Genomic DNA, 55,904 nt, shown 5'->3' on the forward strand with positions numbered 1-55,904 from the left:
CAACAGATTGTGATCTTCCAACTGGGGTGAGCCGGAAATGCTGATGGTGCCAATGCAGCCCACGCCACCAAGATTGATCGGGAAGGCGCCACCGTGTGCTGAGTAATCGCTGACGCTCAGGCCATAGCGTTCTTCCAGAGTCGATTGTCTTTGCTGCAGGCGCAGGCCAATCGCGTAAGAGCTCTTGTGGAAGTGCTTCACCACATTGCGTTTGCGCCGTACCCAATCGGCGATATCGGGGGTAGTGCCGGGCATGGCGTAATAAAACAGCGTTTGCCCCGCGAGCTGGATCTCAATGGCGATCGACAGGCGGCGCTGTTCGGCCGCTGATTTCAATGCAGAGCCCAGCTCCCAGGCGGTGTTATGGTCAAAATGGCTGAAGGTCAACGTGGTTTCTTGTTCGCTAAGCGCGTGCAAATCATCATCGATATTCATGGTCGCCCCCTTTATTGGTTGCCAACAGATTATCCTGAACAGAATTTATGGGATAGATACCTTGGAAATAACATAGAACTGCTAATCTATTATTAACCCGAGTAATAATATGTACGATGCCGAAATGGATGAGACAGGGAATGCTCAAAATTCGTCGCTAAATCCCCCTCTCGATTCCGTGGAGCCTATCGAATATTTATGACTTACGTCGCGTCAATTCCCACCCTGTATAGTGACGCTTGCATTACCTATGCCACGCTGTCCGTCAGCTATTTTGCCCTCAGTAAAAATGCGCCTTTTTCTTATCAGTCCGAAGGATGGAAGCGTATAGTCTTTGGCCTGCTTGCCGGGCTGGCGGTGCTGTTTCTCAATCAGGACCGGCTGGAGTTGAGCGGTAACCTGCATTTCAGCTTTGCCATGATCCCGATGATACTGGTGACCTTTTATGGCGGGGCGGTCAGTGGACTGGTCTGCTACCTGATGTCGCTGGCATTTACGGGAGGCTTGACCGTCGATAATCTGTTTATCGGCTCGATCATCATTCCATTGCTGTTGTCGCGTGTGTGGTTGAGAAAGTCGAATCGGGTGTTTTATCTCACCATTGGCATCATTGCGCTGTACCGTATCGGAGTGGTCTGGTTATTGGCAGATATACGCGCGCTATGGGGAGATGTGTTGTTGTATCAGGCGGTCTCGGCCCTGTGTCTGGCTATATGCTTCCACGGGCTGAATTTCAAAGAACGCCATATCCACGCTTATTTCTCTATGCGTGATAAAGCCACCACCGACAGCCTCACCCATATCAATAATCGCGCTAGTGTAGACTATCGACTCATGCTGCAGCAGGCGGAGCGCAGCCCCTGCGGGTTGATGATCCTCGATCTGGATAATTTCAAACGAATCAACGACACCTACGGCCATTTGGCCGGAGACCTGCTGCTGGCTCGCGTCGGACAACTGTTGCAAAGCAGCGTGCGCAGTGAGGATTTCGTCGGTCGTTATGGCGGTGAGGAATTTATCGTGATCACCGCCAGTTATGATCCGACGGTGATTGGCGGTGTGGCGGAGCGCATACGACGCAGCGTGGAAACGACGTTATTTTTGCTGGATGAAGACGTCGAGGCACGTATCACGATTTCTATCGGTGCGTCGTTATACCTGCCCGGCATGGCGTTGGACAAGGCAATAGAGGTCACGGATGAGGCACTGTATGACGCCAAGCGGCAGGGGAAAAATCGGGTGGTCTGCAGCAGGTTGATGCAGCTTGCCCCACTGGGTGCCGGTTTTCGGCAGGAATAACCCCTCCTGAAGGTTCAGGAGGGGGCTAAGTGTCAGGCCGCCAGAGTATGTTCGCGGAATGCGGTCAGCAGTTCCTCGGTAAACTTAAGGCGTTTCTGGCGGTCGGTCAGGTCCAGCATAAACTTCAGCTTGGTCGGCCCATCCAGGCGATAGATCTGCGGGTTGCTTTGCAACAGGCCAATCAAATAGCCCGGATCGACCCGATTCTTCTCACCAAACTCGATAAAACCACCGCGCTCATTACCTTCGATGCGCTTGATCCCCAGCTTCTGTGCATGTTGACGCAGCGCCGCACTTTGCAGCAGGTTGCGCGCCGCATCAGGCAGCAGGCCGAAACGGTCGATCAACTCCACTTTCAACTCTTCCAGCTCGGCGTCGTTTTTCGCGCTGGCGATGCGTTTGTAGAACGACAGGCGCGTGTTGACGTCTGGGATATAGTCATCTGGCAGCAGGGCCGGCATGCGCAGCTCCACCTCGGTCTGGTTGCTGGTAAGATCTTCCAGCGAAGGTTCGCGCCCGTGTTTGAGTGCATCCACCGCGCTTTCCAACAGTTCCATGTACAGCGAAAAGCCGACGGTGGTCATCTGGCCGCTCTGGTCTTCGCCCAGCAGTTCGCCTGCGCCACGGATCTCCAGATCGTGGGTAGCCAGAGCAAAGCCGGCGCCCAGATCTTCCAGTGACGCGATGGCCTCCAGCCGCTTATGCGCGTCGGTGCTCATGGCTTTCGGATTTGGCGTCAGCAAATAAGCATAGGCCTGATGGTGAGAACGTCCGACGCGACCGCGTAACTGATGCAGTTGCGCCAGCCCGAAACGATCGGCGCGTTCGATGATAATGGTATTGGCGCTGGGAATATCGATACCGGTTTCGATAATGGTGGTACAGACCAGTACGTTAAAGCGCTGGTGGTGGAAATCGTTCATCACCCGTTCCAAATCACGTTCGCGCATCTGGCCGTGGCCAATGGCGATACGCGCTTCTGGCACCAGCTCAGCCAGTTTTTCCGCCGCCTTCTCGATATTTTCCACGTCGTTATACAGATAATAAACCTGACCGCCGCGCAGCACTTCACGCAGGATAGCCTCGCGCACTACCAGGCTGTCGTATTCACGCACGAAGGTTTTCACCGCCAAACGGCGCGCCGGTGGGGTAGCGATAATCGACAGGTCACGCATGCCGCTCATCGCCATATTCAACGTACGCGGGATTGGCGTCGCGGTGAGCGTCAGAATATCCACATCGGCACGCATCGCCTTGATGCGCTCTTTGTGGCGAACGCCGAAGCGGTGTTCTTCATCGACGATCAGCAGCCCCAAATCTTTCCAGCGCAGATCGCTCTGCAGCAGTTTGTGGGTACCGATGATGATGTCTACCTTACCGTCGACGGCGTCGTCCATCACCTGTTGCTGCTCTTTGGCGCTACGGAAACGCGACATCATCTCGATGCGGATCGGCCAGGTGGCGAAGCGGTCGCGGAAGTTGTCGAAATGCTGTTGCGCCAGCAGGGTGGTTGGCACCAACACCGCCACCTGCTTGCCGTTTTCTACCGCCAGGAAGGCGGCACGCATCGCCACTTCGGTTTTGCCGAAGCCGACGTCGCCACAGACCAGACGATCCATGGCCAGGGGTTGGCACATGTCGCTCAGCACGGCGTTGATTGCCTGCTCCTGATCTGGGGTGGTTTCAAACGGGAAACTTTGGCAGAACAGCTGATACTGCTCACGGTTATGTTTAAAGGCGAAGCCGGTTTTGGCCGCGCGCTGTGCGTAAATATCCAGCAGTTCCGCCGCAACGTCTCGCACCCGTTCGGCGGCTTTTTGCCGTGCGCGCGTCCAGGCGTCTCCACCCAACTTGTGCAGCGGGGCGTTTTCGTCCGCACCGCCGGCGTAGCGGCTGATCAGATGCAATGAAGAGACCGGCACGTAGAGTTTGTCTTCGCCGGCGTAGGCCAGGATCAGGTATTCGGCCTTGATGCCGCCGGCTTCCAGCGTGGTCAGGCCAACGTAACGCCCGACGCCGTGCTCCAGGTGCACCACAGGCTGGCCAGGGTGCAGCTCCGCCAGGTTGCGGATCAGCACATCGGTATTAATGGTGCGACGGTTGTCCTGGCGACGGCGGCTAACGCGCTCGCCGAGCAGATCGCTTTCGCAGATCAGCGCCCGGTTGCGCATGCCGTCGAGGAAGCCGCGTTCGGAGGCGCCGACCATCATGTAGCGACCCGCCGGCTCGGCCTGTTCGAGATGCTGGATCAAGGCGGTGCTGAGCTTGATGCGGCCGAGCAAATCCTGCAGCGTTTCACGGCGGCCTTCGCTTTCCACCGAGAAAATGATGCTGCCGTCGAAGCTCTCGGTAAAACGACGCAGGTTGTCCAGCGGCGCTTTCTGTTGGGCTTGCACCGCCAGATCAGGCAGGGTGCGATAATCCAGATTGGTGTTGCCGGCTTTGGCGGGCAGCTCTTCGGTTTTCAGCGCCATACGTGGCCAGGCTTTCAATTCGCTAAACAGCTCGTCAACCCGCAGCCACAGGCTTGGCGGCGCCAGCAGTGGGCGCATAGGATCGACCCGGCGGCTCTCGTAGCGTTGGTTAACGTCCAGCCAGAAACGATCGGCTGCGTTCTCCAGATTGCCGGTGTTGACGATCAGCGTGTTCTCCGGCAGGTAGCTGAACAGTGACGGCAGCGGTTGGCTGAAGAACAGCGGTTGCCAGTATTCGATACCGGCCGGCCAGGTGCCTTTGCTGACCTGCTGATAAATATGTTCGGCGTCGCGGCGCACCTCAAACTGCTCGCGCCACTGGCTGCGGAACAGTTCGATGGCGTTTTTGTCGGTAGGGAATTCATGGGCCGGCAGCAGATTGATGGCTTCGACTTCGTTCAGCGTACGCTGGTTGTCGACATCAAAGGTGCGCAGGCTGTCGATCTCATCGTCGAAGAAATCGATGCGGTAAGGTTCTTCGCTGCCCATGGGGAACAGGTCGAGCAGCGCGCCGCGGGTGGCGAACTCACCGTGTTCCATTACCTGATCGACGCTACGGTAGCCAGCCTGTTCCAGTTGGGCGCGCAGTTTGTCGCGTGACAGGCGCTGGCCTTTTTTCATCACCAGCGCGTGGCCGTGCAGAAACTCGTGCGGACAAACGCGCTGCATTAAGGTATTGACCGGCAGAATAATTACGCCACGGGCCATGGTCGGCAGATGGTACAGGCTCGACAGGCGGGCAGAGATGATTTCCTGATGCGGCGAGAAGCTGTCGTAAGGCAGGGTTTCCCAGTCGGACAGGGTGGTTACCATCTGGTCGGTAAACTGCTGAATTTCGTCGCGCAACCGCAGGGCATTTTGCATGTCCGGGGCGATCAGCATCACCGGCCCGTTATGACGTTCGACGATCTCGGCGCACTCCACGGCGCAGGCCGAGCCGGTCAGCTGCCCCAACTGGCGCAAATCGCCCGCGCGTTCAGGCAGGGAATAACGGGAGGATGACGATGAAGAACGGTTAGGGTTATCGGAGGTGCTCATTAAGGTATCTTTAATCAATGTGTTAAATTTCGCCCGGCACAGATTACAACGCGCCTTTACCCGGTAATACTAGCCCACTGAGCCATAAACTGACATAGGTAAAAGCGCGAAACCCGTCGTCTTTCAAGCGGCGACTTTCAAATGTACTGCAGGCAGATTAGTCGCTCCAGTAACGTTAGCGGGCGAATAAATTCGCCCCGATGACTCAGCCATAGGCCAGAGATTGAAGGTTGTATTGCCCGTAATGCAGAGTTATTCCTGCGCGCCCATCGCAAGATAGTCGGCGATTTTATCAACGTCGACGTTGCCGCCGCTGACGATCACCCCGACCTTTTTACCCCGCAGGTCGAGCAGTGAATTCATCGCCGCCGCCGCGGCCAGGCAGCCTGTGGGCTCGACCACCATTTTCATCCGTTCCATAAAGAAACGCATCTGTCGGCACAGCTGCTGGTCGCTGACCGTTAAAATATCTTCTACATACTGTTGAATGATCGGGAACGTCAGCGTGCCCACCTGCTGCGTTTGCGCACCGTCGGCGATGGTTTTTGGCACCGGGATCTGTACCGGCTGGCCGCTACGGAACGCCAGCTGAACGTCGTTACCTGCCTGTGGTTCAACGCCGAAAACGCGGCACCCGGGCGACCAGTGGTGTGCCGCCACCGCGCTGCCCGCCAGCAAACCACCGCCGCCGGTGCACACCAACAAGACGTCCAGCGGCCCGACTTCCTCAATCAACTCTTTGGCGGCGGTGCCTTGGCCGGCGATCACCTGCGGGTAATCATAAGGCGGCACTATCGTCAGCCCCTGTTCGGCTGCCAGCCGTTGAGTTATGGCAGCACGGTCTTCACTGTGACGCTGATAAATCACGACGTTGGCGCCGTAGCCGCGCGTTGCTGCCAGCTTGGTTGCCGGTGCGTCGTGCGGCATCACGATGGTCACCTTGACCCCCAGTTCCCGTGCCGCCAATGCCATTGCCTGCGCATGGTTGCCGGAGGAGAAGGCAATTACACCAGCCTGGCGCTGCGCCGGGCTCAATTGAGCAATAGAATTGTACGCGCCACGAAACTTGAAGGCGCCTACACGCTGGAAGTTTTCGCACTTGAAGAACAGCTGCGCCCCGGCGATGTTGTCGGCCTGCTGCGAGGTCATGACCGGTGTGCGCAGGGCATGTCCTGCCAGAATTTCGGCGGCGGTAGAGATATCGGTGGCGGTGATGCAGTGGGGCGTTGAACTCATGGCGACCTCGTCTGGTGAAAGGTTGATTGATTACCCGATCATTTTAATTTACTCTTTGTAAAGTTATTGTCAAATGGTTAAGTTTATGAGCGATCTCAGGCAGGAAAATGCGCTGCTGTTGCGCGAAGCGGAAAAAATTGTTCAGGCACTGGGCGCGATGTTTGCGCCCAGCTGTGAAGTGGTGTTGCACGATCTGACGCAACCGAATCATGCCATCGTCAGCATCGCCAATAACCTGTCGAACCGCAGTATCGGCGATGCCGCCAGCGAAATGGGGCTTGAGCGTATTGCCTCGCCGGATTTTCCGGACGTGGTGCAAAACTATGCCAATGCGTTCCCGGATGGGCGTCCGGCCAAGAGCACCTCCATTGGTCTGCGCAACAGCCAAGGGGTCTACGTGGCGGCAATCTGCCTTAACCTGGACGTTTCAATCTTCAACAGCGTCAACGCCATCCTGCAACAACTGACCGCGGTGGTGCAGAGCACGCCGCAGGCGGTGGATGAAGGGGCTCGCTCACTGTCCGACATTGCTTCAGTGATCAACAACTTTGCCGCTTCGCATGCCACTGCACCGCGCGCGCTCACGTCTGAGCAGCGTGTTCAGGTGATCCAGCAACTAAAGCAGCAGGGCTATCTGCAACTGCGCGGGGCAGCCACCATGGCGGCGGAGGCGCTGGGGATTTCCCGGGTCTCGGTTTACAACCTGTTAAAGCGCGATGCCGGGTGACGTGCTGCCGCTGGCGCGATCGACGGAATAAAAGGCGTCAGGGTGGTTCCCTAAACGGGGTATAGCCTTTATTATCCTTGATCACTTTGCTTAAGCTACGGCAACAAAACGGATTTCATGTATCAACCTGTCGCGTTATTCATTGGCCTGCGCTACATGCGCGGGCGGGCATCAGACCGCTTCGGACGGTTTGTTTCCTGGCTTTCCACCATCGGCATTACGCTGGGGGTGATGGCGTTGGTCACCGTATTGTCGGTGATGAACGGTTTTGAAAAGGATCTGGAAAACAACATACTCGGTCTGATGCCGCAGGCGTTGATCACCAGCCCACAGGGCTCGATCAACCCTCAGCAGATCCCGGCATCGGCGGTACAAAGCCTGCGGGGCGTTAGCCGCGTAGCGCCACTGACCACCGGTGACGTAGTGCTGCAAAGCGCTCGCAGCGTGGCGGTCGGCGTGATGTTGGGGGTCAATCCGGACGAAGCCGATCCTTTGACGCCGTTCCTGGTCAACGTCAAGCAGCAGCTGTTGCAGCCGGGCCAGTACAACATCATTATCGGCGAGCAGTTGGCCGGGCAACTTGGCGTAAAACGCGGCGATCCGCTGCGGGTGATGGTGCCCAGCGCCAGCCAGTTCACGCCGATGGGCCGCATCCCTATTCAACGCCTGTTTACCGTGGTCGGCACTTTCCATGCCAACAGCGAAGTGGACGGCACCCAGATGCTGGTCAATCAGCAGGATGCCTCACGTCTGTTACGCTACCCGGCGGGCAATATCACCGGATGGCGCCTGTTCCTGCAGCAGCCGCTGACGGTCGATACTCTCAGCCAACAGAAATTGCCGCAGGGCACCGAGTGGAAAGACTGGCGCGAGCGCAAGGGCGAGCTGTTCCAGGCAGTGCGTATGGAGAAAAACATGATGGGGCTGTTGCTTAGCCTGATCGTGGCCGTCGCGGCCTTTAACATCATCACTTCACTCGGCCTGCTGGTGATGGAGAAGCAGGGCGAAGTTGCCATTCTGCAGACCCAGGGCCTGACGCGTCGACAGATCATGTCGGTATTTATGGTGCAAGGCGCCAGCGCCGGCATTATCGGCTCGCTGCTCGGTACGCTGCTGGGCGTGTTGCTGGCCAGCAACCTGAATAACCTGATGCCGATCCTCGGCGCTTTGATTGACGGCGCATCGCTGCCGGTGGCGGTGGATCCGCTGCAGGTGACGATTATCGCCGTAGCGGCGATGGCGGTGTCTCTGTTGTCCACGCTTTACCCTTCATGGCGCGCTGCCGCCGTACAACCCGCTGAGGCTTTACGTTATGAGTAACCATCTTTTGTTGCAGTGCGACAACCTGTGCAAGACCTATCAGGAAGGCAACCTGCATACCGACGTACTGCGCAATGTCAGCTTTGCCATGCAGCCGGGCGAGATGATGGCGATTGTCGGCAGCTCGGGTTCCGGTAAAAGTACCTTGCTGCATCTGCTGGGTGGGCTGGACTCACCAACCTCCGGCGAGGTGATTTACAAAGGGCAGTCTCTGAACACCCTGTCATCGGCCGCCAAGGCGGAGCTGCGTAACCGCCAGTTGGGCTTTATCTACCAGTTCCATCATCTGTTGCCTGACTTTACCGCGCTGGAAAACGCCGCGATGCCTTTGCTGATCGGCGGGATGAAACCGGCGCAGGCGCAGGAAAAGGCGCTGGAAATGCTGACGGCGGTCGGGCTGGCAAAGCGCAGCAAGCACCGGCCGTCAGAACTCTCCGGCGGTGAGCGTCAGCGCGTGGCGATTGCCCGTGCGCTGGTCAATAACCCGTCGCTGGTATTGGCGGACGAACCTACCGGTAACCTCGATAAACGCACTGCCGACAGCATTTTCGATCTGCTCGGCGAATTGAACGTGCGCCAGGGCACTGCGTTTCTGGTGGTCACTCATGACTTGCAGTTGGCCAAGCGCCTCAGCCGCCAGCTGGAAATGGCCGATGGCCATCTGCAGGCCCAGTTGACGCTGTTGGGGGCTGAGTAATGGCGGGAGCGTCACTTTCGTTTCTGACGGCCCTGCGCTTCAGCCGTGGGCGCAAGCGCGGCGGCATGGTGTCGCTGATCTCGGTGATTTCCACCATAGGTATCGCGCTGGGCGTGGCGGTGCTGATCGTCGGCCTGAGCGCCATGAACGGTTTTGAGCGCGAGCTGAAAAATCGCATTTTGGCGGTGGTGCCGCACGGTGAAATAGAGCCGGTGAAGCAGCCGTTCAAAGACTGGTCGTCAATTTTGCAACGGGTGGAGAAGGTGCCTGGTATTTTGGCTGCCGCTCCCTATATCAACTTTACCGGCCTGATGGAAAACGGCGCACAGCTGCGGGCGGTCGGGGTGAAAGGGGTGGATCCTCAGCAGGAAAACCAGCTTAGCGCGCTGCCGAAATATGTGCAGGGCGACGCCTGGGCCAATTTCAAAAGCGGTGAGCAACAGGTGATCCTCGGCAAGGGCGTCGCCGACGCTTTGGGCGTCAAGCAGGGCAGCTATGTGACGGTGATGATCCCCAACAGCGACCCGCAGATGAAGCTGTTGCAACCGAAGCGCATTCGTTTACACGTTACCGGGATTTTGCAGCTCAGCGGTCAGCTCGATCACAGTCTGGCTATGGTGCCACTGGCCGATGCCCAACAGTATCTGGACATGGGTGACAGCGTCACAGGTATTGCCATCAAGGTTAACGACGTGTTTGCCGCCAACAAGCTGGTGCGCGACGCCGGTGAAGTCACCAATTCCTACGTGTATATCAAGAGTTGGATCGGCACCTACGGCTATATGTACCGCGATATCCAGATGATCCGCGCGATTATGTATTTGGCGATGGTGCTGGTGATCGGCGTGGCCTGTTTTAACATTGTCTCCACACTGGTGATGGCGGTGAAGGACAAGAGTGGTGATATCGCCGTACTGCGCACCTTGGGGGCCAAAGACGGTTTTATCCGCGCCATATTTATCTGGTACGGCCTGCTGGCCGGGCTGGTGGGTAGCCTCAGCGGCGTGGTGGTCGGGGTTATCGCCTCACTGCAGCTGACCAACATCATCAAAGGATTGGAAAAGCTGATGGGGCATTCGTTCCTGTCGGGAGATATCTACTTCATCGACTTCCTGCCTTCCGAGCTACACTGGCTGGACGTGGTGATTGTACTGGTGACCGCGCTGGTGCTCAGCCTGTTGGCCAGCTGGTATCCGGCCAGGCGCGCCAGCCGTATCGATCCGGCGCGAGTGTTGAGCGGACAATAATGAAAATCAGGGGAGGCAGAGATGCCGCCCCTTTTTTTAGCCTGAGGGTGGGTTATGTACTACGGTTTCGATATGGGCGGCACCAAGATTGAGCTGGGCGTGTTCGATGCAGATCTGCAGCGTATCTGGCAAAAAAGGGTGCCGACGCCACGTGAGGATTATCGACAACTGCTGACGACGTTGCGCGATCTGACCTTTGAAGCGGATGCGTTTTGTGGCCAGAAAGGCATGGTAGGTATCGGTATTCCCGGCCTGCCCAACGACGATGACGGCACGGTTTTCACCGCCAACGTTCCGGCGGCGATGGGCCAGCGCTTGCCGCATGACCTGGCCGAGTTGATTGGCCGTGACGTACGCATCGATAACGACGCCAACTGCTTTGCGCTGTCGGAGGCCTGGGACGAGGAGTTTCGTCGCTATCCGACGGTGCTGGGCATTATTCTCGGTACCGGGGTAGGCGGCGGGCTAATCGTCGACGGTAAGGTGCTCTCCGGGCGTAACTATATCGCCGGTGAATTTGGTCATTTCCGTCTGCCGGTGGATGCGCTGGAGGTGTTGGGACGTGATATACCTCGCGTTCCTTGCGGGTGCGGTCATCAGGGTTGCATCGAAAATTACATTTCTGGCCGCGGTTTTGAGTGGATGTACGGCCACTTTTACCAGCAGCACTTGCCTGCGCAGCAGATCATTGCGCATTATCAGGCAGGTGAGCCGCAGGCGGTGGCTCATGTCGAACGTTTCATGGACGTCCTGGCGATATGCCTGGGCAATCTGCTGACCATCATCGATCCGCATCTGGTGGTGATTGGCGGTGGCTTGTCGAATTTTGACGCTATTTACCAGGCGTTACCGCAGCGTTTGCCGGCGCATGTGTTGCGCGTGGCCAAGCTGCCACGAATTGAAAAAGCCCGTTACGGGGACGCCGGTGGCGTACGCGGGGCGGCGTTCCTCAATTTGGTTAACAGGGAAAAGTAAGGAGAGAGTTAATGCACACTCGTCATCGGCTGTGTCAGTTTCGCAAGAGTAAGCATGTGCTGCATCAGCGCTTTCGTTCGCGGATTTTTCATCGCGATACCATGGCGGCGGCCGAGCTGAAAAAGCCGTTTGTCGTGGTGTTGACCGGCGCCGGGATCTCGGCTGAGTCGGGTATTCGTACCTTCCGGGCGGCAGACGGGTTGTGGGAAGAGCATAGCGTGGAGGATGTTGCTACGCCGGAAGGTTATCAGCGCGATCCACAGCTGGTACAGGCGTTTTACAATGAACGCCGTCGTCAGCTGCAATCGCCGGACATTGCACCTAACGCTGCGCATCGTGCCCTGGCGGATCTGGAAGCCTGGTTGGGGGATAACTTCCTGCTGGTAACGCAAAATATCGATAACCTGCATGAGCGCGCAGGTAGCTCACGGGTGTTGCATATGCACGGTGAGCTGTTGAAAGTTCGCTGCACCAGCTCCGGGCAGGTCTTTGACTGGCCGGAAGACCTTAGCGTGGACGACCGCTGCCATTGTTGTCAATTCCCGGCCCCGTTGCGCCCACACGTGGTGTGGTTCGGCGAAATGCCGCTGGGCATGGATGAAATTTATCAGGCACTGGCCAAGGCCGACTTTTTCGTCGCCATTGGCACCTCGGGCCACGTTTATCCGGCGGCGGGCTTTGTGCATGAAGCGCGGCTGGGGGGGGCGCATACCATGGAGCTCAACCTGGAGCCCAGCCAGGTGGAAAGTCAGTTTGATGAAAAACACTACGGCCAGGCCAGCGCGGTGGTACCACGTTTTGTGCACAAATTCCTGGTAGGGAAAGTTGAAAGGGCTGATAGGCCTTAACCCCAGGTCAATGCGCTGTCTGACTCGGGTAACTGGCCGGCCGTTTGACGCCGGCCTTTCTTTGGTTAAATGAGCAGGGGCGACGGTGAATTTCAAGCAGGTATTCAGCCAGGCGGATCTGAGCAAAACGGATCTCACCATCCTCAACGCTATCTTCGACAACCCGGACGCCTGCATTGACGAGGGTATCCGTGCGGTTTCCGTTCGTTGCCACAGTTCACCCTCGACCCTGGTGCGGTTGGCGAAAAAGCTGGGCTTTCGCGGCTATCTGGAACTGGTGTATTTCATCAAGTTCAACCTGGTGATGGCACCGGCTTTTCAGGAGCAGCCGCAGCCGACGGCACCGGCCAGCTTAAAACAACAGACCCAATTCCTTGATCTGCTCGACAGCGGCAAAATCCTTATCCACGGCAGCGGTTTCTCGCAACTGGTGGCGCAGTATATGTACAACAAATTTATGACGCTGGGCATCGACAGCTACCTGTCGCTGTGGCCGGATTTCGAGATCCTCGATCGAGAGATGCGTTTCCGGTTTGATATGGTGATTGTGATTTCAAAATCGGGCAACAGCAGCTCGGCGCTGAGTTGGAGCGACGCGGTGAAACGCAATAATATCCGGCTGGCGGCGTTTTGTGGCGACGGAAACAGCCCGCTGGCGCAGCAGGCCGATATGACCTTTATTTACGAGGATCGGCAAAAGTACGACCACGATATTTACTATCCCAACCCGTTTTTCGGCCACTGCCTGCTGGGGTTTGAGAACCTGATCAAAGCCTGGTTTGAACGGCGCAGCCGTTGAGGCCTGCGCCGTTTCAGCCCTGCTTAATGCCAATGCTTGGCATACTGGTGATGAGCCTGCAGGTACTCTTCAACCAGCGTTTTTGCCAGCGAGTAAGAGTTGACCAGCGGATGCACCATCAGCGCCTTGATGGCCTTCTGACGATTCCCTTCCAGAATGGCGGCAACCGCCAGGCGTTCGTACTCTTTGACCTGGGAGATCAGGTTTTTCTGGGTGTCGGGAATATCATTCATTTTTACCGGGTGAATGCCCGCGTTGCTGAGTTCGCAGCTGATTTCAATCACGTCTTCCGGGTGCAGGAAGTCGAGCGTCCCGTTGTTCTGCATCGACACCACCACGCGTTTTTGCTGGCCGTTGTTTACCGCCTCCAAAATGTCTATTGCCACCCCGGCATAACCGCCACTGTCAGGCTGTTCGATAAACTGCTGCAGCGTCAGCATCTCACGCTCTTTGACTTTACCCTGGCTGGATTCGCGCTGCATGTAGGAGTTTTCCCGCGTCAGATAGTGAGCGAAATAGACGCTGAAAGCCTGCTCCAGCTGCGTGGCAATATCCAGCCTGGCTAGGTCGGCCTGCATTTGCTGGTTTATCAGCGCAATCTGTTCGCCACGGGTTTCGCCGGCATCGACGATGGCGGCGATCGCCTGTTCCCGGTAGTAGTAGTAATACAGATACTCATTGAGCATCAGGTTATCGGACAGCGCGACCAGCTCTGGCGAGAAATATTTCATGCAGGTATCACGGTACAGGCGTGGGTCGGCCAGCAGTTGCTCGCTCACCTCCTGGCCATTGACCCGCACATTGCGGAACCATGACAGGTGATTTAGCCCAAAGCAGTCGACGCTAAGCTCGGACTCACGACAGCCCAGCAGTTCCGCCAGCTCACGGATAAACTCGCTGGGCGCGTCGCATATGCCGTACACCTTGCGTTTGAAGCCGGATTTGATGATGGCTTCGGTCACCATGCCGGAGGGGTTGGTAAAGTTGAACAGTACCGCGTCCGGTGATGATACCTGCTCTATGAGCCGACAATATTCCACTATGGCCGGAATAGAACGCATCGCCATGGCAAAGCCGCCGGCACCGGTGGTTTCTTGCCCCAGAACCTGATGATTGAGTGCGATACGTTCGTCATGAATGCGGCCTTCTTCACCGCCGATACGCAGGGTGGTGATGATATAATCGGCTCCGCTCAGCGCCTGATGGGCGTCGTTGCTCAGGCTGAACCTGATGTCGCTGCGGATACGCTCGAAGACACCCTGTGCGATGGCGCCGTAGACCGCCAATTTCTCCCGATCGGTATCCATAAACACCACTTCGGTGACGCCGATGCGGTGGGCGTTATAGGCAATGGACTTGGCCAGGAACGGTGAGCGTACGCCACCGCCGCCCAGAACGGTTAATTTCATGAATTTTCTCCCAATAAATAAAGTTATAATGCTGCTAAATATTTTTCGACCTGACTCTTCACTTTTCCGACGGTGACACCATAAATCACCTGGACTTCACGCCGGCTTTTCACCACGCCTTTTGCTCCGGTACTTTTTAATGCGGCCTCATCAATTAATTGCATGTCTTTTAGTTCGACGCGTAATCGGGTGAAGCAGTTGTCGACGGAAATAATGTTTTCTTTGCCACCCAGGGCACGAATAATAATCCCGCTTAACTCATTGGGTGTATTTTTGCTGTTCTGATAATCCTGTTTGGAATAGAGCTTGACCCCGTCGTCATCCTCACGGCCCGGCGTTTTTAAATTAAGCTTCAGCACCAGAGTTTTGAACACCAGGTAATACACCGCGAACTGCACCAGACCAATCACCACGTACAGTGGCCAGCGGGTGAGGGCGACCGGTAACGGCAGGTTGTAAACCAGGAATTCGATCAGGCCGCTGGCACCCCAGGGTCGAACGTCGAACAGGTTACACGCAACTTGCGAAAGCGCGGTCAGCACGGCGTGTATCACCCACAGCAACGGTGAGATAAACAGGAAGGTGAACTCTATCGGTTCGGTTATGCCTACCAGAATGGAAGTGGTGATGGCCGGGATCAATATCGCCTTGGCCAGCACTTTTTTCTCCGGTTTGGCGGTGTGATAGAACGCCAACGCAGCGCCTGACAGGCCGAAAATAGTCACCATGCCCTGTTGCGAAAAGCGCAGTGCCTCGTTCATCAGCGGGGAGATGCTCGGGTCGCGCATATAAGCGAGGAAAATAGCCTGCGAGCCCGACACCGTATGGCCGTCTTGTACAATTGAACCGCCGATGCTGGTCAACTGAAATGGCGACCAGATAAAATGATGCAGACCGGTGGGGATCAGGAATTTTTCGAAAAAGCCATAGACGAAGACCCCGAGCGAACCTGAGCTTTTCATAAAGCCGGTCAGGGAAATCAGCCCGTGTGAAATAGCCGGCCAAAGGTAGCTGAAACCGACGGCATACAGCATGATCACCGGCGTCATGGCGATTAGCACCAGCTTGGAACCGCCATAGACGGAAAGTACGCCGTTCAGCTCCACGTTACACAATCTGTTGTGCACCCAGGCGATAGTGACACCGAGGATCAGGCCGAGGAAAATACCCATATCCACCACGGTAAAGCCCAGCAGTTCGGTTTGCCCGGTGCCGTAATATTCCCCATTGATTTTCTGAGCTATGTGACCGCTTAATTGCAGATAGGATGAGTTGGCGCCCAGGAACATAATAAAGCACATCACGGCAACCAGCGCCGCTTCGCTTTTTTTATCCTTCGCCAGGCCGTAGGTAATACCGATGCAAAAAATCAGCCCGAGATTACCAAACAGCGGCCAAAAGGTATCACCGATCATTTTGCCGATATGAAATACGCCGGAGTTTTCATTCACCAGCGTGGCATTGGTGAGAATAGAGCTTAATGCCAGAATCAGACCAATTACCGGCAGAAAGAATATTGGCCCCATCATGGCTTTGGAGAAAATCTGCAGCTTGCTTAAGATATTATCAATAATATCTTTCATAGCAGTTCCTTTTTTATATTTTAGTGGATAATGACGTTGCTGGTAATACTCCCTGGTATGGCGAAATAAAAATGATTTTGAATGCGGCAACCCCTGCCTTAAACCAGTTATAGGTGGAATGATTTAGCGATGCAATCAGCCGCCGGAAAAAGGTACCGGTGGTCAATGACTGACAACCGGTACCAGGCGTGAAGAGGATCACATAAGGGGGGTAGTGAAAGGTAAGATGGACAGACACCAAGGGAGGAGGCGAAATATCAAACACCACAAGAATTAATGATTTCCGTTAAATCTGGTTAAAAATGACCTGTCTCAATATTTGATCTCGATCGGTTCCGCATAATGAAACGCGAAATTCTGAGGGCGGATACCATGGATAAACTACTTGATCGCTTTTTTAACTACGTCTCATTCGACACGCAATCTAAAGCGAACGTCAAACATGTGCCGAGCACCGACGGGCAATTGAAGCTGGCGCGTGCGTTGCAGCAGGAAATGATTGAACTGGGTTTTGAACGGGTGTCGCTCAGTGAGCATGGCTGCGTGATGGGCACCTTGCCGGGGAACGTTACCTGGCCCGTGCCGGCGATAGGCTTTATTGCCCACCTGGATACTTCACCGGATTTTACCGGTAAGCACGTCAACCCGCAGATCGTCGAAAATTACCGTGGCGGCGATATTGCCTTGGGCATTGGTGATGAAGTGCTGTCGCCAGTGATGTTCCCGATCCTGCACCAGATGTTGGGGCAGACGCTGATCACCACCGACGGTAAAACGCTGCTCGGTGCCGATGACAAGGCGGGCATCGCCGAAATCCTGACCGCCATGGTGCGACTGCAGCAGCGCAACATTCCGCACGGCGAAATCCGCGTAGCCTTTACACCGGATGAAGAGGTGGGCAAAGGGGCGCGGTTGTTTGACGTGGCGCAGTTCGATGCCGAATGGGCCTATACCGTGGACGGTGGCGGCGTGGGTGAGTTGGAGTGCGAAAACTTCAACGCAGCATCGGTGACGGTGAAAATTGTCGGTAACAATGTCCACCCGGGCAGCGCCAAAGGAGTGATGGTGAATGCCTTATCGTTGGCGACGCGTATTCAGCAGGCGTTACCGGTGGATGAAACCCCGGAAACCACCAGCGGCTATCAGGGGTTCTACCACCTCAGCAGCTTTAAGGGGAGCGTTGAGCGCGCCGAGATGCAGTACATCCTGCGTGATTTTGAGCGTGAGGGTTTTGAGGCACGTAAACGCCGGATGATAGAGGTCGCTCAACAGGTGGGCAAAGGTCTGCCGCGCGATTGTTATATTGAAGTCACGATTGAAGACAGCTATTACAACATGCGTGAACAGGTGGCAGAGCATCCGCATGTGATTGCATTGGCACAGCAGGCAATGCGTGATTGTGATATCGAACCGATCATGAAACCGATTCGCGGCGGTACCGACGGCGCTCAGCTGTCGTTTCGCGGCTTGCCTTGCCCAAATCTGTTCACCGGGGGTTATAACTACCACTGCAAGCATGAGTTTGTGTCGCTGGAAGGGATGGAACAGGCGGTTTCGGTTATTATGCGCATCGCCGCGCTGACCGCCGAACGTGCCAAATAACCTCGATGAGATTGAGTATAATTGCTTGCCGTAACAATGATTTGCTCCTAGTGTAGGATATATTTCCAGCACAAGGAGCCGTATCATGAGCAGTACCGAGCACCGTATCGATCGCCAGTGTCTTGAGCAGTTTGTGCAGGCTATTTGGCGCCACGCCGGCAGTACCGAGCAGGAGGCCGCGCGGGTGGCGGATCATCTGGTTCAGGCGAATCTGGCCGGGCACGATTCCCACGGCGTAGGCATGATCCCCAGCTATATGTCGTCATTGGCACAGGGGCATTTGCAGCTTAACGTTCATGCCAAAGTGGTGCGCGATGCCGGAGCGGTGCTGACGGTGGACGGCGGACAGGGTTTTGGCCAGGTCGTCGCCTGTGAGGCGATGGAAAAAGGCATAGAGCGCGCCCGGCAGTTGGGGCTGGCTGCGGTGGCGTTGCACAACTCACATCACATTGGCCGCATTGGCCACTGGGCCGAGCAGTGTGCGCGAGCCGGTTTTATCTCTATCCATTTCGTCAATGTGGTGGGCGATCCTATGGTGGCACCGTTCGGCGGCAGTGACCGTCGTTTCGGCACCAACCCCTTCTGCGTTATTTTTCCCCGTAAGGATAAAAAACCGTTGCTGCTGGATTTTGCCACCAGCGGCATCGCGTTTGGTAAAACCCGCGTGGCCTACAACAAAGGTTTGAGCGTCGCGCCGGGTTATCTGATCGACCAACACGGCCAGCCAACGACGGAACCCAAGGTGATGCACGAACAGCCGTTTGGCTCGTTGCTGCCTTTCGGTGCCCATAAAGGCTATGCGTTAGCCACGTTATGCGAAATCCTCGGCGGTGCGCTGTCCGGTGGCCGCACTACTCATGCGGCGACGGTGAAATCCAACAGCGATGCTATTTTCAACTGTATGACCACCATCATCCTCAATCCGGAAGCCTTCGACGCGCCAGAGATGCAAACAGAGGCCGAGGCCTTTATCGATTGGGTGAAGGCTTCACCGCCAAGTGACGGCCAACCGATTGAAGTGCCGGGTGAGTGGGAAGACGCCAACCGTGAAGCGCGGTTGCGGCAGGGGATCCCGATAGACGACAACACCTGGCGGCAGATCTGTGCTGCGGCAACCCAGGCGGGCATGCCGGACGCCGAATTGGACGGTTATCAGACCAGGGCGTTGCGGGCATAAAAAAAGCCACCCGCCGAAACGCGGGTGGCTCTGGTCGCTAAAGGCCATGCCTCAGTCTTTGAAGTACCAGTAACCGCTGTTGACCAACGAGGTCAGCAGTGCCAGGAACGAAGGATCTTCGATCGCGTCGCCCAGCATGGCGGCATCCACGCAGAAATTCTGGCACATCGCATCGGCAGCCTGCTGATGTTCGGTATCCATCAGTTCACCGTTAGCAAAGCACTGGTCGCCAATGCGCAGTACGCGCAGGCCACCCAGACGCTGCAAAGGCTCGCCCTGTTGCAGCAGTTCGTAGATTTCACCGGCCTGATAAGGCGGCTCCGGCGGCGCAGCATCCAGCTCATGACGGGTCTGGGAGATAAACTCGCCGAACCACTGCTGGAAGTGTTCAGGTTGCTGAACCAAATCCACCATCATCTGGCGCAGCGCATCGACTTCCTGCGGCAGCACTTCTGCCGGATGCTCACGCAACTGAATATCCGGGTCGCTGTAGCGCTTACTGCCCAGTTCGCGGGCCAGCACGTAGTCGGCAAAGCCACTGACCAACTCGCGGCCGTTCGGGGCGCGGAAACCTACCGAGTAATTCAGCGCATTTTCCAGCGCGTAGCCTTCATGTGGGAAGCCCGGTGGGATATACAGAATATCGCCCGGTTCCATTTCTTCATCGATGATGGCGTCGAAAGGCTCAACCTGCAGCAGGTCCGGGTGCGGGCAGTGCTGTTTCATCGGCACTTTTTCACCCACGCGCCAGCGACGGCGGCCGGTACCCTGAATGATAAAGACGTCATACTGATCGAGGTGCGGGCCAACGCCGCCACCGGGGACCGAGAACGAGATCATCAGATCGTCCATCCGCCAGTCCGGCAGCTTACGGAACGGGAGCATCAGCGCACTGGAAGGTTCATGCCAGTGATCCACAGCCTGCACCAGCAGCGACCAGTTGTTTTCGCTCAGGTGATCAAAGCTCTCGAAAGGGCCGTGCGCAACCTGCCAGCGACCGTCCTGGTGGCTGACCAGACGGCTGTCCACTTCGTTCTCCATCGCCAGTCCGGCCAGCTCATCCGGGGAGATCGGATCGATAAAGTTTTTGAAGCCGCGCTTCAGAATAACCGGACGCTTTTGCCAATAGCGCTGCAAAAAGTCGTTCCAGTCCAGATCTAATTGATAATCCATGTTCTATTCCAGGATAGAGGAGTGAGCCTGAGTGCGATTATAACGGAAGTTTGGCCCCGTGGATCGGGGCCAGAGCGACAGAATTTACTCGTGATGATGGGAATCGTGCTGACGGGCGAAAGTGACCTGCATGCGAGCGCCGCCAAGCGGGCTGTCGCTGATGGTAATGGAACCGTCGTACTGTTCGATAATCTCCGCCGCCACCGACAATCCCAATCCTTGACCAGGACGCAGCGTATCTACTCGCTGGCCGCGTTGGAAGATCAATTCACGCTTGCTTTCCGGAATGCCTGGCCCGTCGTCATCGATGACGATAGTAAGGTATTTGTCGGAGTGCAGGGAGGTGATTTCAACGAACTCCAGGCAGTATTTACAGGCATTTTCCAACACGTTGCCCATCACTTCCATAAAGTCGTTTTTCTCCCCCATAAAGGTCACTTCCGGCGAAATATCCAGCGTGATCACCACACCTTTGCGCTGATACACCTTGTTCAGTGCCACGTTCAGGCTGTCGAGCAGCGCCGGGACCGAGTGGATCTCGCGCGTCAGCACCGTTTGCCCCGAATTGATGCTGGCCCGGTGCAGGTAGTAACCGATTTGCTGAGAAATACGGCTGATCTGGTCCAACATGATCGGCTCGACTTCCTCGATGGTGGTCTGCTTACCGGTACGTAATGAACGCAGCGTCGTTTGCAACACCGCCAACGGCGTTTTCAGGCTGTGGGTCAGATCGGAAAGCGTGGTGCGGTATTTGGTGTAACGCTGGCGCTCGTTGCGCACCAGAATATTCAGGTTACGTACCAGCCCACGCAGCTCGCTGGGGGGATTTTCGTCGAGTTGTTCTCGCTCGCCGTTTTCCAACTCACCAACCTGATTCACCAGCGCCTTGATGGGGCGCAAGCTCCAGTAGGCCGCCAGCCACAGCAAGGGGACCACCAACAGCAGGTTGGCCAGCAACACGTAGCTGAACCATTCCCATACCACGTCGGAGCGCTGTAATTCCTGTGGAATGGTATCGACCACCACGATACTCAAAGCCGGCAGCCGCGCGGTGGCCGCGTAGGTGTTGACCGCCACTGAGTGGGTCAGGGCGTTCTGGTCGTTGTCGTCATAGTCTTTAAGCTGATCCTGCGCCTTGGGGTTGTTGCCCAACACTTCACTACTGATACGGGTATCGGTATCGATTTCGTAGAAGCCGGACTCTTCCAGCCACTCTTTATTGATGCGTTTTTCCAGCTCAGGTACCTGGCGCTGGCTCCACAGCAGATTGCCTTTATCGTCGTAAATAAACACTAGGGTTGGGAAGTTGAGATCGATATCGGGCGGAATGGCAATGGTGAGTTTGTTATCTTTCCATTGGGCCAGGCTGAAAAACAGATTACTTTCACCGCGCAGTAGGCGGAAGGCAGTTTTGTCGAAGCTGACAATGTAACCGACTACCGCCACCAGACCATAGGACAGCGAGAGCGCCAGGATCACCCCAGCAGTGGCCATCAAAAAGCGGGCGCGCAGTGAGAAAGGCTTTTTACCCTTGTTGAACATGGCGATCATTTCGCATCAAAACGATAGCCCTGACCACGAACCGTGGTGATCACTTCCTGAGGGTATTCTGCCTGCAATTTTTTGCGTAAACGGCCCATCAGTACGTCGATGGTATGGCTTTCGCGCAGTTCGGCATCCGGGTACAGCTGCAGCATCAGCGAGTCTTTGCTGACCACCTTGCCGGCGTTGCGGATTAAGGTTTCGATGATGGTGTATTCGAATGCAGTCAGTTTGATCTGCTGTTCATTGACGCTCAGTTCGCGACGTGAAAGGTCGATTTGGAACGGAGGCAATACGATCACCTGAGAGGCCAAACCGCTGTTACGGCGCATCAGCGCCTGCATACGGGCAATCACTTCTTCCAGATGGAACGGCTTGGTCACATAGTCGTCGGCACCGGCTTCCAGCACCGCCACTTTGTCCTGCCAGCTTTCACGCGCGGTCAGCACCAGGATTGGCAGCTTCATCTGGTGGGCGCGCCAGCGGCGGATCAGGCTCAGGCCGTCTTCACCCGGCAGGCCGAGATCGACAATGGCGATGTCAGGCGCATGCTCTTGCAGGAAATAATCGGCTTCTTTGGCATCCTCTGCCGCATCAACCTGATGGCCCATTTCACGCATCTGTACGGAGAGGTGGTGGCGTAATAAACCGTTATCTTCAACAACCAGTACTCGCATGGCGAACTCCTGTGGATCGGCGGGTGAACATCCTGTCACCCACGCAGTAAAGGTAACACGCTCAGCAGCGTGTGAGGGATAGCGTGCGACAACCTAAGCCATCCGATCGTGATCTTGACGTTATGGTAGGTATAACCGGCTCTTACCGCAAGGGACGCAGAACCTTGGCAGGAAATAAGCGCTATCGATATTTAGTTCGCTGTCATTATCGACAAGGTCAAATAAACGTTGGATAAACAATGGCGAGGGAAAGTTAAACCAAACTTAAACGGAAGAGGCTGCGATGAGAGAACCGGACCCGGATGCCGGGCCCGCAAATGTTAAGGATGGGTCGGTTTGCTGACGCTGTTTTTACGGATCTCCTGCACTTCGGCGGCGGTAACTCGCGGCGCATGGTTGCCCCAACTGCTGCGTACAAAGGTCGCGAGTTCGGCAATTTGCTGGTCGTTCAACCGCCAGCCAAAGTCCGGCATGGTCAACCCTGTAGGGGCACCAACGGTTATGGGGGTACGGGAACCATTGATAACAATGCTGATCAGTGAGGAAGGATCATCGCTTAACAGCGCCGGATTGTGTGCCAACTGCGGGAAGGTATCACGGTAGCCCTTACCGTCGCTGCGATGGCAGGCGGCGCAATTATCTAGATAGGCTTGAGCGCCCGGGCGACTGACATCCCCTTTTGCCAGCAGAGCAGCTGTGCTGCCGTCTTGCGGCAATGGCTTCTCCTGATTATCTGCCTGTAATGATTGCAGATAGCCGGCGATAGCGCGTAGGTCCTCATCACTCAGGTATTGCGTGCTGTCCTGAACCACGTCAACCATCGAGCCAAAAGCGGCAAATCGGTTGTTGTGGCCGGTTTTCAGAAAGCGGGTGATATCTTCCGCGTTCCAACCGCCCAAACCGCTTACCGCGTCCGCCCGCAGGTTGGCGGCATGCCAGCCTTCCAGCGTACCGCCGCTCAGATAGGCGCTGTCGCTTTGATTGAGCGCTTTCTCCTGGAAGCCAATACCGCGTGGCGTATGACAACTTCCGCAGTGGCCCAGCCCCTGCACCAGATAGGCTCCACGATTCCATTCGGCGCTTTGGGTGGCATCCGGCTGATAAGTTCCGTCCTCTCGGAACACCAGATCCCACATTGCCAGCGGCCAGCGCATATTCAGTGGCCAGGAAATATCGCTGTCTTTATTCTGTTGCGACACGGGGTGAACCTGATGGGTGAAATACAGGTACAGATCGCGCACATCCTCATCGCTGATTTTGGCAAAAGAGGGATAGGGCATCGCCGGGTAGAGTCGGGTGCCGTCGCGGGTGACACCTTTGCGCAATGCGTCGCTGAACTCCTGCAGGCTGTATTCGCCGATACCAGTCTGTTTGTCCGGGGTGATGTTAGTGGAGTAGATGGCCCCCACCGGCGTGGTCATTTTCAGGCCGCCGGCAAAGGGTGCACCGCCAGGGGCAGTATGGCAGGCGGCGCAGTCACCGGCACGCGCCAGATATTCGCCGTGCAGGAGCCGGGCGGCCAATTGCGGGTCATCGGCCGCCTGTACCGTCGCGGTGCCCAGCATCAACAGCGCCAGCAGCGAGGGAGTAAATCCTTTCATATGAAGCTCCTTATGCTTTCAGGCCTGAACCAGCGGACCGGGGTTTTTTAAATACTGCGTGCGGATCGCCTCGGCCGAATAATAGGCCAGCGCCCCGACGATGCCGGTGGGGTTGTAGGCCAGATTCTGCGGAAAGGCGCAGGCGCCGGTGACGAACACATTAGGTACATCCCAACACTGCAGGTATTTATTCACCACGCTGGTGGCAGGGTTGTCACCGGTAATGGCTCCGCCGGTGGTGTGAGTCGACTGGTAGGGGCGCACATCGTAATGATCGCCGGTTTTTTTCACCGAAACCGCTATCTGTTTGGGCTTCATGGCATTGGCGATATTCACCATTTTGCTGGTGATGTGCTGTGTCATTTTGATTTCATTGTCTTTCCAGTCAAACGTCATGCGTAACAGCGGCAGGCCGTAGCCGTCCTTATAGGTTGGGTCGAGATCCAGATAGCAGTCGCGGTACGGCATCACCGAGCCTTCGGAGCCGATGCTCATTGAGTGCGGGTAGTTATCCTTGATGCCCTGTTTCCAGCCGCCGCCCCAGGCAGGCGTACCCGGCGGCAGCATCATTTGCTGGATAGGTCGGCCGCCGGTGCGGGTGGCAGAGATGTAGGCACCGCCGATAAAACCCAAATCGGCATGATCGAAGTTCTCGCCGTTAAGATCGTCGATCACCGTGCCGGCCGCGCCTGCGCCGATAAACGGATTGAAGTGGGTATTCTGGTCGTAAAACAGCGATATACCGCTGTTCATCTGATAGGCGTAGTTCTTGCCGACCACGCCTTCACCGGTCACCGGATCGTAAGGTTTGCCAATGCCGGACAACAGCAGCAGGCGAACGTTATGCAGTTGGAAAGCACTGAGGATCACCAGATCGGCCGGTTGTTCCACCTCTTGCCCCTGGGCGTTGATGTAGGTGACGCCGGTGGCTTTCTTGCCGGTGCTGTCCAGATTCACTTTGATTACCTGCGACTGGGTGCGCAGCTCAAAGTTTTTGCGCTGGGTCAGTACCGGCAAAATGGTGGTTTGCGGCGAAGCCTTGGAGTACATAAAGCAGCCGAAGCGCTCGCAGTAGCCGCAAAAATTACAGGGACCCAGCTGCACGCCGTAAGGATTGGTATAGGGCTCGGAGCAGTTGGCGGCGGGGATGGCGAACGGGTGATAGCCCAGCGATTCGGCGGCCTTGCCGAACAGCGAGCCGGAATAGAGCTGTTTCAGCGCCGGCGTCGGGTATTCGCTGGCTCGTGGCCCTTCAAACGGATTGCCTCCCTTGATGATATTTCCCTGCAGATTGCCGGCTCGGCCGGAAGTGCCGCACACTTTTTCGAATTTATCGAAGTAAGGCTCCAGTTCCTGATAACTCAGCGGATAATCCTGCAGCGTCATGCCCTCCGGGATCCATTTGGCCCCGTACTTTTCATTGAGGGTGGTGTGCAGCTTTAAGTCGGATGGCAAGGCACGCCAGTGCATGCCGTTCCAGTGCACGCCGGCACCGCCGACGCCGTTACCGGGCAGAAAAGACCCGAGCTGGCGGTAAGGCACGGCAAAATCTGCCGGGGTGTGGCGCACCGTGACCGTCTCATGCGCCATTTCCTGTGCCAGTTTCAGGCGAATGCCGTAGGTCAGTTCGTCGGCAATGCGCGGATAGGCAAAGTCCGGGTAGGTTTCACGCTGCTCACCGCGTTCCAGCGCCAGCACGCTCAGGCCGCTTTCGGTCAATTCCATCCCCATTATGGCGCCGGTCCAGCCAAACCCGACGATAACCACGTCTACCGGTGGTTTTTTAATTGTGCTCATTTAGGCATTCCTTTTGCTTGAAATACTGACCGGGCCGAGGGGATAAGGCTGATTGGGGCGATTGACCCAATCGGTGTAATCCGCGCGTGCGCCGGGGAAACCAATCAGTTTCCAGGACGCTAACGTCTGGTTACCGCCATGCAGCGGATCGGCCAGATAGCCTTCTTTGGTATTGGTCAGCAACTGGTCGAAAAACGCCTTGCCGGGCAGGGCTTCCGAGTCCAATTGGCCATGTTCCAGCGCCGTCAGCAGCTGTTCCTGCTCGGCGTGGCCCAGTTCGGCAAACACCTTTTGAAACTGCCGACGGCAGTGCGCATTCACTTCACGGATACCGATACGGTAAGTCTCGCGCGGCGTCAGCTTGGACTGATAGCCCAGTTCCGGCGGAGAGGGAACGAAGGGCGGATGCATGTACCACAGTCCGCCGTGGCCGTAAGGCGTTTCCATTTGTCGGTCGATAAATATCGGTACGCCCTGATCCACCGCACCGGGGCCGTTAGCGTCCGTCGGGATCAGTCGATCGCAGGCGGCCAGCAGAAATCGCCATTCGTCACCGTTGAAATAGACCGGGACATAGTGGCTCGATACGCCGGGGGCGGGTGCCGCCTTGGCTTCCAGTGCCATAATGCTGCTGCCTGCGGCGGCCAGCGGGATTAACGCCAATGTCTTTTTTAGAAAGTTACGCCTGGGCGGCGTAGCGTCGTGCTGTTGTGACATAATTCCACCTTGAACATGCTTCACAATTAATGCCTGCGCAGGCAATAGCGGCCTACGCCGCGGCTCTCCAGCAGCGGTAAACAGGCGGGGATGGGTAAACAGATAGTAAACAACCATATAAATAGCAAGCTACTGGTATGGTTGTTTTAGTGTAGGACTGGCGAACTGAATGAAACAATCGATGATCTGTTTCAAAACATTTTGTTCACAACTAAGTTGATGTAGATCAACTTATCAACATACATACCGCAGGTTTGTTTTCGGCAGACCTTCGACCCGGAGCAGCATGAAGCACAGTAGTGACAGCCGGCCGGATATCATCCAGGCCACCTTTAGTCGGCATCTACGTCAAGGCATGACGCGCAAAGCCGCGCTGCATCTGACCATCAAGCAACTGGTGACGGCGGGGGAGCTGGACTATCTGGCAAAACTGCCGCCCAGCCGCGTACTGGCTGCCCGGCTGGTGGTTTCGCGCGATACGGTTGAACTGACTTATGCCCAACTGGAGGCCGAAGGCTATATTGCCCGCGCGGTGGGGCGCGGCAGTTTTGTCAGCTACCAGCAAAATACCCTGATTGGCCGCGAGCTGCTGACTGACAGCTCTGCCGAAAGCGCTCAACTGGCGGAGTCGGAACTGAGTGTGCATGGCCGCTCCTTGCTGCTGGCAGCCCACACTCCGCACACCAGTCGAAGCGACTCACTGACCCCTTCCGTACCCGATTTGCGGCTGTTTCCCATCGATAGCTGGTTGCAGCTGGAAAGGCAGGCGGTGCGACAGGGTGCCGAGCGCCTGCTGGGGTATGCCGATCCTCAAGGGCTGGTGGAACTGCGGGAGGAGATCATTGACTATTTGCGGCGCGAAAGGGGCGTGAAGGCCAGCGCGGAGCAGGTGATCGTGGTAACCAGTTCACAGCAGGCGCTATCGCTGTGTACGCAGGTGTTGTTTAATCCTGGCGACCGGGTGTTCGTGGAAGAGCCGGGCTACCAGGGGGCCAAAAAATTGGTTCAGTCGGCAGGGATACTCGCCCAACCGATTGGGGTAGATCAATCCGGTTTGGATATCGATGCATTGATACGGGCAGAAGGGGGCGGGCGGGGCGTTTACATCACGCCCTCACATCATTATCCGTTGGGGCATTCGCTCAGCATCGACCGGAGGTTAAAGCTGTTGGCCTGGGCGCAACGTGAAAAAGCCTGGATTATTGAAGACGATTACGATTCCGAGTTCAATTACGACGGCCTGACCAGGGCATCGCTGCAGGGGCTGGATCAGTATCAGCGAACCTTGTATATCGGCACCTTTAGCAAGACGTTATTCCCGGGGTTGCGCATCGGTTTTATTATCGTTCCGCCTCAGCTGATTAAACCCATGGTCGCCGCCAAGCAATTCCAGGATGGTTATACTTCCGCATTGCCGCAAATGACGTTGTTCAAATTTATCCATGAAGATTTCCATACCGAACATTTGAGAAACATGCGCAAAACCTATCAGGCCAGGCTGGAGATTTTGCATGCAGCGGTTCATCAGCATCTTGGCACCTGGACTCAGCCACGTTTGCCGCAGGGCGGGTTGCAACTGGTTTGTCCGTTGGCGGACGCGGCAACTGAGCGGCGCCTGATTCAGGCCGCCGCCGCGCAGGGGATAAAGGTCTATGGCCTAATAGATTTTTATACCGGGCAACCCACGGAAGGGGCGCTGGTATTGGGTTTTGCCGCTTATTCCCCAGACGAGATTGTAAGATTCATCAAAAAGTTAGCTGCTATTTTCAGCGAGCTGCCGGCTGAGATCTGACTGCGGTTGCACATCGAAATTGGTCTGTTCACTGTTATTAATTGGTCTGTATTCAGTTCGCAATGGCGCAGGTATCCTACTGGTATTACGTTATTTTTTCTCAGAAAAGCCCCGATGACGCTTTGATCGCCATCACCCTCAGGGTGGCTTAAAGGCTGCGGGTTCACTTACTTAATACCAGAGAGGCACCATGCTCCCAATAACTCATGAAGCAGCAGTACGTAAAATACAAAACGCCGATAAGCCGCAGTGGTTGGAACTGTGGCAGGGGTACCTCCATTTTTACCGTGCGGACGTCTCGGCGCAGGTTACCGATCATACCTTCGAGCGTTTATGCGAAGATCAGCAGGTCTACGGCCTAGTGGCGGAAGATAGAAACGGCAACCTGCTGGGGTTCATGCATCTCGTTTTCCATCCTTCAACCTGGAGCTCGGCCGGCTATTGTTATATTGAAGATCTTTACGTTTCACCGGCGGGCCGCGGCAAGAAAGTGTCCGAAAAACTCTTCGAACAGGCCTATCAGTTGGCGGATGAGAAGGGCTGCGACAGAGTTTATTGGATGACGCAGGAATATAACGCCCCGGCGCGGTCGCTGTACGACAAGATAGGCAAGAGAAGTTCGTTTATCGTCTATACCCGTTAACGACAGGCCGCGAGGAAGTGTATGGTGATCAATCAGTTTGGGCAGCCGGTGGGCGAGCCATTATCCGATTGGCGGGCGGCGAAGCGCCCCGCGGGCGAGACGCTTAACGGACGTTTTTGCTGTCTGAAGCAACTCGATCCGCAGCGGGATTATGCGGCGTTGTTCAGCGCTTTCCAGCAGGCGGTTGATGGCCGGGACTGGACTTATTTATCGATAGAACGACCAGAAAGCTCTGCGGCGATGTTGCAACACCTGACCACCTTGCAAGCGAACGCTACGTTGGTGAATCTGACGGTGTTCGACGCTGTCAGCCAGGCACCGGTCGGGACGGTAGCTTATATGCGCATCGACGAAGGTAATGGCGTGGCTGAAATTGGACATGTCAGCTGGTCACCGGCGATGAAACAGCGCTCAAGCGCCACCGAGGCAATTTATTTGATGCTGCGGCATCTGTTTGAGGATTTGGGCTATCGCCGTTGCGAATGGAAGTGCGACAGTCACAACGCGCCCTCCAAACAGGCGGCGGCGAGATTTGGTTTTCTGCATGAGGGCACTTTCCGCTATGCGGTGGTCACCAAGGGCTGCACTCGGGATACCGACTGGTTTGCCATAACCGCTGACCGTTGGCCGGCAATCAAGGCGGGATTCGAGCAGTGGTTGAGTCCCGATAATTTCAATGCGCAAGGGCAGCAGATAAAACGCCTGCAGGATTTTATGCCACAGAAATAAAAGAGGCGGCCAAAAGGCCGCCTCTTTGCTATCGGAACAAAACGCTTACTTCAGCTCATCGACCATGGTCGCCGCGCGGCCAATATAGTTTGCCGGGGTCATGGCTTTCAGGCGGGTTTTTTCTTCTTCCGGCAGCGCCAGACCATCGATAAATGCCTGCATACCGGCGGCATCCACGCGTTTGCCGCGGGTCAGCTCTTTCAGCTTTTCATACGGCTTTTCGATGCCGTAACGACGCATCACGGTCTGGATCGGCTCGGCCAAGACTTCCCAGTTGTGATCCAGCTCGTCCAGCAGATGTGCCTGATTGACTTCCAGCTTGCTGATGCCTTTCATGGTCGCCTGATAGGCGATCAACGCATAGCCCAGACCCACGCCCAGGTTACGCAGCACGGTGGAGTCGGTCAGGTCGCGCTGCCAGCGAGATACCGGCAGTTTGCTGGCCAGGTGGCCCAGTACCGCGTTAGACAGGCCCAGGTTGCCTTCGGAGTTCTCGAAGTCGATCGGGTTGACCTTGTGTGGCATGGTTGAAGAGCCGATCTCACCGGCGATGGTCTTCTGCTTAAAGTGATTCAGGGCGATATAACCCCAGATATCACGGTCGAAGTCGATCAGAATGGTGTTGAAACGCGCCACGCAGTCAAACAGCTCGGCAATGTAGTCGTGCGGTTCGATTTGGGTGGTGTACGGGTTCCAGGTAATGCCCAGTGAAGTCACGAAGTCTTCGCTGAACGCATGCCAGTCCACTTCCGGGTAAGCCACGATGTGGGCGTTATAGTTGCCGACCGCACCGTTGATTTTACCCATGATCTCCACGCGCTCCAGCTGACGGAACTGACGTTCCATACGGTAGGCCACGTTGGCGAATTCTTTACCGACGGTTGACGGGGTTGCCGGCTGACCGTGGGTACGGGACAGCAGCGGAATATCGCGGTATTCCAGCGCCAGGCCCTTGATTGAATCGATGATTTTGCGCCAGTACGGCAGCACCACGTCCTGACGCGCAGTTTGCAGCATCAGCGCATGTGACAGGTTGTTGATGTCTTCTGAGGTACAGGCAAAGTGGATAAACTCGGACACCGCCTGCAGCGCAGGGATCGCGTCCACTTTTTCTTTCAGGAAATACTCAACCGCTTTGACGTCGTGGTTGGTGGTGCGTTCGATGGTCTTGATGCGCTGCGCGTCTTCTTCGCTGAATTCCGCGACGATCTTGTCGAGGAAAGCGTTTGCGTCGGCGTCAAAAGCCGGAACTTCTTTGATTTCTGCACAGGTGGCCAGTTTTTGCAGCCAACGTACTTCAACCTGCACGCGGAATTTCAGCAGACCGTATTCGCTGAAAATGGCGCGCAGTGCGCTGACTTTATCACCGTAGCGTCCATCAACGGGTGAGACGGCGGTCAGTGAGGATAATTCCATCGGTAGCAACTCCTGGGATCGATTAACAATGAGCAACGATATTTTGCGCCTGTTTAAACAGACGATTACGGGAAAACATTAACTGCAGGCGGCTGCCGCCAACCTGTTGCCACAGTACGGCGGCACGGATGCCGGCCAGCAGCGTGGCACGAACCTTGGCCTGCACCTGCGGATTCTGCAGAATGGCCGGCGAGCCGGTCACCTGGATGCGCGGCCCGAGCGGGCTGACCACGTCGACATAAATGCCGGCCAGCGCGCTGATAATGGTGTCTGATTCCAGATCGAAATGCGCCAGTTGGCGCTCAAGCTGGCCGAGACGTTCGCCAAGCTGGTTCATCGCCTGCTTATTGGCGTTGAGCTTGCGCTCCAGCACCATCAGGCTGATGGTGTAGCGGGTCAGTTCGGCACCCAATCCTTTATTGTTGGCGTTGAGCACGCTCATCAGCGTCTCGAGGCCGACTTTCAAATTGCGCTCTTCTCCGCCGAACACCGCCAGCGTGGAAGAGGGGTCCATCTGCAGCAGGCTGTTCAGCGAAGTATGGAAAGCTTCACGATCGCATTGGCCTTCGTGCGCCAACTGCTGAACCATAAGCGCCGCCTGGCTGATTCCAGCCATGGCCAGCGTAATGTCATAATAATTCTTCGCCACGATTACTCCTGTAAACGCTGTTCGATAATGCCGCCACCGAGGCAGATTTCATCCTGATAGAACACGGCAGACTGGCCTGGTGTCACTGCAGCGACCGGCTCGTCGAAACGCACTTCAATACGCTCTTCGTCAAGCGGGGTAACGGTGCACGGAATGTCCTGCTGGCGATAACGGGTTTTTACCGTACAGCGGAAGGGACCGGTCAGCGGCAGGCGATCGACCCAATGCAGCTGCTGCGCTACCAGACCGACGGACATCAGGCGCGGATGCTCATGCCCCTGGGCAACCACCAGCACGTTGTTGGCGACGTCTTTGTCCACTACGTACCACGGGTCTTCACTGCTGTCCTTCATACCACCGATGCCGAGCCCTTTACGCTGGCCAAGGGTGTGGTACATCAGGCCCTGATGTTCACCGACGGTCTGGCCGTCAACGCTGACAATCGGGCCCGGCTGTGCAGGCAGGTAGCGGCCAAGGAAGTCGCGGAACTTGCGTTCGCCGATAAAGCAGATGCCAGTGGAGTCTTTTTTCTTGGCGGTGACCAGATCCAGCTGTTCGGCGATGCGGCGCACCTCCGGTTTTTCCAGCTCACCGACCGGGAACAGGCTTTGCGCAACCTGCTCGTGGCTCAGGGTGTAGAGGAAATAGCTTTGGTCTTTATTGCCGTCGACACCGCGCAGCAGGCGGCTTTTGCCGTCGACGTCCTGGCGGCGCACGTAGTGGCCGGTGGCGATAAAATCGGCCCCCAGATCTTCGGCGGCGAATTCCAGGAAGGCTTTGAATTTGATTTCTTTATTGCACAGGATGTCCGGGTTCGGCGTACGGCCGGCCTTGTACTCTTCCAGGAACAGTTCAAAGACGTTGTCCCAGTACTCTGCCGCGAAGTTCACCGTATGCAGTTCGATGCCGAGTTTGTCGCATACCGCCTGTGCATCGGCCAAATCGGTCGCTGCGGAGCAGTACTCTTCATCATCGTCTTCTTCCCAGTTCTTCATAAACAGCCCAGCGACCTGATAGCCCTGTTGCTGTAACAGATAGGCAGTAACGGAAGAGTCGACGCCGCCGGACATACCGACGATTACTTTTTTCTGGCTGTTGTCTGACATGGGGATCTCACGAACTTGAACACGAACCGTGCTGATAAAAAACAAGCGCAGGATTTTACCACGTTGCCTGCGCCGGCGCACGGCACTTATTCATCTCAGAACGGCCAGTTATAGCTGCTGACCAGCGATAGCGGGTAACGTTCCGGCTGTTGGTAACAACGAAGGCTTTCCGCGACCAGTGCGGATCGCAGGTTAGGGGCCTGCAAAATCTCGTCGGCGCTCAGCCACAGACAGCGGTCGATATCGCTGTCGTGCGGTTCGGTCGGCAACTGCTGTTCGAGCTCGATGACAAAGCAGAAGCGCAGAAACGGCGTATTGTCCGGTGCGATCCACTGGTGCAGCTTGAGGAATGACTGTGGCGTGGCGCGAATGCCGGTTTCTTCCCACAGCTCGCGCTCGGCGGCCTGCACCAGCGTTTCGTCGGCTTCAAGGTGCCCGGCCGGCTGATTCCAAAGCGCCTTGTTATTAATCGTCTCTTCGACGATCAAAAACTTGCCGGCGGCGTGAACCACGCAGGCAACGGTGACGTGCGGTTTAAACATAAAGGTCCCTTACAGCGGCTTATTGATATGCTGATAGATGTCATCCAGTTCGGTAATACGGGCCTGATAGCTGCCTGAGAGACAACTGACGTCGCTGCCGCACAATTTCCGCTGCGCCAGCCAGCGCTGTTGCTGGTCTTGCATCTCACCGCGCACTCCCATGGCGAACAGGCCATGTAAAAACTGGTACTTGGTCGCCATTTCCACGTCTTTGTCACTCAGCGTACGGCTGGCGCAGATGGCCTTTTCGTCGGCACTGACGGCTTTGGCGCAGTCAAAACTGGCGGCCTGAACGGCAGGAACCGAAAGCAGGGCGGTGAACAGTAGCGTGGTTAATGTTTTCATCGTTGCTGCTCCTCGGGCTGGTTACAGTGAGTCCAGGGTTTTCCATTCACCGGGCTGCAATTCGCCCAATGAAAGATTACCCATACTGTAGCGAATCAGCCGCAGGGTAGGAAAGCCGATGTGTGCAGTCATGCGACGCACCTGGCGATTTCGGCCTTCATAAAGGGTGACTTTCAGCCAGGCGGTGGGGATTGATTTGCGTTCGCGAATGGGCGGATTGCGCGGCCACAGCCATTGCGGTTCTGCGACCAGCTCAACGCCTGCCGGCAACGTTGGGCCGTCTTTGAGCGTGACGCCATTGCGCAAAGGGGCCAGGTCGCTTTCCTGCGGGGCGCCTTCGACCTGCACGTAATAGACTTTTCCGGCACGTTTGCCCGGCTGGGTGAGTTGCGCCTGCAGCTTGCCGTCATTGGTTAGCACCAATAAACCTTCGCTGTCGCGATCCAAACGCCCAGCGGCGTAAACATCGGGAAATGGAATGAATTCTTTCAGGGTGGTGCGGCCGGCTTCATCGGTAAATTGCGGCAGCACATCGAACGGCTTATTGAATAACACCACGCGACGCGGCCCCTGTGCGACTGCGGGTTTGGCGGGAGCAGGCTTGCTGAATCGTTTAACTTTGTGATTTTTAACAGAGAATTTTTTCATAACAGTTGAGATTACGGATGATAGGCGCATTATAACCAAATCCGTTTCGGATTGGCGCGGACTGAAAATTCCAGTAGTATCTACACGCATCTTACAAAGCATTAACAAAAATTGCGCTTGAAGGAGAGGTTGATGGAAAGCAAAGTAGTTGTTCCGGCAGAAGGTAAAAAGATTACGGTCGATGCCCAGGGTAAACTGGTTGTTCCGAATAACCCGATCATTCCGTTTATCGAAGGCGACGGCATTGGCGTTGACGTTACCCCTGCTATGATTCACGTGGTTGATGCAGCAGTGAAAAAGGCCTACCACGGCGAACGTAAAATCTCCTGGATGGAAATCTATACCGGCGAAAAATCCACTCACGTTTACGGGAAAGACGTGTGGCTGCCGGAAGAAACCCTGGATCTGATCCGTGACTACCGCGTTGCCATCAAAGGCCCGCTGACTACCCCAGTCGGTGGCGGTATTCGCTCCCTGAACGTGGCCCTGCGCCAGCAACTGGACCTGTACGTGTGTCTGCGTCCGGTGCGTTACTACCAGGGCACTCCAAGCCCGGTTAAACAGCCAGAGCTGACCGACATGGTGATCTTCCGCGAAAACGCCGAAGACATCTACGCAGGTATCGAGTGGAAAGCCGGTTCTGCAGAAGCAGACAAAGTGATCAAGTTCCTGCGCGACGAAATGGGCGTGAAAAAAATCCGCTTCCCAGAGCAATGTGGTATCGGCGTGAAGCCATGTTCTGAAGAAGGGACAAAACGTCTGGTACGTGCGGCGATCGAATACGCGATCACCAACGACCGCGACTCTGTGACCCTGGTTCACAAAGGCAACATCATGAAGTTCACCGAAGGTGCCTTCAAGGATTGGGGCTACGAACTGGCGCGCGAAGAGTTTGGTGGCGAACTGATCGACGGCGGTCCATGGCTGAAAATCAAGAACCCGAACACCGGTAAAGAGATCGTGGTAAAAGACGTGATCGCCGATGCCTTCCTGCAGCAAATCCTGCTGCGTCCGGCTGAATACGACGTGATTGCCTGTATGAACCTGAACGGTGACTACATCTCCGACGCCCTGGCCGCGCAGGTTGGCGGTATCGGTATCGCACCTGGCGCCAACATCGGTTCCGATTGCGCGCTGTTCGAAGCCACCCACGGTACCGCACCTAAGTATGCCGGCCAGGACAAAGTGAACCCAGGTTCCATCATCCTGTCTGCAGAAATGATGCTGCGTCACATGGGCTGGTTCGAAGCGGCTGACCTGATTGTTAAGGGCATGGAAGGCGCAATCGCTGCCAAGACCGTGACCTATGACTTCGAACGCCTGATGGAAGGCGCTAAACTGCTGAAATGTTCAGAGTTTGGCGACGCTATCGTTAAACACATGTAATAGTGTTTTAGCGTTAAATGATAACGGGAGCCTGATGGTTCCCGTTTTTTATTATTCAAATTGCAACGGTTATCAAAACATTATCAAAATAAGTTATCAAAACTCGGCCATTTTGGCATTTTGAGTTTATAAATCTAAAGAGTGAGTTCAGTCCAAACCATAGGAATGGGGTAGTTCCGTTCGCAAATTACTTGTTTGCTTTAAACAAAACCACTAACTACATAAGTCTAGTTTGAGGGGCAGTTTTAAGCGAGAAGCGGACGTATGACTTCTGTGTTTTATCGCCATTGTGCTGTCACTATTATCGGCTTACCATCTTTCGGTAGGCGGCAGGCGTAATACCTGTAAGTCGGCTGAAAACACGCCGCATAACATCCGGACCTGAGAAACCGCATTCTGCGGCTATTTTTTTCGCGGGCAGCTTCTCTTTTTCAATCAGCAACCGCGCTTTAGAAACGCGCTCGCGTTCCAGCCACTGAGCCGGAGTCAAACCGATCTCCTGGCGAAAAATGCGCGTAAGATGCCTCTCACTAAGCTTGATGTGTTGCGCTAGCATGGAAACAGAGCCAATCTCTTTAATATTCTGAATTGCCCAACGCTGAAGATCCTGGAGCGCCGAGCGGCCATTCAGGGATAGTTGGCTGCGTCTGATAAAGTGAGACTGATTAACTGGCCGGCGAAAGAACATGACTAACTGATCAGCAACCTCGGCCGCAACTTCACGACCCAGATCTTCTTCTACCAGCCTCAGTGCCAGATCGAGGCCGGATGTAACGCCGGCGGCAGTACGCACCCTACCATCGGCGATAAACAGAGCATCGCTTTCCACCACTATTTCAGGATGCCTGATAGAAAGAAGTTCCGCACAATTCCAGTGAGTGGTGACCTGCTTACCGTTGAGTTTTCCAGTAAGAGCCAGCAGCAGCGCGCCAGTACACACAGATCCAAACCGCTCACTTTTTTCGCATAAAGCGGTAATACCCGCTAGGACATTGTTCTCTGGCGTATAACCAGTCATACCTGGGGCACCCGCAATGAGAAACGTTTCAGGTGCAAGTTCTGAGATATCCGCGAGCGAAAAATCCGCCTCAAGCCTGACGCCGGACGAGGCCTGCACAACAGGGCCGCTGACGGAAACGACATATAAACGGTAAAATTGACGTCCTAAAATTCTGTTAGCCTCAGCAAAAACATCTATAGGCCCGCCTACATCAAGCAACTGCGCACCCGGCACCGCCAGTATGGCTATGGTATGACTCATTTTCTCCTCCCGGCGTCTGAAAACATCCAGATGTCCCTACTAGTCGTTAAAGTGCGGTAGAAGACATGGATGATAAACTCTAATCTAGAAGCACGCCATAGCCATCTAAGGAGTTATTCATGAGTTCTGCAATTAAAGGTATCAGCGTTCCGGACAGCCGTATGGCCAGAGAAGCCACTGAATTTATCAGGGACAACGAAACAGAGCTGCTGTTTAATCATTCAAGCCGGGTTTATTACTGGGCGGCCCTAGCCGGACAGGAAAGGGGGCTGAAAGTAGACAGTGAACTGCTGTATATTGGCTGTATGTTTCATGACATTGGACTCACCCATGAGTATTGCAGCTGTGACAAACGTTTTGAAGTAGACGGCGCAAATGCGGCACGTACCTTTCTAGAAGGGCATGGTATCGCTCCTGCTGATATTGATAAGGTGTGGACAGCCATCGCACTGCATACCACACCAGGAATACCTGAGTTCATGGCACCAGAGATAGCACTGGTCACTGCAGGAGTGGAAATGGATGTGCTGGGAATCGATTATGAAAAATTCTCAGAAGAAGATATTAAAGCTGTTACGCGGCAGTATCCCCGTACGTCAGCATTTAAAGAGGATATTATTCAGGCATTCTATGACGGTATAAAACACAAGCCGCAAACGACATTTGGTAACGTAAAGGCTGATGTTATTAAGGATAAGGAACCCGATTTCACACCTTTTAACTTCTGCAACATTATACGGCAGTCACGCTGGCACGGCTGAGCCTCCGGTACACACTAATTCAATGATGCCGAAATGATGTTCAGCATAATTTATGGTTGATGCCTGCACAGAAAGCGCATGCGTTTAGGTAAAGCAGATATGCGCTTTTCTGTTTCAGTTAACAGCTGGCGTATATACCGAAAAGCAAATTACTATATGCTTTTGAGATCTGTATTGCGCATCAAATACCGTTATGCCGCGTTTGTTATTCATAAGACCTGGATCCGCTTCTGGCACTAAGATGACGGTCAGATCGAGCCTAAATGATTTCAGATTAAGTTGAATATAAAATAGCTAGTGTAAACAAATTAGTGAGGGTATCTCTTCAGGCTAGCAACTCACTTTCATCCAGTCCTTCCCCCTATCATCATGATAGCGATCCGTCTGAGATTGTGTTTTGTGTCCCAGAAGTATCTGCGTGTTTATGCCCTGAGACTTATACAGCCTTTCGGCGAGCGAACGCTGTTCATGAAACGTTGCAGGTGTGCCATCCCCCCAATCAATATCAGTTTTATCTCTGGCTTTGCTAAAATTGGTTGTCAGTGTATTTCCGGGAACTTTTGCACCACGTTGGGCCATTGATGTCGAGCGGAAGTAATGTACAAGATACTGACTAACAGCATAATCTCGGCAGCGTGAAATTACCTCCCGTAAGGATATTTTTAATGCATCGCAACGAAGATTAAGAGGTAATGCCAACTTTGCACCAGTTTTCTCCTGTATAACATGTAAGTGATCATCCCAGATATCGCTGAATTTCATTGATGAAATGTCACCTAAGCGCTGTCCTGTAACGACGGCCAATAACATCGAGTTGCCCATGTATCGGTGCTGTTTATCAGCAATGTCGAAAATCTTCTGCCATTCATCTAGATTCAAACGCTGCCTGGTAATCTTCCTGCGCGGTTGCTTTGTTGCTAGCGCGGGATTGTAGCCCGGAGGAACCTCACCCACGTGCTGAGCCTCTTTGAATACATCAATCAGCACTGAGCGAACAACCTGGCCCATACGTGGCTGTCCGGCGTCGGTGTACTCATCCAACAACGAAGCTATATCTCTGGCATCCACCTCGGGCAAGGATTTCATTGCAAATTTTTGGCGTAGAAGGTCCACAGGTTTACGTTTTTGTTTAAATGTGTTGGGCTTGATATCACCTGTGCTCAGTCGCTCCTCCTGTATTTTCCAATACCGATCGAGCCAGGTACTGACAGTTATATCTTTACCCTTAATTTGTGCCACACGATCGCTAAGTGCCAGGATTTGCCGGCTACGCTGCTCCGCTAGTCGGCTATTGGCTTCGATCGCAATCTCACGAGCTTCCTGCTCATTGTCACCAAGAGCATGGTACTTCCCTGTAACTGGATGCCGGTATCGCCAGTAGACCTTATTCGCCTTACGGCTAAATAGCGGATACAGGTTAGGAATATCAACATTGTTCTTACGCGGTCTGGCTGCCATCTTTCAGTATCCTTTGGAGCTTCGGATTGTCATTGTGCTTAATGACCGGAGTAGTGAGTGGGCCAACTAGCTCAGCATCTTCTCGCACACGCCATAACTTGCCTTCCTTACGTGCGGGCGGGGCGAAGTGGCCCTCTTTAGCACAACGCCGCAAGGTATTTAGAGAGGGTGGTTTGCTGCGGTATCGCTCCGCAGCCCATTCTTCAAGCGTCAACATCTGTAGCATCAAGTACCTCCACACATCACCCGCCGCATACGGGCATTAATTCAACCGTGACATGTCACACACTGTTAATTTGGTTTCATGCCACCCGTAGGTTTGCCAGCACTCAGAATCACCAAGGAAATAACAACCTGCTGGGTCACCTGGTAGTTTGTCTTTGCACTTACCGCAGCACCGTTTATTCCGTGCCGCCAGCTGCTTTTTTAATTCGGCGTTATCCTTCCTGATCAGCATGGTGATGTATTCATCTAGGTCGTATGGCTCGCGTTGTGGCCGGCGAGCTGCACAATTCTCTCGTAACATCTCAGCCTCTTGCTGATCTAGCTTGATTTCGACAGGGACAATACCCGCCAGTCGCTGGCGCTCGCGTTGGGCTGCTTTACGCTCTGCATTAGTCTTCGCCATGGATGATCTCCATATATGCATTTATGAAGGTTTGCGCAGCTTCCGCATTGATAGCATTGCCGTAGGCGCGCAGTCGTCCCACTCTTGCGGTAGCCCCATTAACCAACGGGAATGAGCCGGGTCTAACTGGCCGCCACTTTCCATCCCTGCAGAAGAGCCAGTCAGCATCTCGCCAGAAACCATTAGTCTGGCTTGGGTTCCTGCTCCGGAGGTAGGCCTTGCTGCCTTTTCCCCATCTAATTCCTTCGGGTCTGGCCATGTTGTCAACCACGCCACTCGTCCCAGCAATGAGTTCAGTGGAACATTCAGACATTCTTTTCCGTCCTTCCAGTCCCTCGTGGTGGGTGTTGGCCACCCAGTATGCGCGGTCACGGATGTGCGGAGAGCCGACGCCCGCAGACGGGAACGGGACAATCCCGAAGGCGTAACCCATTGTTTCCAAGTCAGCTTGTACAAGGTCGAACCAAGCATTTGCGTTGCCGCTTGCAACTTGCTCGCCAAAGACGTGCTCAGGGCGGCACTCGCTGATGAGCCAATGGAAATGTGGCCATAGGTGCCGCTCGTCATCAAACCCGCTGCCTTTGCCTGCCGCGCTGAAAGGCTGGCACGGACAAGAACCTGTCCAGACTGGTTTATCGTCAGGCCATCCGGCGTTGCGCAAGGCATATGACCAGACTCCGATTCCGGCGAAGAAATGGCATTGAGTGTAGTTTCGTAAGTCATCGGGTTTAACATCCTCGATTGAACGCTCATCAACATCCCCTGGCGCGATATGACCAGCAGCTATCAAATTACGGAGCCACAGAGCGGCGTATGGATCAATTTCGTTGTAATACGCAGAAGCCACTACAACTTCCTCAGTTCGGCATCCATTTGGAAGCTATTTTGTTGATAGGCAATGGCCATTTGCTCGGCATCATTCATCGCATCATGGAGCGAGTTATGCTTAACAACCGCAAAGCAGGGCTGGTGGGTTTTAGGTAGATAGCCACGGTTTCCCTTTGTCATTGCGTCGATATAAGTGCGTACGTCACGTTTGCCACCCCAATGCCAAGGGCATTCGATCCCGTTAGTTCTATAGGCATGCTCCAGGATAGAACCATCGAAGTCAGTGCCACGGAAGAATATCCGGGCATCTGGATGGGCTTTTATCCAATGAGAGAGCAGGGCGAGGCTTTGGCCAATTGACTCTCTGTCTCCCGCAAGAGCTTCATGTGCATCTTCAGATTGTTCACGCCACCAAGCTTGGGTCTTGACGCTTACATTGCGGCCCTGCATTAACTGACCGAAAGTATCTACCAGGCAGTAGAAGGCCGTATTTGAGTAATCAGCCAGCTCTGCATCACGGGCTACTTGGATAATGCTTTGTTGTGTCTGACGAACGTCAGAGATATCGAATGCAAATGCCCCAATGGATAGAATCACAGCACTTGGCTTGGTATCCATTGTTTCGGTATCTATCGTAATGGTATTGATCATGTTAATTACTCCACACTGATTTTCGGCAAGGCGAAGCCCTGCCAGAGTTTGGCAAGTTTTCAAATATAGAAAATACGACTTAGATAAGAGGACCTACACCCGCATAGCGTAGGTCCTCGGTCAATTACTCACACATCAGGTGACGCACCGCATTGCTATGCAGTTTTTAAAATACTGCAGAACGTCACATCATATGTTTTAATGTTAAAAGTTTGTACGAAAGAAACTTATTGGCATTTTAAAAGTAAGGAGTTCTCGTGGCTAAGCTAAAACAAATCCCATACGAAGGTAACGAATATTATTATGGCGTTACTATTGATCATTTTAAGAACATTGCTCTGGGTGTGTCGGGTGTGCTTATTTATAACATTATTAATGGAGCCGCCAACTGGGATAATCCGGGCATGTACGGAGTGTTCACGCTGATCTTACTTTCAGGTGCCGTGCATCTATTTTTAAAAAGCCATAAAAATTGGGGGTACGGAAGGGTATCTACCTTCAAGTATAAGGATTTTGCTGCCAAGTTTATTAATATCATCCTACTCGGTTTCTGTGGAGTGTTTTGCTCATACGCCTATGACATCATGATTGTTTCCAACGATGCCCCTGGGAAAACGCAATTCGAGGTGTTTACCTATATTTGCAAAGCTGGAGCTTGGATGTTGGCTTATATTGCTTTGTCAAGTTTGTTCACTCATTTTGCTATTAATAAAGTAATAGAACCTGCTGATATGCATAAAGCTTGAATCCAGACTTAACTAAGGCGGATTTACGCAGATTATTAAAGAGCGAAAAAAGTGCGGCTGACACCAACCCAGCGAACAGCCGCCAAAACTACACACAGCATAAATTTTTGCCGGATATCTGCGCTTGCATCTGATTGGCCTACTTGCCAAGAGATAAGTGCCTGCCTGGATAAATGTTAACTTTGGCGGCATCTGAAGTTTTTCGTGCCGTCATTTCATCCCCAGCCAAACCGATATGGTTCTGAAGATCTGCAAGCCCTTCGGCATGCAATGCAACCACATCATTTCCGGTATGCTTTGCATGCTCGATCGAGCTGATTCCCAGTTTTGCTTTTGCTTCAATCACCTTCCAGAACTGGATGGAAGCTGCGCTATCGTTCGATTTACCCATCCCTAAACCCCTTAATGAGTGTCACTGCTTAGCGAATCATCCCGATCTTCGTGTGCATCGGGCAGCTACTTCGTGGGCGTCCTGCCTGTTCGCTACTGATACACTTAATGTAGGTTATCTTACATTTCAAGTCAATGTTTTTGGTAGGAAACCTTACATTTAAGGTTGAGTGAGTGGTTGGTACCATTAATGGGGTGGTAACGGAGACAGGGAGGGAGATGGCACAAAAAAATCCGGCTCAGTGGCCGAATGTTTTGATTATTCGAATGGAAGGCCTATTTGTCTCTGAGGGTTTATTATCTTCTTAACATTCACTATTTCGTAGGATGTTTTTACGCCTTTGTCTGTTAAGTGCTGAGTTACCTTTAAATCAACGAGCAAGAGGTCTCCTTTGGCAAAAGTAACAGACTGATCATCTATGGCCTTTAGAAATTTTTCGTCACTTACTTCAGCATGAAACGGGCTGGAACCATCTGAAAAATGCCACTTATGCCCCTCTCGGAACGAGATATCCAAAGGATGGAGAGCCCTCTCAGTTATAGACTCAGAAATGATTAATTCCTCAGTGCTATCTACTTTGAAATATGAAGCTTCTAACTTACTAACCTCAACGAACGTTTTACCGTTATCTGTAGTTACGGCGAAGCTATCAATTCCATCCCTTTCTAAAGGTTTTGTGATGACATTTTCAAGAGACCTTCTTAATTTTTTATTTTTATATAAATCAATTACTTGTGATTCAAAAATTTCGAATTCATCATCAATATATATCTTTGAGCAACCATCAAATGTTGGCTCTATTCGTTTGATCTTTTTTGGCCCCAGCCATTTGATCAGTTGGATAAGGCCTTTGATAGAATGCTTTGATGCTAAATATCCAAATCCTACCAGACTGATTATATTGCAAGCTGCAGAAGCACTATTTCCAGAGAAAGCGCCTATGATTTGGCTGGATAATGACGAGGATTGTGCGATTAGATCGACTCCAAAGGAGCCAGCCTTGAAGGACGCATTCACTTTGACGGATATGCGTTTTTCTTTTCCATAGATAGTTTTACCAGCTTCCTCTAAAGCATCAGATAGCGCTAAAAGTGCAGGGGCAAGATCGCGCACGTCCATCTCATGCGTATCTAAAGCTGGTCCATCGTAAACTATTCTGAACTTCATATCGTCATTATCCATCAATGCCTATCCTGTGCACCATGATAACCCTGTTTTTATATACAGTAAAATTTGAATGAATCACCAAAATATCGTGTGGTAGTCACGATACACTTAAACCATATTCAGCTGCTTCCTGGAAGATCTATCCCCTTAAGCGGTGTGAACTTCTTCGGCAAAGCCGTAATTGATTAAAATCCCACTGTATAGGCCTTTCGGTTAAAGCAAAGAATCAGTTACTGCGTCGTTATCTACATGGCGTGAGGCTTTCAGGATGCCAGCAACATACTCGACTTTCTGAACCTCACCTCGACCTATCGTGATAGGGCGGTGATCCTGGTTAATGCTGGTGAACTGGTACTCACCCTCGCGGGTGTAGTTGAGAACTTTGATCATGTTGTGGCCGTCGCTGGTTCGGACGAATACCTCATCACCAGGGTGGATTGTTGTTGCAGGCTCAATCAGAACAAATTCACCTGACTGAATACGTGGCCACATGCTGTCACCCCTAACTCGGAGCCCATATGCATTCGGGTCATCGCTGTAAATTTTTAGCCAACCACCACGGTACTCTACCATGTCGATCATGCCATCAACTCCTAGAACGGCATCACCAACTACAGGAACGAGCCCTGGTCGAACCTTGCCTACAAATGTAATGTTTTCGTCAATGTCGCCACCTTCAAGAAGCCAGTGTGGATTGCAGCTTAAGGCAGCAGCTAGTGCCTGCAGGTTCTCACCACCAGGTTTGTAGTCGCCCGACTCCCAGCCAGTGACGGTGACACGATTGACCCCTACGCGTTTGGCTAAGGTGTCTTGAGTTAGTTTTAACTCTTTGCGTCTTGATCGAATTCGGTCATTCATTTCCATGTAGGTAATCCTACCATTTACCAATGTAGGATTCCTTTACCTTGAAATGTAAGATATCCTACTGTCAAAGTGTTCTATTTCCTTACCAAAGAGTCAGCCATGAAAAAAGATGATGTTATTTCGTACTTCGATGGGGTAGGCAAAACAGCCAAGGCATTAGGACTGTCACATGCCTCTGTATCGGGCTGGGGGAAAATTATTCCCAAAGGTCGAGCATTCGAGATCCAAGTTCTTACTGGTGGTGAACTGAAAGTTGATCTCTCTCTTTATATAAAGTCTACCGCCCCAGCGGCTTAACCAAAACCACAGAAGCGGAGAAGCCTTGTGGACAACAAAGACTTTCCTACCCAAGACGACATTAGTGAAGCAATACACAAGCTGATCACTCAGTTCCCAGGCAAGTACAGCGCAATGGCGAAGGAGTTGGATCCGGTTGCCGGTACTGAAAACGCACTGCGTAACCGCGTCCGCCAAGTATCAGGGCAGGTAGTGCCGTTGGGCATGGCTGTAGAAATGGAATCAATCTCAGGCCGTAGCGATATCACCGAGGCGATGTGTAAACACGCTGGTGGCGTATTCGTGAAGCTTCCGGAAATCGAGCAGGCGGATAACGAAGAGTTGTTGATCAAGTTCAACGAGCTGATGTCAGCACTCGGCCTGTTTGCAAAAGCACATAACGAATTTACAGCTGATGGGGTGCTGGACAACGACGAGAGCAGAAAGCTGAAAGCTAAGGGTTACCGGGTTCAATCGCTGGTGGCGGAGATATACGCCGTGACGGTGATGATGTTTGGAGAGGGTGACGCCCAGGATATGCGGTCCCGGGCGTCGAGTGCATCAATTAAACGTGTGGAGTAATTAACGCATGAACAGATTAACAGAATCTCGTTTGCGTGGGCAATTTCGTTGTGTAGCTGCAAGCTGCGCTAAACCGCCAGTGCCGTTGCGTTATGTGATGAGAATACCGGGCGGCTGGTTGCCTGTCACCCACAGCGCATTGCAGGAAGTTGTGGATCGCTTTAAGTATTTGGCACTACCGGCGCCGAGGGTTATTGCATGAGCGTAAAAGTCTCCAGCTATGTATGGGACGGCTGCGCTGCGCACGGTGTGAAGGGTACCAAGCTGCTTGTAATGCTTCGTCTGGCTGACTTCTCGAATGATGATGGGATCTGCTACCCGGGTATCGAAAAGATTGCCCGTGAGATCGGTGCTGGCCGGAGTACGGTCACGACTGCGATCGGCGAATTAGAAAGTGATGGATGGCTGACACGCAAGGAACGCCGTAGGGGCCAGCGCAACGACAGCAATATTTATACCCTGAACGTGCCTAAGCTGAAAGCAGCGGCGTTAAGCGTCGAGTCTCACCGTCCAGTTTCTGACACGTCAGAATCTGACCATTCAAAATCTGACATGTCAGGATCTGAACGTTCAGAATCCGACCGTTCAGAAAACACGAAAAAAGGCAGTTCTCACCCGCCAGAATCTGGGGGGGATCCGTCAGTAAATTCAAAACAAGATCCATCAGTAATAAAACCTGTTGGTCAACCGGCTACGCCAGCCGACCCGCAACCCGCCGATTCGTTGAAAATCGATTATCAGGTTGTTCTCGAAACATTCCACACCACGCTGCCGGAATTGCCCAAGGTTATCAAAATCACTGATAGCCGCCGCAAGGTGCTGCGCAAGCTCTGGAAAGAATACGACCTGACCGAAGAGAAATGGGGCGCTTACCTCCGCTACATCGCTAAAAAATGCCGTTGGATGCTGGAAGACCGAGCAGATACCAACACAGGCAAGACCTGGCGCAAAAAGGACTTCGACTACCTGATCACCGAGACGTGTTACCTGAGCGTGAAAGAGGAGCGGGCTAATGACCTGCCAAAAGTTCAGAAGTTTGACAACGCTGCGCGAGACGAGGCTTACACCCGCCTGATCTCACAGCTTCGTAAGCCACAAAACGAGGTGGAACGTCTAGCTAAAGAAATGGCTGGGTCATTAGGCCGCATGAGTGATTACGACGCACGTCGGGCATTCGTAGGCATTTGGGCTCAAGCGGTCACCAAGGCAAGCGAGAACGACTTAGCGAGGTTGGCATTATGAAAAAATTAACGATCCCGGTAGACGTATTCGAAAGCGAACGCGTTAACAGCGGCATCCGTCGGTTAATCCTCGCAGGCATGCTGAAGGACAACCCTGAAAATCAAATGGGCCGAGTAATTCAGGCAGCGGCCGGCGCCAAGTGGATGACTCTCCGCGACCTTGAACGAACCGTATTCATGATGTTTTTCGTAGCTGACACCCAGGCGGCGATTAGTGCCCGGCTGCGTGAAGTTGACCCCAAACTGCATGGGCTGGTGAAGGAAAAGCGCACGCTGAAGGATCCGGACTCGGGCAAACTGGTTTATTTCTACCGACTGGTAGCCGTAGAGGAGCAGCCAGCATGAAATTAACGTTGCCATTCCCCCCAAGCGTTAACGGCTACTGGCGTTCGCCGAACAAAGGATCATCCCGTGGTCGTACTTTGGTCAGTGAACGCGGTAGGGCATTTCAGACCGAGGCTATCGCTCAAGCGATGGAACAACTGCGCCGCCGACCAAAGCCAATTAGCGCGGATATATCTGTAGTGGTGGTGTTCTACCCACCAACTAAAGCCCGTCGTGACCTGGATAACTTCTTCAAGGCGCTATTTGACGCCATGACACAGGCTGGCGTGTGGCTCGATGACAGCCAGATTAAGCATATCGATGCTAAGTGGGGGCCAGTCATCAAGGGCGGCAAGGTTGAACTACAGATCAGCGAGGTGGTGCCATGCGTGGGCTGATAAAAGGGTTCATTGTTCGCGAGCTGGGACAAGTAATCTTTAAGCCTGATGCTGAACTACTGCCTATGTTTGGTGATCGGGTGCTGGTGGCCACGGTTCCTACAGAGTTTCGCAATATGCCCTCTGGTGCGCTGCCGGCAGTTAAGCAGCAGTTAGCCAGTGATCCGCGTTTCCGCCCGTTCTTTCAGCATGAGCGTGTTCTTGCTGCCGCTGGTGGCATCAACAGCCTGGAGAGTTGGCTAGGTCGCCGTAACGAATGCCAGTGGAAGTGCGCCGAGGACGATTATCACGACAAGAACATGGATACCATGCGTTATGGCGCCGGTGCTATTCGCCTGTGCTGGCACCATGCGAACTTGTACCGGGATAAGACCATGGATGAGCTATCAGCCATAGCAGATCAAAATATTGCTGACTTCGTGGTGTACCGGGCCAGAATTCACTTCATGTTTGATGAGAGCCACCAACTGACTTTACCGGAACTCTGCTGGTGGGCCTGGGTGAATGAGGTCATTGATCTGATCCCGGATGATGTCGCTGCCGCCTCGTTACGCATTAAACCGCGCACCATCCCAACCGGGCACCGAAGAGAGGCAGATATTACCCCTAGTTTGTCACCTACCCAGCAGATAGCGGAGATAGCCAAGAAGGCTGCAAAGGTGTTGGTAATCGATCCGGAGCCGCCAAAGGCATTATTCAAGATCCCAAAGCGCGAGCGATGGACGAGTGAAAAGTTTACTCGTTGGGTTAAGTCTCAGCCGTGCGCTTGCTGTGGCAACCCATCAGATGACCCCCATCACATCATCGGTCATGGTCAGGGTGGCATGGCCACCAAGGCACACGATTTTTTTACCATTCCGCTTTGCCGGAAACATCACGATGATTTGCATCGTGACATGTCACGGTGGGAAGAAGAGCACGGCAGTCAGATCGATTTGTGGTTTAGGTTTATAGACATATCCTTGTCTATTGGTGCGATAAAATAATATAATACATATCTAGAAGACGATTCTTTATTAAAAGGTGTAATATGCAAAACATTTCTTTTCAACAATCATTAGAGCATGAATTTTCAAAGGATTTCGGCTTTGATGGTTTTTCATATAATCTTAAAGAGTGCTTTAAAAAATATAATATTATATTGATAAGTAATTTTTCATTTGGTGGTGGAAACGATGGTTTGCCGCCAGAGTTACCTCGTATACAACTAAATGACGAGTTCGGATATTACTCTATATCCATGTCTCTTCGAAGGGTTGATTTTAAGGTGGACTGTACAAATTTTGATTTCTCATTTGATAAGTTCAAGATATTAGGTGGTGAAATTATAAATGTGTTAAAGGAGTTAGGAGCGGAGCCTTTTAAGAGGAGTGTTTCAACATCTGTCGTAATAAAAATGGATAAGCCGGTGGAGTACATGAGGAAACACTTATTGAATCAGAATAACGCTTTTTTTGATAGTCGTTTGGCGTGCAACTACTCAGTGAGTATGACTGATGGCGTAGAGTATGAGAAAGGATGGGCATTAATTAGGATTACAAACATCTCGGATGCTTTCAGAAATATTGATGGAGGGGTGACTGAGAAGTTTATACATGTATACAGAGAGGTCAATAACTTTCCTTCTGATGCAAATTACTCAAGGTTGTCATACGATAAATTTATGGAAGTTGGAGCAGATAATTTCTCTGAAAGATCAATTAAAGATGTACTTGAGTTGGAGTAGTTATTATGAATGATGATAAAAATGAAGATAAAAAAAACTCATCTGGAATAAGTAAAGTCAAAGGTGACCTTGAAGTTAAAAGTCAATTTATTAAGCCTATGGGATCAGGTCTAGGCAGTATTCATGTAAGTACACTATATCAGCCTGGTTTTTTTCCTGTGAACATCCACTCTGTAAAAACGGATGGAGTAATAAATCTGAAGGATAATGTCGGTATTCAAGCATCTACCGAACATGATGAAAAACAGAACACTAATGACTTACTGTTGAAACAGGTTGGTATTTTACAAAATAAGCAAGCAGACTTATATAAAACTATTGAAGAGGTAAGGAGTTGGGTAGTTGATTCAAAAAATCAAAGTAACAGGTTACAAAAACAACTTGATGAAACAGTTGTAAAGTATAATGATGCCATTTCAGAATTAAATAACGTGAAAATATCAACTGGAAAGACGAAGTCGAATTTTGATGAGGAGGTAAAGGGGTTTAAAAAAGAAATTAGTGATTCAAAAAATTCTGTTTTAGGAATGATTGCACTATTTGCTTCTTTTTTCTCATTTATATCAGTATCTATTAGTGTTTTTTCTAAAGAAATGACGTTATCCTTATCTATTTCTATTGTGTTTGTCCTATGGATTTGTTTGGTTAGTTTTTTATATATCTTCATGGTTTCCTTAAAGTCTGGGGTTGATTTTTTCACTTCAAAAGGTTTCTTTGAACATTTTCTCGTGATTGCTTTCTCATTGGTTTTTGCGATGGTTACACCTCACATAGTTATAGATAAGTTATTTAAAATTGAATCTGTTCAGTTAAATCCTAACAAGGATAATGACAATGTGAAAGATAGAAGTGAACGGAAATAATAAATTCGAATAATGGTATGCGGCCATTGTAAGTTTATTAATTGTGTGGAGTAATTATGAGAGACATACAGCTAGTTCTAGAGCGTTGGGGTCAGTGGGCAAAGGACAACAGTGGTGTGGACTACTCACCAATTGCTGCCGGTTTTAAGGGCCTGTTGGCAGACACAAGCAAGAACAAACTATCCTGTTGCGATAATGATGGACTGATCATTGATGGCGCTGTTGGGCGACTGAAGAAGGTGCGGGACGAGAAGGAACTGGGTGTGATTATGCTGCATTACCGTCACGGAGTATCAAAGTCGGCGATAGCGCGTAGGTGGAAAATCTCGGAGGGTAGTGTCAGGCAGAAGCTGATGATGGCTGAAAGCTTTATCGAAGGATGCCTAGCCATGACTGGTGCGACATTGGAAATGGATGCCTGGGCACACAAATCAGTAATTTCGGCAGTCGCGTAAAATTCTGCTTTTCGTTACGAATTTTACTGTCTATTGTGATAAGAGTGGTTACGCAGTCACGTAGCTTACCCAATCAGAAACCTCGCTTCGGCGGGGTTTTGTCGTTTTTAGCCTCCTTGCCAAAACAGTCAACCACAAAGCAAACAGATCCTGTCTCTGAGTGACTTCGTAGGAAAGGGGCCATAAGTAGCAGGGATACAGTGATTTTCGACAACGAGCCAATGGATGAAAATTCCAAAATGTCTAGTTTGTTCGGAATTTTACCTAAACATTCAGTATACGAAGTGGCATAAAAGCGTGACAGGATGCGTGAGGAGGCTATTTTAAAGTTGTTGTGCGCGCAACGAAAAGACCAATTTATGAATTCACGCATAAGGACACATGCTATGAAAAATTTGTCGATTTTAGTTGTTCTATCTTCATGCCTCTTACTTCCTCTAACCGCGTCGGCGGCGTCCGGCAAGTGCTACAGCGCTAAGAACTGTTCTGGAAAAGTTTTAAGCAAAAGAGACGCGCATAACTGCAAGGTCAAGGATCGGGGCAAATCTTGGCTTAGTGATGTCACAGGCAAATGTACCAACCTGTAATCTGGCCAGTAATGCCATTTAGCGGCATTCATCATCGAAAGGCTGATTACTGATACGGTAACTATAGGGCTGCACTCCGGTGTAGCCTTTTTGCATTTCAGCCCCAGCCAACATCCGACATACACCTGCTGCATTGCTTCTGCTGTATGGCTATGTTGTGTAGGGGATAGAACTTCCCTGACCGTTGTTAATGATCTCCCTTCTCATTGTAAGGTTTGGTTGTCGCCCGATATGACGATGCGATATTCAAATAATTTACAAGGAGATATGATCATGCAAGCTGCAGAAATTCATTACTTAGACAACGGTTTCACTTTCAACATTCCTCCAGCTCCATACCGTCGCCGCATCTGTGTGCCGCTTCTGATGGCTATCGCACCTGGTGGTAAATCAAAAGCGAAGCATATGTTGGTATTCAAAGGTTCTTGGGTCACTGAGGCGAAAGCAGAAGGTGCACTTTCCCTTAATGGTGTTTCCATGCCAGCAACAGGTTGTAACTCATGGAATACGTACATTGAACCTAACCAGTCCGTATCAATTCAAGCGGTAGGTGAAAGCTCTAACGGCGGATATGTGCTGCCAAGCATTACTGTGATGATTGGTCAGGATTAACCTGAAGTTAACACCAACAAATTTTGTTTGTTCTAAAGCCTCGGTATGTCCGGGGCTTCTTGCATTTCAGCCCCAGCCAATATCTGACACATACCTGGCACACATCGTATCGCCTACTCGTTTACGGCTGGTGGCTGAACCCCATTTTTATAGTGATTACCCTGCGTTGTGCGACCTTTGAGACAACGGTCACCATGTGATGCTTAGCCTCTTAATTGATAATGTTCATGTGCTGTATATGGATACAGTATCAATTACAAGGAGCCTCACATGGCAAATCTGATTATTAGCGAAAACAACGACATTATTTTGACCCCAGAGCAAGCTAAGGCTCTTACTAAAGTTGAAGTTGCTGGGCAGTTTGAAAATGCTGTCCTGCTGAACAAATACCTTGGTCGTATGTCTGTTCCAATGGAACCAGGTACTGAATTCGATGAGGTACTGAACACCGTACCTGCATACTCGCTGGCCATCTCTGTCGAAGGGCGTTGTTTTTCTGGTGTAGGTGCTCCGACGGTATCAGCAGCAGGAGACTCCTGGGAATTCAAGTATCCATTTTACTTGCTCGAAAGTTACGCCGACCAAGTAATTACTCAACATATTCCGGTTGCGCAACCGGCATAACCAAAATAAATCAATCCCGGCTTACGTCGGGATTTTTTCGCTCATTACCCGGTACCGGGACAGAGCCCCGGAAGGGGGAGGTATGAAAATCATGCCGGAGAAAATCACCACATTCATTTCTTACTGCACCTCTGCAACTCTGGTGTGTGGAGGCAGCATTTTGCAATGGCTACATGACCTCGACTGGAATCAGGTTGCGGTAGTGGGCGGCTTTGTGATCGGTGCGATCACTGCCGTGATGAACTTTTACTTCAAGAGCCGCCAAACGAAAGCCTATGAGAAAGCCCTCAAGGCCGGATATGTCACACCACCGCCGGCGGAGGACTAAGCATGTCGATAACTGCGTCTTTAAAGAAAAAACTCAGTGCTGCTATTGCTGGTGGCGCCATGGCGATCGCCGCGGTATTAATCCCTTCGCTGGAGGGAGTTGAGTACAAACCATACCGCGATGTTGTTGGCATGATCACGGTTTGCTATGGGCACACGGGGGCCGACATCATCCCTGGCAAAACGTACACCGAAGCCGAATGTAAGGCGATGCTGAATAAAGATCTGGTGCCTTTCTCTCGTTCAGTTGAGCGTTCAGTGAAGGTGCCTGCGAGTGAATACCAGAAAGCGGCGCTGATCAGCTTCAGCTACAACGTCGGAGTTAAAGCGTTCGAGTCCTCCACTCTGCTGAAAAAGCTTAATGCTGGTGATAGCGCTGGTGCATGCGATGAAATGCGCCGCTGGAACAGGGCTGGTGGCAAGGTCTGGAATGGCTTGATGAACCGCCGTGAGATAGAGCGCGAGATCTGCAACTGGAGCCAGAAATGAACCGGGTTGCCGCAGTCATAGCCGCCATTCTGCTGCTTATCTTCATTTTGCTTGCATGGCTGTCGTTTCACTTCCACGGTAACGCGGTAAAGGCTGGTGAGCAGGTTAAGGAGCAGAAAAAGACGCTGGCGCAGCAGTCAGGACTGATTGCCACCATGCAGGAACAGGACGCCCGTAACCGCGCGCTGATGGCAGAACAACAAAAGAATAATCAGCAACTGCGCCAGCAGGGTGAACGCTACCAGAGGGCATTACGTGAAGCACTTAAAAACGATAAATGTGGGAATAGTCCTATGCCTGCCGCTGTTATTGACCTCCTGCAGCAGAACGCCGCCACCGGTACAGCAAATCATCTTGCTACCCCCTGAGTCCGTATTCATCCCATGTGAGCAACCACAATTGCAGGGTGACACCTGGGGCGATGCACTGAGCTACGCGCTGGCACTTCAGACCTCATTGCAAATCTGTGCTGGCCAGGTGGCCACGCTAAACCAATGGCGGATATCCATCGAAAGATAACGGCTTTATTCCCAATGACTGTAGGTGTAATGTTTAGTCTCCAATCTCCAACAATTGGAAAGGATGACATTATGATTTATCAAGACATTACAGCTTACTACATTACCAGTAATAAAAATGACCGCCTCGTTCGATATGAGTTAATCAAAAAGCAGAGTAATGATTATTTTGTTAAAGTTTTCGATCAACAGTCTGGTGGCATTGCTGCTCCAAAGGTAATAATTGAAATTGATGCGTTTGATATAAGCTATCAGGATTACACTGATAAGCATCTTCAAAGTGGATTTCAGACATCCGTCAAAAGTGAATCTGCTATATCCTATGAAGCGTATATCCAAAAAGTTCTTCAGGAACACAGGAACAAATTGGATTGACATGAGCCGCCTTCGGGCGGTTTTTATTACCTATCGCAGAGCAGCTTTCCGAGGCTGTTGTGTGATGATGTATAATCCTTCCCAATAGGAGGATCCCATGTCATACAACCTCGGCAATCTGCCAAAGGAAGAAATGGACAAGGTGAACGTAGACCTTGCCGCATCAAGCGTTGCGTACAAAGAGCGCATGAACCAGCCAGTGATAGCTGACCAAGTGGAGCGAGAGCAACCTGAACATCTGCGTGAATACTTCCGTGAGCGTGTGCGCATTACCGAGAGGTGAGCAAGAGGTTACCTAATGGTTCCTCGCCTGTTTATCTGCAAATGGCAGAGGCCAACGGCAAGAAGTAACAGAACATCGATAATGACCCGCTTCGGCGGGTTTTTTTATGGGGATAGCATGGCAGGTTTAAAAGAGCTGTCGGCTCAACTCCAGGGTGTGCGCAAGCAAATCCCATTTGCCACCGCGCAGGCGCTAACCAGTGTTGCCAGAAAGATAGAGGCAGCGGAGAAAACCGCGTTTAAGCGACATCTGGAGAACCCCACTCCGTTTACTGTCAACTCGGTAAAATCTTTCGGTGCCCGAAAAAGTAACCTGATGGCCAAGGTATTCGTGATGGACACCGCCGCCAGCTATCTGGAGCCATTCGAATTCGGTGGACAGCATAAGCTGAACAGCCAGGCGCTGCTTAACCCAAAGAGCATCAAACTGAATAAATTCGGCAACCTGACGCGTAACAAAATGACGCAGTTGAAGGCAAAGTCGGATGTGTTCGTTGGCGATGTAGACGGCACGAATGGCGTATGGCAGCGACGTAAAGCCAAAAAAAGGAAGAAGGGCAAGAAGCGGCGTAAGCGTTCCGCGAATGGGACACGACAGCCACGGATGAAGATACCGGCACCGAAGCTGCTGATCCAGTTCGGTGATGCATTGCCCGTTAAGCCTACGCTGGGTTACTTCGATCGGGCGCAGGCGATGGCCAATGCACTGATGCCTACAGAGCTGAGTAGGGCGATGGCCGAGGCAATGCGAAAAGCAAAGTAATCATTGCTCCCCTGGCGCCCACAGAAAAAAATGGGTCCTTCCTGGCACTTTTGTAAAGCACGGGCATTGCGCGCCGCGTTCTGCGTCTAGCTATCAACTTTTGAAATTTGGGTAACAGGTAACACCTGAGGTAACAGATGAACCAGTCAGATTTTGCCAAACTTCACGGCGTCAGCCGAAAGACGATAACGAGCTGGAAGGCCCGTGGTTGGCTGGTTCTGGCCGGAGACGACATTGACGTCGAAGCATCAAATGCGAACATAGAGCGCTTCCGAAAAACTGTTACCCGTCCTGAAAAAAAAACAGCAGGTAACAAACAGGGTAACAAAACAGGTAACAGATCCTCGGGTAACAAGTCAGGTAACAAAAACGATAAGGATCTTCCCGAGTCAGCGACGAAAACCGTCGAGCGGATGATCGCCGAGCACGGCGTGACAATGACGCTTGATGAAGCGCGCCAGATGAAAGAAAACTTCCTCGCGTTGCTTACTCAGCTCGAGTACGACATTAAATCCGGGCAGGTGCTGCCGTACAAAGACATGATTGAGGCGGTAGGTAATGAATACGCCCGCATGCGCACCCGTCTCATTGCGATTGCTCCTGAACATGGCCCCCGGTTGCGGGTGCTGGCTTCTACCACCAACGACGCGGAGTTTGTCCAGGCACTGCAGGAGGTGGTTTACGAGGCGATGGAGGAATTGAGCCTTGATACAGATAACAACCGAGGAGAGAACTAACGCTGCAGCCTGGCAGAATTTCACCGGGGCGCTGCGCCAGCGTCGATCAGATGTTCGCCCCCCAGAGCCGCTTTCACTGAGTGAATGGGCTAATAAATACGCAGTGTTGTCGAAAGAGACCAGCGCCCAAACAGGCCGCTTTCGTTCCTTCGCTTATCAGGATGGCATGATGGACGCCATTACCGATCCTACGGTGACGCAGGTTTCTGTAATGAAATCGGCGCGCGTTGGCTATACCAAGATCCTTGACCACGTTGTCGGTTATTACCTGGCGCATGATCCGTCGCCGATCCTCATCGTTCAGCCGCGTGTTGAAGATGCCGAGGACTACAGTAAAACCG

Annotated in this window: 60 protein-coding genes and 1 pseudogene (2 of these 61 running past the window's edge); 35 read left to right on the forward strand and 26 right to left on the reverse strand. The window is 52.9% G+C overall.

The window, feature by feature from the left end; translation table 11 throughout:
• On the reverse strand, positions 1–435 hold the 5' portion of the coding sequence (locus NR114_RS03850; protein WP_046373827.1) for a heme-degrading domain-containing protein. Its footprint begins 51 nt before the window's first position; 435 of the gene's 486 nt are visible here — the first part of the coding sequence; its start codon is at positions 433–435; the stop codon falls past the left edge of the window.
• 198 nt (positions 436–633) lie between these two features.
• Between NR114_RS03850 and NR114_RS03855 the strand changes: the two genes are divergently transcribed.
• Positions 634–1,734: a GGDEF domain-containing protein gene (locus tag NR114_RS03855; protein ID WP_234529394.1), complete on the forward strand. Its 1,101-nt coding sequence runs from the start codon at positions 634–636 to the stop codon at positions 1,732–1,734.
• Positions 1,735–1,766: 32 nt separating this feature from the next.
• Here the strand turns inward: NR114_RS03855 and mfd are convergent, their stop codons facing one another.
• Together mfd and NR114_RS03865 are read right to left on the reverse strand one after the other, a co-directional pair.
• Positions 1,767–5,246 carry a transcription-repair coupling factor gene (mfd, locus tag NR114_RS03860; protein WP_234529393.1) on the reverse strand — a complete coding sequence of 1,160 codons (3,480 nt, stop codon included), beginning with the start codon at positions 5,244–5,246 and terminating at the stop codon, positions 1,767–1,769.
• 252 nt (positions 5,247–5,498) lie between these two features.
• On the reverse strand, positions 5,499–6,482 hold the full coding sequence (locus NR114_RS03865) for a threo-3-hydroxy-L-aspartate ammonia-lyase (protein ID WP_174574091.1): 984 nt from the start codon (positions 6,480–6,482) through the stop codon (positions 5,499–5,501).
• A gap of 85 nt (positions 6,483–6,567) precedes the next feature.
• Here NR114_RS03865 and NR114_RS03870 point away from each other — a divergent pair, with 85 nt between their 5' ends.
• From NR114_RS03870 to NR114_RS03900, 7 genes are all read left to right on the forward strand, one after another.
• Positions 6,568–7,209, forward strand: a complete 642-nt coding sequence (locus NR114_RS03870) for a transcriptional regulator (RefSeq protein ID WP_234529392.1) — start codon at positions 6,568–6,570, stop codon at positions 7,207–7,209.
• A 117-nt stretch (positions 7,210–7,326) separates the two neighbouring features.
• Positions 7,327–8,529 carry a lipoprotein-releasing ABC transporter permease subunit LolC gene (gene lolC, locus NR114_RS03875; protein WP_234529391.1) on the forward strand — a complete coding sequence of 401 codons (1,203 nt, stop codon included), beginning with the start codon at positions 7,327–7,329 and terminating at the stop codon, positions 8,527–8,529.
• Positions 8,522–9,226: a lipoprotein-releasing ABC transporter ATP-binding protein LolD gene (gene lolD / locus NR114_RS03880; protein ID WP_020826458.1), complete on the forward strand. Its 705-nt coding sequence runs from the start codon at positions 8,522–8,524 to the stop codon at positions 9,224–9,226. Before lolC ends, lolD begins: the two co-directional genes overlap by 8 nt.
• Entirely contained in the window at positions 9,226–10,473 is a 1,248-nt protein-coding gene (gene lolE / locus NR114_RS03885) for a lipoprotein-releasing ABC transporter permease subunit LolE (RefSeq protein WP_044549982.1), read from the forward strand. Before lolD ends, lolE begins: the two co-directional genes overlap by 1 nt.
• Before the next feature lie 54 nt (positions 10,474–10,527).
• On the forward strand, positions 10,528–11,448 hold the full coding sequence (gene nagK, locus NR114_RS03890) for an N-acetylglucosamine kinase (RefSeq protein ID WP_020826460.1): 921 nt from the start codon (positions 10,528–10,530) through the stop codon (positions 11,446–11,448).
• 11 nt (positions 11,449–11,459) lie between these two features.
• On the forward strand, positions 11,460–12,296 hold the full coding sequence (gene cobB, locus NR114_RS03895; protein WP_046373822.1) for a Sir2 family NAD+-dependent deacetylase: 837 nt from the start codon (positions 11,460–11,462) through the stop codon (positions 12,294–12,296).
• A gap of 85 nt (positions 12,297–12,381) precedes the next feature.
• A complete protein-coding gene (locus tag NR114_RS03900; RefSeq protein WP_116690697.1) occupies positions 12,382–13,095 on the forward strand; it encodes a MurR/RpiR family transcriptional regulator in 714 nt (237 codons plus the stop codon).
• 23 nt (positions 13,096–13,118) lie between these two features.
• Here the strand turns inward: NR114_RS03900 and NR114_RS03905 are convergent, their stop codons facing one another.
• Both NR114_RS03905 and NR114_RS03910 read right to left on the reverse strand, forming a co-directional pair.
• Positions 13,119–14,504, reverse strand: a complete 1,386-nt coding sequence (locus NR114_RS03905) for a glycoside hydrolase (RefSeq protein WP_234529390.1) — start codon at positions 14,502–14,504, stop codon at positions 13,119–13,121.
• A 23-nt stretch (positions 14,505–14,527) separates the two neighbouring features.
• Complete coding sequence (locus NR114_RS03910; protein WP_217331101.1) at positions 14,528–16,087, reverse strand: PTS transporter subunit EIIC; 1,560 nt, start codon at positions 16,085–16,087, stop codon at positions 14,528–14,530.
• 372 nt (positions 16,088–16,459) lie between these two features.
• Between NR114_RS03910 and pepT the strand changes: the two genes are divergently transcribed.
• Positions 16,460–17,689, forward strand: coding sequence for a peptidase T (gene pepT / locus NR114_RS03915; RefSeq protein WP_234529389.1), 1,230 nt, complete (start codon positions 16,460–16,462; stop codon positions 17,687–17,689).
• An 85-nt stretch (positions 17,690–17,774) separates the two neighbouring features.
• Positions 17,775–18,866 (forward strand): malate/lactate/ureidoglycolate dehydrogenase, encoded by a 1,092-nt coding sequence (locus tag NR114_RS03920; RefSeq protein WP_020826466.1) that lies wholly within the window; start codon positions 17,775–17,777, stop codon positions 18,864–18,866.
• A 51-nt stretch (positions 18,867–18,917) separates the two neighbouring features.
• Here the strand turns inward: NR114_RS03920 and NR114_RS03925 are convergent, their stop codons facing one another.
• From NR114_RS03925 to NR114_RS03950, 6 genes are all read right to left on the reverse strand, one after another.
• A complete protein-coding gene (locus tag NR114_RS03925) occupies positions 18,918–20,039 on the reverse strand; it encodes a cupin domain-containing protein (RefSeq protein WP_176983953.1) in 1,122 nt (373 codons plus the stop codon).
• 84 nt (positions 20,040–20,123) lie between these two features.
• Positions 20,124–21,581 carry a two-component system sensor histidine kinase PhoQ gene (gene phoQ, locus NR114_RS03930; protein WP_041415330.1) on the reverse strand — a complete coding sequence of 486 codons (1,458 nt, stop codon included), beginning with the start codon at positions 21,579–21,581 and terminating at the stop codon, positions 20,124–20,126.
• Positions 21,582–21,586: 5 nt separating this feature from the next.
• Complete coding sequence (gene phoP / locus NR114_RS03935) at positions 21,587–22,258, reverse strand: two-component system response regulator PhoP (protein ID WP_020826469.1); 672 nt, start codon at positions 22,256–22,258, stop codon at positions 21,587–21,589.
• A 320-nt stretch (positions 22,259–22,578) separates the two neighbouring features.
• Positions 22,579–23,859, reverse strand: a complete 1,281-nt coding sequence (locus NR114_RS03940) for a cytochrome c (protein ID WP_142815394.1) — start codon at positions 23,857–23,859, stop codon at positions 22,579–22,581.
• Positions 23,860–23,877: 18 nt separating this feature from the next.
• Positions 23,878–25,656: a GMC family oxidoreductase gene (locus NR114_RS03945; protein WP_020826471.1), complete on the reverse strand. Its 1,779-nt coding sequence runs from the start codon at positions 25,654–25,656 to the stop codon at positions 23,878–23,880.
• On the reverse strand, positions 25,657–26,373 hold the full coding sequence (locus tag NR114_RS03950) for a gluconate 2-dehydrogenase subunit 3 family protein (protein ID WP_130015586.1): 717 nt from the start codon (positions 26,371–26,373) through the stop codon (positions 25,657–25,659).
• Positions 26,374–26,659: 286 nt separating this feature from the next.
• Between NR114_RS03950 and NR114_RS03955 the strand changes: the two genes are divergently transcribed.
• The 3 genes from NR114_RS03955 (at position 26,660) to NR114_RS03965 (ending at position 29,537) form a co-directional block, all read left to right on the forward strand.
• On the forward strand, positions 26,660–28,165 hold the full coding sequence (locus NR114_RS03955; RefSeq protein WP_046373813.1) for a PLP-dependent aminotransferase family protein: 1,506 nt from the start codon (positions 26,660–26,662) through the stop codon (positions 28,163–28,165).
• A gap of 190 nt (positions 28,166–28,355) precedes the next feature.
• Positions 28,356–28,808, forward strand: coding sequence for a GNAT family N-acetyltransferase (locus NR114_RS03960; protein WP_234529388.1), 453 nt, complete (start codon positions 28,356–28,358; stop codon positions 28,806–28,808).
• 21 nt (positions 28,809–28,829) lie between these two features.
• Entirely contained in the window at positions 28,830–29,537 is a 708-nt protein-coding gene (locus tag NR114_RS03965) for a GNAT family N-acetyltransferase (RefSeq protein ID WP_234529387.1), read from the forward strand.
• 45 nt (positions 29,538–29,582) lie between these two features.
• On the opposite strand, the gene purB is transcribed toward NR114_RS03965, so the two are convergent.
• The 6 genes from purB to rluE form a co-directional block, all read right to left on the reverse strand.
• The gene (purB, locus tag NR114_RS03970; RefSeq protein WP_020826476.1) at positions 29,583–30,953 is read right to left on the reverse strand and encodes an adenylosuccinate lyase; all 1,371 of its coding nucleotides are present in this window, start codon (positions 30,951–30,953) and stop codon (positions 29,583–29,585) included.
• 22 nt (positions 30,954–30,975) lie between these two features.
• Complete coding sequence (gene hflD, locus NR114_RS03975; RefSeq protein ID WP_020826477.1) at positions 30,976–31,602, reverse strand: high frequency lysogenization protein HflD; 627 nt, start codon at positions 31,600–31,602, stop codon at positions 30,976–30,978.
• Positions 31,603–31,604: 2 nt separating this feature from the next.
• Positions 31,605–32,708: a tRNA 2-thiouridine(34) synthase MnmA gene (gene mnmA, locus NR114_RS03980; protein WP_116691160.1), complete on the reverse strand. Its 1,104-nt coding sequence runs from the start codon at positions 32,706–32,708 to the stop codon at positions 31,605–31,607.
• Between the two features lie 95 nt (positions 32,709–32,803).
• Positions 32,804–33,250 carry an NUDIX hydrolase gene (locus NR114_RS03985; protein ID WP_048760698.1) on the reverse strand — a complete coding sequence of 149 codons (447 nt, stop codon included), beginning with the start codon at positions 33,248–33,250 and terminating at the stop codon, positions 32,804–32,806.
• 9 nt (positions 33,251–33,259) lie between these two features.
• On the reverse strand, positions 33,260–33,595 hold the full coding sequence (locus tag NR114_RS03990) for a lysozyme inhibitor LprI family protein (RefSeq protein WP_234529386.1): 336 nt from the start codon (positions 33,593–33,595) through the stop codon (positions 33,260–33,262).
• 21 nt (positions 33,596–33,616) lie between these two features.
• Complete coding sequence (rluE, locus tag NR114_RS03995; protein ID WP_234529385.1) at positions 33,617–34,243, reverse strand: 23S rRNA pseudouridine(2457) synthase RluE; 627 nt, start codon at positions 34,241–34,243, stop codon at positions 33,617–33,619.
• Positions 34,244–34,375: 132 nt separating this feature from the next.
• Here rluE and icd point away from each other — a divergent pair, with 132 nt between their 5' ends.
• On the forward strand, positions 34,376–35,629 hold the full coding sequence (gene icd, locus NR114_RS04000) for an NADP-dependent isocitrate dehydrogenase (protein ID WP_012006449.1): 1,254 nt from the start codon (positions 34,376–34,378) through the stop codon (positions 35,627–35,629).
• 301 nt (positions 35,630–35,930) lie between these two features.
• Here icd and NR114_RS04005 read toward each other — a convergent pair whose 3' ends face one another.
• Positions 35,931–36,890: a GlxA family transcriptional regulator gene (locus tag NR114_RS04005; RefSeq protein WP_256814003.1), complete on the reverse strand. Its 960-nt coding sequence runs from the start codon at positions 36,888–36,890 to the stop codon at positions 35,931–35,933.
• Between the two features lie 119 nt (positions 36,891–37,009).
• Between NR114_RS04005 and NR114_RS04010 the strand changes: the two genes are divergently transcribed.
• Entirely contained in the window at positions 37,010–37,651 is a 642-nt protein-coding gene (locus NR114_RS04010) for an HD domain-containing protein (protein WP_256814004.1), read from the forward strand.
• A 330-nt stretch (positions 37,652–37,981) separates the two neighbouring features.
• On the opposite strand, the gene NR114_RS04015 is transcribed toward NR114_RS04010, so the two are convergent.
• Genes NR114_RS04015 through NR114_RS04035 form a run of 5 tightly spaced genes read right to left on the reverse strand, consistent with a single transcriptional unit; the run spans position 37,982 to position 41,216 of the window.
• On the reverse strand, positions 37,982–39,109 hold the full coding sequence (locus tag NR114_RS04015; protein ID WP_256814005.1) for a phage integrase Arm DNA-binding domain-containing protein: 1,128 nt from the start codon (positions 39,107–39,109) through the stop codon (positions 37,982–37,984).
• Entirely contained in the window at positions 39,090–39,335 is a 246-nt protein-coding gene (locus NR114_RS04020; protein WP_197820613.1) for an excisionase, read from the reverse strand. Before NR114_RS04020 ends, NR114_RS04015 begins: the two co-directional genes overlap by 20 nt.
• Positions 39,336–39,371: 36 nt before the next feature.
• Positions 39,372–39,737 (reverse strand): hypothetical protein, encoded by a 366-nt coding sequence (locus NR114_RS04025; RefSeq protein ID WP_060659625.1) that lies wholly within the window; start codon positions 39,735–39,737, stop codon positions 39,372–39,374.
• A complete protein-coding gene (locus NR114_RS04030) occupies positions 39,724–40,584 on the reverse strand; it encodes a DNA cytosine methyltransferase (protein WP_256814008.1) in 861 nt (286 codons plus the stop codon). Before NR114_RS04030 ends, NR114_RS04025 begins: the two co-directional genes overlap by 14 nt.
• A complete protein-coding gene (locus tag NR114_RS04035; RefSeq protein ID WP_256814009.1) occupies positions 40,584–41,216 on the reverse strand; it encodes a 3'-5' exonuclease in 633 nt (210 codons plus the stop codon). Before NR114_RS04035 ends, NR114_RS04030 begins: the two co-directional genes overlap by 1 nt.
• A gap of 257 nt (positions 41,217–41,473) precedes the next feature.
• Between NR114_RS04035 and NR114_RS04040 the strand changes: the two genes are divergently transcribed.
• A complete protein-coding gene (locus NR114_RS04040) occupies positions 41,474–41,962 on the forward strand; it encodes a hypothetical protein (protein ID WP_256814010.1) in 489 nt (162 codons plus the stop codon).
• Between the two features lie 139 nt (positions 41,963–42,101).
• Here the strand turns inward: NR114_RS04040 and NR114_RS04045 are convergent, their stop codons facing one another.
• The 3 genes from NR114_RS04045 to NR114_RS04055 form a co-directional block, all read right to left on the reverse strand.
• A complete protein-coding gene (locus tag NR114_RS04045; RefSeq protein WP_256814011.1) occupies positions 42,102–42,353 on the reverse strand; it encodes a hypothetical protein in 252 nt (83 codons plus the stop codon).
• A gap of 258 nt (positions 42,354–42,611) precedes the next feature.
• Positions 42,612–43,535: a hypothetical protein gene (locus NR114_RS04050; protein WP_256814012.1), complete on the reverse strand. Its 924-nt coding sequence runs from the start codon at positions 43,533–43,535 to the stop codon at positions 42,612–42,614.
• A 198-nt stretch (positions 43,536–43,733) separates the two neighbouring features.
• Positions 43,734–44,384 carry a S24 family peptidase gene (locus NR114_RS04055; protein WP_256814013.1) on the reverse strand — a complete coding sequence of 217 codons (651 nt, stop codon included), beginning with the start codon at positions 44,382–44,384 and terminating at the stop codon, positions 43,734–43,736.
• Positions 44,385–44,483: 99 nt separating this feature from the next.
• Here NR114_RS04055 and NR114_RS04060 point away from each other — a divergent pair, with 99 nt between their 5' ends.
• From NR114_RS04060 to NR114_RS04150, 19 genes and pseudogenes are all read left to right on the forward strand, one after another.
• Positions 44,484–44,681: a Cro/CI family transcriptional regulator gene (locus NR114_RS04060; protein WP_256814014.1), complete on the forward strand. Its 198-nt coding sequence runs from the start codon at positions 44,484–44,486 to the stop codon at positions 44,679–44,681.
• A gap of 27 nt (positions 44,682–44,708) precedes the next feature.
• Complete coding sequence (locus NR114_RS04065) at positions 44,709–45,242, forward strand: YmfL family putative regulatory protein (RefSeq protein WP_256814015.1); 534 nt, start codon at positions 44,709–44,711, stop codon at positions 45,240–45,242.
• 198 nt (positions 45,243–45,440) lie between these two features.
• Positions 45,441–46,484: a helix-turn-helix domain-containing protein gene (locus NR114_RS04070; RefSeq protein WP_256814016.1), complete on the forward strand. Its 1,044-nt coding sequence runs from the start codon at positions 45,441–45,443 to the stop codon at positions 46,482–46,484.
• The gene (locus tag NR114_RS04075; RefSeq protein ID WP_256814017.1) at positions 46,481–46,828 is read left to right on the forward strand and encodes a hypothetical protein; all 348 of its coding nucleotides are present in this window, start codon (positions 46,481–46,483) and stop codon (positions 46,826–46,828) included. Before NR114_RS04070 ends, NR114_RS04075 begins: the two co-directional genes overlap by 4 nt.
• Positions 46,825–47,205: a RusA family crossover junction endodeoxyribonuclease gene (locus NR114_RS04080; RefSeq protein ID WP_256814018.1), complete on the forward strand. Its 381-nt coding sequence runs from the start codon at positions 46,825–46,827 to the stop codon at positions 47,203–47,205. Before NR114_RS04075 ends, NR114_RS04080 begins: the two co-directional genes overlap by 4 nt.
• Positions 47,193–48,191 (forward strand): DUF968 domain-containing protein, encoded by a 999-nt coding sequence (locus NR114_RS04085; protein WP_256814019.1) that lies wholly within the window; start codon positions 47,193–47,195, stop codon positions 48,189–48,191. Before NR114_RS04080 ends, NR114_RS04085 begins: the two co-directional genes overlap by 13 nt.
• A 44-nt stretch (positions 48,192–48,235) precedes the next feature.
• Positions 48,236–48,931 (forward strand): hypothetical protein, encoded by a 696-nt coding sequence (locus tag NR114_RS04090; protein WP_256814020.1) that lies wholly within the window; start codon positions 48,236–48,238, stop codon positions 48,929–48,931.
• Between the two features lie 5 nt (positions 48,932–48,936).
• The gene (locus NR114_RS04095; RefSeq protein WP_256814022.1) at positions 48,937–49,794 is read left to right on the forward strand and encodes a hypothetical protein; all 858 of its coding nucleotides are present in this window, start codon (positions 48,937–48,939) and stop codon (positions 49,792–49,794) included.
• A gap of 56 nt (positions 49,795–49,850) precedes the next feature.
• The gene (locus NR114_RS04100) at positions 49,851–50,249 is read left to right on the forward strand and encodes an antiterminator Q family protein (RefSeq protein WP_256814023.1); all 399 of its coding nucleotides are present in this window, start codon (positions 49,851–49,853) and stop codon (positions 50,247–50,249) included.
• Positions 50,250–51,109: 860 nt separating this feature from the next.
• Positions 51,110–51,448: a hypothetical protein gene (locus NR114_RS04105; protein WP_256814024.1), complete on the forward strand. Its 339-nt coding sequence runs from the start codon at positions 51,110–51,112 to the stop codon at positions 51,446–51,448.
• A gap of 270 nt (positions 51,449–51,718) precedes the next feature.
• Positions 51,719–52,072, forward strand: coding sequence for a hypothetical protein (locus NR114_RS04110; protein WP_256814025.1), 354 nt, complete (start codon positions 51,719–51,721; stop codon positions 52,070–52,072).
• 82 nt (positions 52,073–52,154) lie between these two features.
• Entirely contained in the window at positions 52,155–52,400 is a 246-nt protein-coding gene (locus tag NR114_RS04115) for a phage holin (RefSeq protein WP_037419444.1), read from the forward strand.
• A gap of 8 nt (positions 52,401–52,408) precedes the next feature.
• Positions 52,409–52,888: a lysozyme gene (locus NR114_RS04120; RefSeq protein WP_256814042.1), complete on the forward strand. Its 480-nt coding sequence runs from the start codon at positions 52,409–52,411 to the stop codon at positions 52,886–52,888.
• A complete protein-coding gene (locus NR114_RS04125; protein WP_256814026.1) occupies positions 52,885–53,256 on the forward strand; it encodes a hypothetical protein in 372 nt (123 codons plus the stop codon). Before NR114_RS04120 ends, NR114_RS04125 begins: the two co-directional genes overlap by 4 nt.
• A gap of 222 nt (positions 53,257–53,478) precedes the next feature.
• Complete coding sequence (locus NR114_RS04130) at positions 53,479–53,781, forward strand: hypothetical protein (RefSeq protein WP_256814027.1); 303 nt, start codon at positions 53,479–53,481, stop codon at positions 53,779–53,781.
• A 97-nt stretch (positions 53,782–53,878) separates the two neighbouring features.
• A pseudogene (locus NR114_RS04135) lies at positions 53,879–54,132 on the forward strand (DNA polymerase III subunit theta).
• A gap of 49 nt (positions 54,133–54,181) precedes the next feature.
• Entirely contained in the window at positions 54,182–54,826 is a 645-nt protein-coding gene (locus tag NR114_RS04140; RefSeq protein WP_256814028.1) for a hypothetical protein, read from the forward strand.
• A gap of 137 nt (positions 54,827–54,963) precedes the next feature.
• On the forward strand, positions 54,964–55,563 hold the full coding sequence (locus NR114_RS04145; protein ID WP_256814029.1) for an RNA polymerase subunit sigma-70: 600 nt from the start codon (positions 54,964–54,966) through the stop codon (positions 55,561–55,563).
• Positions 55,535–55,904 carry the start of a phage terminase large subunit family protein gene (locus tag NR114_RS04150; protein WP_374535205.1) on the forward strand. The gene runs 1,364 nt beyond the window's last position, so 370 of the gene's 1,734 nt are visible here — the first part of the coding sequence; it begins with the start codon at positions 55,535–55,537; its stop codon lies off the right edge, out of view. The genes NR114_RS04145 and NR114_RS04150 overlap by 29 nt, the downstream gene beginning before the upstream one ends.

The organism is Serratia sp. Ser99, from assembly GCF_024519545.1.
Taxonomy (GTDB): Bacteria; Pseudomonadota; Gammaproteobacteria; order Enterobacterales; family Enterobacteriaceae; genus Serratia; species Serratia liquefaciens.

Excerpts from the sequence above, each read along its gene's own strand:
- NR114_RS03855 (WP_234529394.1), top strand. The coding sequence starts at position 634 with ATGACTTACGTCGCGTCAATTCCCACCCTGTATAGTGACGCTTGCATT.
- mfd (WP_234529393.1), bottom strand. The coding sequence starts at position 5,246 with ATGAGCACCTCCGATAACCCTAACCGTTCTTCATCGTCATCCTCCCGT.
- NR114_RS03865 (WP_174574091.1), bottom strand. The coding sequence starts at position 6,482 with ATGAGTTCAACGCCCCACTGCATCACCGCCACCGATATCTCTACCGCC.
- NR114_RS03870 (WP_234529392.1), top strand. The coding sequence starts at position 6,568 with ATGAGCGATCTCAGGCAGGAAAATGCGCTGCTGTTGCGCGAAGCGGAA.
- lolC (WP_234529391.1), top strand. The coding sequence starts at position 7,327 with ATGTATCAACCTGTCGCGTTATTCATTGGCCTGCGCTACATGCGCGGG.
- lolD (WP_020826458.1), top strand. The coding sequence starts at position 8,522 with ATGAGTAACCATCTTTTGTTGCAGTGCGACAACCTGTGCAAGACCTAT.
- lolE (WP_044549982.1), top strand. The coding sequence starts at position 9,226 with ATGGCGGGAGCGTCACTTTCGTTTCTGACGGCCCTGCGCTTCAGCCGT.
- nagK (WP_020826460.1), top strand. The coding sequence starts at position 10,528 with ATGTACTACGGTTTCGATATGGGCGGCACCAAGATTGAGCTGGGCGTG.
- cobB (WP_046373822.1), top strand. The coding sequence starts at position 11,460 with ATGCACACTCGTCATCGGCTGTGTCAGTTTCGCAAGAGTAAGCATGTG.
- NR114_RS03905 (WP_234529390.1), bottom strand. The coding sequence starts at position 14,504 with ATGAAATTAACCGTTCTGGGCGGCGGTGGCGTACGCTCACCGTTCCTG.
- NR114_RS03910 (WP_217331101.1), bottom strand. The coding sequence starts at position 16,087 with ATGAAAGATATTATTGATAATATCTTAAGCAAGCTGCAGATTTTCTCC.
- pepT (WP_234529389.1), top strand. The coding sequence starts at position 16,460 with ATGGATAAACTACTTGATCGCTTTTTTAACTACGTCTCATTCGACACG.
- NR114_RS03920 (WP_020826466.1), top strand. The coding sequence starts at position 17,775 with ATGAGCAGTACCGAGCACCGTATCGATCGCCAGTGTCTTGAGCAGTTT.
- NR114_RS03925 (WP_176983953.1), bottom strand. The coding sequence starts at position 20,039 with ATGGATTATCAATTAGATCTGGACTGGAACGACTTTTTGCAGCGCTAT.
- phoQ (WP_041415330.1), bottom strand. The coding sequence starts at position 21,581 with ATGTTCAACAAGGGTAAAAAGCCTTTCTCACTGCGCGCCCGCTTTTTG.
- phoP (WP_020826469.1), bottom strand. The coding sequence starts at position 22,258 with ATGCGAGTACTGGTTGTTGAAGATAACGGTTTATTACGCCACCACCTC.
- NR114_RS03940 (WP_142815394.1), bottom strand. The coding sequence starts at position 23,859 with ATGAAAGGATTTACTCCCTCGCTGCTGGCGCTGTTGATGCTGGGCACC.
- NR114_RS03945 (WP_020826471.1), bottom strand. The coding sequence starts at position 25,656 with ATGAGCACAATTAAAAAACCACCGGTAGACGTGGTTATCGTCGGGTTT.
- NR114_RS03950 (WP_130015586.1), bottom strand. The coding sequence starts at position 26,373 with ATGTCACAACAGCACGACGCTACGCCGCCCAGGCGTAACTTTCTAAAA.
- NR114_RS03955 (WP_046373813.1), top strand. The coding sequence starts at position 26,660 with ATGAAGCACAGTAGTGACAGCCGGCCGGATATCATCCAGGCCACCTTT.
- NR114_RS03960 (WP_234529388.1), top strand. The coding sequence starts at position 28,356 with ATGCTCCCAATAACTCATGAAGCAGCAGTACGTAAAATACAAAACGCC.
- NR114_RS03965 (WP_234529387.1), top strand. The coding sequence starts at position 28,830 with ATGGTGATCAATCAGTTTGGGCAGCCGGTGGGCGAGCCATTATCCGAT.
- purB (WP_020826476.1), bottom strand. The coding sequence starts at position 30,953 with ATGGAATTATCCTCACTGACCGCCGTCTCACCCGTTGATGGACGCTAC.
- mnmA (WP_116691160.1), bottom strand. The coding sequence starts at position 32,708 with ATGTCAGACAACAGCCAGAAAAAAGTAATCGTCGGTATGTCCGGCGGC.
- NR114_RS03985 (WP_048760698.1), bottom strand. The coding sequence starts at position 33,250 with ATGTTTAAACCGCACGTCACCGTTGCCTGCGTGGTTCACGCCGCCGGC.
- NR114_RS03990 (WP_234529386.1), bottom strand. The coding sequence starts at position 33,595 with ATGAAAACATTAACCACGCTACTGTTCACCGCCCTGCTTTCGGTTCCT.
- rluE (WP_234529385.1), bottom strand. The coding sequence starts at position 34,243 with ATGAAAAAATTCTCTGTTAAAAATCACAAAGTTAAACGATTCAGCAAG.
- icd (WP_012006449.1), top strand. The coding sequence starts at position 34,376 with ATGGAAAGCAAAGTAGTTGTTCCGGCAGAAGGTAAAAAGATTACGGTC.
- NR114_RS04005 (WP_256814003.1), bottom strand. The coding sequence starts at position 36,890 with ATGAGTCATACCATAGCCATACTGGCGGTGCCGGGTGCGCAGTTGCTT.
- NR114_RS04010 (WP_256814004.1), top strand. The coding sequence starts at position 37,010 with ATGAGTTCTGCAATTAAAGGTATCAGCGTTCCGGACAGCCGTATGGCC.
- NR114_RS04015 (WP_256814005.1), bottom strand. The coding sequence starts at position 39,109 with ATGGCAGCCAGACCGCGTAAGAACAATGTTGATATTCCTAACCTGTAT.
- NR114_RS04020 (WP_197820613.1), bottom strand. The coding sequence starts at position 39,335 with ATGCTACAGATGTTGACGCTTGAAGAATGGGCTGCGGAGCGATACCGC.
- NR114_RS04025 (WP_060659625.1), bottom strand. The coding sequence starts at position 39,737 with ATGGCGAAGACTAATGCAGAGCGTAAAGCAGCCCAACGCGAGCGCCAG.
- NR114_RS04035 (WP_256814009.1), bottom strand. The coding sequence starts at position 41,216 with ATGATCAATACCATTACGATAGATACCGAAACAATGGATACCAAGCCA.
- NR114_RS04045 (WP_256814011.1), bottom strand. The coding sequence starts at position 42,353 with ATGGGTAAATCGAACGATAGCGCAGCTTCCATCCAGTTCTGGAAGGTG.
- NR114_RS04050 (WP_256814012.1), bottom strand. The coding sequence starts at position 43,535 with ATGGATAATGACGATATGAAGTTCAGAATAGTTTACGATGGACCAGCT.
- NR114_RS04055 (WP_256814013.1), bottom strand. The coding sequence starts at position 44,384 with ATGGAAATGAATGACCGAATTCGATCAAGACGCAAAGAGTTAAAACTA.
- NR114_RS04060 (WP_256814014.1), top strand. The coding sequence starts at position 44,484 with ATGAAAAAAGATGATGTTATTTCGTACTTCGATGGGGTAGGCAAAACA.
- NR114_RS04070 (WP_256814016.1), top strand. The coding sequence starts at position 45,441 with ATGAGCGTAAAAGTCTCCAGCTATGTATGGGACGGCTGCGCTGCGCAC.
- NR114_RS04075 (WP_256814017.1), top strand. The coding sequence starts at position 46,481 with ATGAAAAAATTAACGATCCCGGTAGACGTATTCGAAAGCGAACGCGTT.
- NR114_RS04080 (WP_256814018.1), top strand. The coding sequence starts at position 46,825 with ATGAAATTAACGTTGCCATTCCCCCCAAGCGTTAACGGCTACTGGCGT.
- NR114_RS04085 (WP_256814019.1), top strand. The coding sequence starts at position 47,193 with ATGCGTGGGCTGATAAAAGGGTTCATTGTTCGCGAGCTGGGACAAGTA.
- NR114_RS04090 (WP_256814020.1), top strand. The coding sequence starts at position 48,236 with ATGCAAAACATTTCTTTTCAACAATCATTAGAGCATGAATTTTCAAAG.
- NR114_RS04095 (WP_256814022.1), top strand. The coding sequence starts at position 48,937 with ATGAATGATGATAAAAATGAAGATAAAAAAAACTCATCTGGAATAAGT.
- NR114_RS04100 (WP_256814023.1), top strand. The coding sequence starts at position 49,851 with ATGAGAGACATACAGCTAGTTCTAGAGCGTTGGGGTCAGTGGGCAAAG.
- NR114_RS04105 (WP_256814024.1), top strand. The coding sequence starts at position 51,110 with ATGCAAGCTGCAGAAATTCATTACTTAGACAACGGTTTCACTTTCAAC.
- NR114_RS04110 (WP_256814025.1), top strand. The coding sequence starts at position 51,719 with ATGGCAAATCTGATTATTAGCGAAAACAACGACATTATTTTGACCCCA.
- NR114_RS04115 (WP_037419444.1), top strand. The coding sequence starts at position 52,155 with ATGAAAATCATGCCGGAGAAAATCACCACATTCATTTCTTACTGCACC.
- NR114_RS04125 (WP_256814026.1), top strand. The coding sequence starts at position 52,885 with ATGAACCGGGTTGCCGCAGTCATAGCCGCCATTCTGCTGCTTATCTTC.
- NR114_RS04130 (WP_256814027.1), top strand. The coding sequence starts at position 53,479 with ATGATTTATCAAGACATTACAGCTTACTACATTACCAGTAATAAAAAT.
- NR114_RS04140 (WP_256814028.1), top strand. The coding sequence starts at position 54,182 with ATGGCAGGTTTAAAAGAGCTGTCGGCTCAACTCCAGGGTGTGCGCAAG.
- NR114_RS04145 (WP_256814029.1), top strand. The coding sequence starts at position 54,964 with ATGAACCAGTCAGATTTTGCCAAACTTCACGGCGTCAGCCGAAAGACG.